Annotated in this window: 39 protein-coding genes; 15 read left to right on the forward strand and 24 right to left on the reverse strand. The window is 42.4% G+C overall.

Translation table 11 applies throughout. From position 1 onward, the window contains the following. Positions 1-186 precede the first annotated feature (186 nt). The 6 genes from AB6735_RS26000 to AB6735_RS26025 all read left to right on the forward strand — a co-directional run bounded on the left by AB6735_RS26000 (position 187) and on the right by AB6735_RS26025 (position 6,217). The gene (locus AB6735_RS26000) at positions 187-720 is read left to right on the forward strand and encodes an LptE family protein (protein WP_370999116.1); all 534 of its coding nucleotides are present in this window, start codon (positions 187-189) and stop codon (positions 718-720) included. A gap of 33 nt (positions 721-753) precedes the next feature. After that, entirely contained in the window at positions 754-2,160 is a 1,407-nt protein-coding gene (locus tag AB6735_RS26005; RefSeq protein WP_370999117.1) for a hypothetical protein, read from the forward strand. Between the two features lie 9 nt (positions 2,161-2,169). Continuing rightward, the gene (secG, locus tag AB6735_RS26010) at positions 2,170-2,538 is read left to right on the forward strand and encodes a preprotein translocase subunit SecG (RefSeq protein WP_370999118.1); all 369 of its coding nucleotides are present in this window, start codon (positions 2,170-2,172) and stop codon (positions 2,536-2,538) included. Positions 2,539-2,937: 399 nt separating this feature from the next. Next, positions 2,938-3,213 (forward strand): co-chaperone GroES, encoded by a 276-nt coding sequence (gene groES / locus AB6735_RS26015; protein ID WP_076375713.1) that lies wholly within the window; start codon positions 2,938-2,940, stop codon positions 3,211-3,213. A gap of 149 nt (positions 3,214-3,362) precedes the next feature. Beyond that, positions 3,363-4,997 (forward strand): chaperonin GroEL, encoded by a 1,635-nt coding sequence (groL, locus tag AB6735_RS26020; protein WP_370999119.1) that lies wholly within the window; start codon positions 3,363-3,365, stop codon positions 4,995-4,997. A gap of 431 nt (positions 4,998-5,428) precedes the next feature. Then, positions 5,429-6,217, forward strand: a complete 789-nt coding sequence (locus AB6735_RS26025) for a mechanosensitive ion channel family protein (protein ID WP_370999120.1) — start codon at positions 5,429-5,431, stop codon at positions 6,215-6,217. A gap of 289 nt (positions 6,218-6,506) precedes the next feature. Here AB6735_RS26025 and AB6735_RS26030 read toward each other — a convergent pair whose 3' ends face one another. The 6 genes from AB6735_RS26030 to AB6735_RS26055 form a co-directional block, all read right to left on the reverse strand. Further along, entirely contained in the window at positions 6,507-7,853 is a 1,347-nt protein-coding gene (locus AB6735_RS26030) for a DUF58 domain-containing protein (protein ID WP_370999121.1), read from the reverse strand. Between the two features lie 163 nt (positions 7,854-8,016). Further along, on the reverse strand, positions 8,017-8,994 hold the full coding sequence (locus tag AB6735_RS26035) for an AAA family ATPase (protein WP_370999122.1): 978 nt from the start codon (positions 8,992-8,994) through the stop codon (positions 8,017-8,019). Continuing rightward, entirely contained in the window at positions 8,984-10,168 is a 1,185-nt protein-coding gene (locus tag AB6735_RS26040) for a DUF4350 domain-containing protein (protein WP_370999123.1), read from the reverse strand. The genes AB6735_RS26035 and AB6735_RS26040 overlap by 11 nt, the downstream gene beginning before the upstream one ends. Continuing rightward, on the reverse strand, positions 10,165-10,917 hold the full coding sequence (locus AB6735_RS26045; protein ID WP_370999124.1) for a hypothetical protein: 753 nt from the start codon (positions 10,915-10,917) through the stop codon (positions 10,165-10,167). Before AB6735_RS26045 ends, AB6735_RS26040 begins: the two co-directional genes overlap by 4 nt. 2 nt (positions 10,918-10,919) lie before the next feature. Continuing rightward, positions 10,920-11,807, reverse strand: coding sequence for a hypothetical protein (locus AB6735_RS26050; protein WP_370999125.1), 888 nt, complete (start codon positions 11,805-11,807; stop codon positions 10,920-10,922). Then, entirely contained in the window at positions 11,791-12,759 is a 969-nt protein-coding gene (locus AB6735_RS26055; RefSeq protein WP_370999126.1) for a stage II sporulation protein M, read from the reverse strand. Before AB6735_RS26055 ends, AB6735_RS26050 begins: the two co-directional genes overlap by 17 nt. Positions 12,760-12,927: 168 nt before the next feature. Between AB6735_RS26055 and AB6735_RS26060 the strand changes: the two genes are divergently transcribed. Both AB6735_RS26060 and AB6735_RS26065 read left to right on the forward strand, forming a co-directional pair. Further along, a complete protein-coding gene (locus tag AB6735_RS26060) occupies positions 12,928-13,590 on the forward strand; it encodes a hypothetical protein (RefSeq protein ID WP_370999127.1) in 663 nt (220 codons plus the stop codon). Positions 13,591-14,012: 422 nt separating this feature from the next. Further along, on the forward strand, positions 14,013-14,759 hold the full coding sequence (locus AB6735_RS26065) for an RDD family protein (RefSeq protein ID WP_370999128.1): 747 nt from the start codon (positions 14,013-14,015) through the stop codon (positions 14,757-14,759). On the opposite strand, the gene AB6735_RS26070 is transcribed toward AB6735_RS26065, so the two are convergent. Continuing rightward, a complete protein-coding gene (locus AB6735_RS26070; protein WP_370999129.1) occupies positions 14,741-15,106 on the reverse strand; it encodes a DUF2752 domain-containing protein in 366 nt (121 codons plus the stop codon). The two genes, AB6735_RS26065 and AB6735_RS26070, sit on opposite strands and share 19 nt — an antisense overlap. Then, complete coding sequence (locus tag AB6735_RS26075) at positions 15,106-15,579, reverse strand: DUF5684 domain-containing protein (RefSeq protein WP_370999130.1); 474 nt, start codon at positions 15,577-15,579, stop codon at positions 15,106-15,108. The genes AB6735_RS26070 and AB6735_RS26075 overlap by 1 nt, the downstream gene beginning before the upstream one ends. A gap of 131 nt (positions 15,580-15,710) precedes the next feature. Here AB6735_RS26075 and AB6735_RS26080 point away from each other — a divergent pair, with 131 nt between their 5' ends. Further along, positions 15,711-17,138, forward strand: a complete 1,428-nt coding sequence (locus AB6735_RS26080) for an L-serine ammonia-lyase (RefSeq protein ID WP_370999131.1) — start codon at positions 15,711-15,713, stop codon at positions 17,136-17,138. Positions 17,139-17,401: 263 nt separating this feature from the next. On the opposite strand, the gene AB6735_RS26085 is transcribed toward AB6735_RS26080, so the two are convergent. Together AB6735_RS26085 and AB6735_RS26090 are read right to left on the reverse strand one after the other, a co-directional pair. Next, complete coding sequence (locus AB6735_RS26085) at positions 17,402-17,962, reverse strand: histidine phosphatase family protein (RefSeq protein ID WP_370999132.1); 561 nt, start codon at positions 17,960-17,962, stop codon at positions 17,402-17,404. 63 nt (positions 17,963-18,025) lie between these two features. Beyond that, positions 18,026-18,307, reverse strand: coding sequence for an ATP-dependent Clp protease adaptor ClpS (locus AB6735_RS26090; RefSeq protein WP_166091644.1), 282 nt, complete (start codon positions 18,305-18,307; stop codon positions 18,026-18,028). A gap of 114 nt (positions 18,308-18,421) precedes the next feature. On the opposite strand from AB6735_RS26090, the gene AB6735_RS26095 reads away from it, so the two are divergent. Next, positions 18,422-19,294 (forward strand): hypothetical protein, encoded by an 873-nt coding sequence (locus tag AB6735_RS26095; protein ID WP_370999133.1) that lies wholly within the window; start codon positions 18,422-18,424, stop codon positions 19,292-19,294. A gap of 129 nt (positions 19,295-19,423) precedes the next feature. Here AB6735_RS26095 and AB6735_RS26100 read toward each other — a convergent pair whose 3' ends face one another. Both AB6735_RS26100 and dcd read right to left on the reverse strand, forming a co-directional pair. Beyond that, positions 19,424-22,141, reverse strand: a complete 2,718-nt coding sequence (locus AB6735_RS26100) for a TonB-dependent receptor (protein ID WP_370999134.1) — start codon at positions 22,139-22,141, stop codon at positions 19,424-19,426. Between the two features lie 167 nt (positions 22,142-22,308). After that, the gene (dcd, locus tag AB6735_RS26105) at positions 22,309-22,845 is read right to left on the reverse strand and encodes a dCTP deaminase (protein WP_370999135.1); all 537 of its coding nucleotides are present in this window, start codon (positions 22,843-22,845) and stop codon (positions 22,309-22,311) included. A gap of 263 nt (positions 22,846-23,108) precedes the next feature. On the opposite strand from dcd, the gene AB6735_RS26110 reads away from it, so the two are divergent. From AB6735_RS26110 to AB6735_RS26120, 3 genes are read left to right on the forward strand one after another with little or no spacing between them, the layout of a single operon-like run. Continuing rightward, positions 23,109-23,756, forward strand: a complete 648-nt coding sequence (locus AB6735_RS26110) for a 4'-phosphopantetheinyl transferase superfamily protein (RefSeq protein WP_370999136.1) — start codon at positions 23,109-23,111, stop codon at positions 23,754-23,756. Beyond that, the gene (lipB, locus tag AB6735_RS26115; protein WP_370999137.1) at positions 23,756-24,511 is read left to right on the forward strand and encodes a lipoyl(octanoyl) transferase LipB; all 756 of its coding nucleotides are present in this window, start codon (positions 23,756-23,758) and stop codon (positions 24,509-24,511) included. The genes AB6735_RS26110 and lipB overlap by 1 nt, the downstream gene beginning before the upstream one ends. Next, the gene (locus AB6735_RS26120) at positions 24,508-25,221 is read left to right on the forward strand and encodes an SGNH/GDSL hydrolase family protein (RefSeq protein WP_370999138.1); all 714 of its coding nucleotides are present in this window, start codon (positions 24,508-24,510) and stop codon (positions 25,219-25,221) included. The genes lipB and AB6735_RS26120 overlap by 4 nt, the downstream gene beginning before the upstream one ends. A 67-nt stretch (positions 25,222-25,288) precedes the next feature. On the opposite strand, the gene AB6735_RS26125 is transcribed toward AB6735_RS26120, so the two are convergent. Continuing rightward, positions 25,289-26,356, reverse strand: a complete 1,068-nt coding sequence (locus AB6735_RS26125) for a branched-chain amino acid aminotransferase (protein WP_370999139.1) — start codon at positions 26,354-26,356, stop codon at positions 25,289-25,291. A gap of 262 nt (positions 26,357-26,618) precedes the next feature. Continuing rightward, a complete protein-coding gene (gene ettA / locus AB6735_RS26130; RefSeq protein ID WP_370999140.1) occupies positions 26,619-28,301 on the reverse strand; it encodes an energy-dependent translational throttle protein EttA in 1,683 nt (560 codons plus the stop codon). Positions 28,302-28,836: 535 nt separating this feature from the next. On the opposite strand from ettA, the gene AB6735_RS26135 reads away from it, so the two are divergent. Next, positions 28,837-31,371, forward strand: coding sequence for an ATP-dependent Clp protease ATP-binding subunit (locus AB6735_RS26135; RefSeq protein ID WP_370999141.1), 2,535 nt, complete (start codon positions 28,837-28,839; stop codon positions 31,369-31,371). Positions 31,372-31,430: 59 nt separating this feature from the next. Here AB6735_RS26135 and AB6735_RS26140 read toward each other — a convergent pair whose 3' ends face one another. Further along, positions 31,431-32,546, reverse strand: coding sequence for a carboxypeptidase-like regulatory domain-containing protein (locus AB6735_RS26140; protein WP_370999142.1), 1,116 nt, complete (start codon positions 32,544-32,546; stop codon positions 31,431-31,433). A 161-nt stretch (positions 32,547-32,707) separates the two neighbouring features. Here AB6735_RS26140 and AB6735_RS26145 point away from each other — a divergent pair, with 161 nt between their 5' ends. Next, positions 32,708-33,106 (forward strand): hypothetical protein, encoded by a 399-nt coding sequence (locus AB6735_RS26145; protein WP_370999143.1) that lies wholly within the window; start codon positions 32,708-32,710, stop codon positions 33,104-33,106. Between the two features lie 86 nt (positions 33,107-33,192). On the opposite strand, the gene AB6735_RS26150 is transcribed toward AB6735_RS26145, so the two are convergent. The 9 genes from AB6735_RS26150 to AB6735_RS26190 form a co-directional block, all read right to left on the reverse strand. After that, entirely contained in the window at positions 33,193-34,206 is a 1,014-nt protein-coding gene (locus tag AB6735_RS26150) for a hypothetical protein (RefSeq protein WP_370999144.1), read from the reverse strand. A gap of 249 nt (positions 34,207-34,455) precedes the next feature. Then, positions 34,456-35,268 (reverse strand): enoyl-ACP reductase, encoded by an 813-nt coding sequence (locus AB6735_RS26155; protein WP_370999145.1) that lies wholly within the window; start codon positions 35,266-35,268, stop codon positions 34,456-34,458. Positions 35,269-35,428: 160 nt separating this feature from the next. Further along, positions 35,429-37,153 (reverse strand): DNA repair protein RecN, encoded by a 1,725-nt coding sequence (gene recN, locus AB6735_RS26160; RefSeq protein WP_370999146.1) that lies wholly within the window; start codon positions 37,151-37,153, stop codon positions 35,429-35,431. Between the two features lie 69 nt (positions 37,154-37,222). Next, positions 37,223-39,211 carry a M56 family metallopeptidase gene (locus AB6735_RS26165; protein ID WP_370999147.1) on the reverse strand — a complete coding sequence of 663 codons (1,989 nt, stop codon included), beginning with the start codon at positions 39,209-39,211 and terminating at the stop codon, positions 37,223-37,225. Positions 39,212-39,217: 6 nt separating this feature from the next. After that, positions 39,218-39,595, reverse strand: a complete 378-nt coding sequence (locus AB6735_RS26170) for a BlaI/MecI/CopY family transcriptional regulator (RefSeq protein WP_370999148.1) — start codon at positions 39,593-39,595, stop codon at positions 39,218-39,220. A 485-nt stretch (positions 39,596-40,080) separates the two neighbouring features. Further along, a complete protein-coding gene (locus tag AB6735_RS26175) occupies positions 40,081-40,992 on the reverse strand; it encodes a DUF4835 family protein (protein ID WP_370999149.1) in 912 nt (303 codons plus the stop codon). Further along, complete coding sequence (gene coaBC, locus AB6735_RS26180) at positions 40,989-42,191, reverse strand: bifunctional phosphopantothenoylcysteine decarboxylase/phosphopantothenate--cysteine ligase CoaBC (protein WP_370999150.1); 1,203 nt, start codon at positions 42,189-42,191, stop codon at positions 40,989-40,991. The genes AB6735_RS26175 and coaBC overlap by 4 nt, the downstream gene beginning before the upstream one ends. Positions 42,192-42,313: 122 nt before the next feature. After that, the gene (locus tag AB6735_RS26185; protein ID WP_076379032.1) at positions 42,314-42,646 is read right to left on the reverse strand and encodes a DNA-directed RNA polymerase subunit omega; all 333 of its coding nucleotides are present in this window, start codon (positions 42,644-42,646) and stop codon (positions 42,314-42,316) included. Positions 42,647-42,657: 11 nt separating this feature from the next. Next, positions 42,658-43,590: an outer membrane protein assembly factor BamD gene (locus AB6735_RS26190; protein ID WP_370999151.1), complete on the reverse strand. Its 933-nt coding sequence runs from the start codon at positions 43,588-43,590 to the stop codon at positions 42,658-42,660. Positions 43,591-44,359: the final 769 nt, after the last annotated feature.

Raw genomic sequence — 44,359 nt, forward strand, 5'->3', positions numbered from 1 at the left:
GTGGTGAGTGGTGAGTGGTGAGTGGTGAGTGGTGAGTGGTGAGTGGTGAGTGGTGAGTGGTGAGTGGTGAGTGGTGATCAAAAATGCCAAGCAATTTAGAATTTATGTTTTAGAGTTTAGAACTTATGTTTTAGAGTTTAGAATTTAATTTTTAGAATTTAAAGATTAGGATTTAGAATTTACAGAATGAAAATTTTCAGGTTATTAGGGGTTATTGCTGTTTGTTCATTAAGCTTGCTGCTATCATCTTGCTATACGCTCCGAAATGCTTCTATCCCTCCGGGTATGAAAACCCTTGATGTGCAGTTTTTTGAAAATAATTCGCCCCTGGTGGTAGCCAATTTAAGTCAGAACTTTACAGAAGGATTAAAGACGAGGATACGTAACCAAAGCCGGCTAAGTATTTCCCGTAATGCGGATGCGGATGCTACCTTGTCGGGCAGTATCATAGGGTATACCATAGCGCCGGTTTCTATCCAGGCGGTAGCCAATAATGTGGCCCCTATTGCCGATGCGAACAGGCTGACGATTACTGTAAGAGTTAAATTTGTTTACAATACAGCAAAGACTCCTGCCGAGAAAAAGCTTTCTTTTGAAGAAACATTTACCAATTATCAGGATTATAAAGGGGACATAGGGGCACAGGAGCAAAGCCTGATAAGAACCATAACGGATAAAATAACAGAAGATATTTTTAACAAAGCCTTTTCTAATTGGTAGGCAATTCGTACTTTCAACCACGTGGAGCAAGACTTGAATAACAGGCAGAACGGAATACTATTGGAATTGTTGGCTAATCCGGCCAATACAGGGCAGCAGCATAGCTATAATTTGCAGCAGTTGGTTAATGAATTCCCGCAGAGTGGCTTACTGCGCGCTGTGCTTGCCCGTGCGGGTAATAGCACTGATCTGAAGCAGGCTGCCGCTTATTTTGATCCGCGGCTTTTATATAAACTTACGCATGAGGCCGACAATCTGGCCGTAGTATCACCGGCACAAATTGTGGGTCATTCTGCTGATACCGGCAGCCATCAAAGCAGTGAACGCTTCGTTCATACCGGTGAAAACTATTTTAATAGTGGGCAGGTATCCGAAAATATGGTAACAAATGAACCTGTTGCCGCGGAGCTTCATGCCGAAGATCAGTTTGTAAATAAAAACAGGACACCAGCCGAAGCCGAAGAAGAGCATCTGCAAAACCAGTCGGTAACAACTGAACCGGTAGCTCCGGTTTCACCTGCTCATCATGAAATTGAAGACGAGGTATACGACGAAATAAGAGGTATTGATGAACCGGCAAAAGCAGTTGCGCCCCCTCATGACGGTATTGATGATGAGGTGTATGACGAGATATTAGGCATTGAGCATATCCACATTCCCGCGCACGAGCATGAAAAGGCACAGGAGCCAGTGATTGCCGATGAAAAAACAAAAGTAAACGAACCCGATGCGATATCAGAAGATTGGGTGATTGGCAGCATAGCAGGCAGCGATTACTTTATGTTTGATAAATCGATCGCTGATCAGAGACACCATGAAGAGGTAAAAGAGGAAGATGCTCTGCCGCTGATTTCTGAGCCGGCAACGCATGCCAATGGCAGCACCGCGACAGATACCGAAAGTCAGCACGTATCCAAATACGACGACGAAAAAATGCCTTATACCTTTATGTGGTGGTTGGATAAGACCCGTAAAGAGTATGCCGAAACTTATCAGCCTTATACCAATCCTGCACCGGCTCCTGCACAGCCAGTCCGGATACAACAGAACAATAGCGTAAAAGAACCTGCCACCGATGCACTGCAGCAGCAGTATGTTGAAAATATTTTCCATGTACGGTCATTAGAGGAACTGGAAAAAACACCTCAACCGGATGGTCCCGAAGTAAAACGGAAAGAAGATATTATCATTGAACGCTTTATACAGGAAGAGCCCCAAATACGGCCGCCAGCTATAGATAAACTGGATAATGAGAATAAAGCCAAAAAGAGCTCGGAGGATCGTAACGATCTGGTAAGCGAAACATTGGCCCAGATTTACGCCGACCAAATGCTTTACCACAAAGCAATAGCTACTTATAAAAAATTGATGTTGAAATTCCCGGAAAAAAGCCGTTACTTTGCCACCCAAATTGAACAGTTAGAAAAGAAAACCAATTAATATAAAGAAATGTATTTAGTTTTAATTATCATTACCATTATCGTTTGCATCCTTTTAGGCCTTATTGTGCTGATCCAAAACCCTAAAGGTGGTGGTTTATCATCAAATTTCTCCAGCTCATCACAATTGATGGGTGTACAAAAAACAGGCGATTTTTTAGAAAAAGGTACCTGGGTGCTGGCCATTAGTGTAATGGTTTTATCACTGGCCATTAACGTGGCTGTAAAAGGTGGTTCATCAGCAAGCAGCGGTAACCCGGCATTGAAAGAGCAAATTGAAAAAGCTTCAAAACCAAGCGCGCCTGCAAGTGCACCATTGAGCTTACCTTCAACACCAACACCTGCACCGGCTAAGCCAGATGCAAAACCGGCTAAATAAGCATAAGGTTAAAAGAATAAAAAAGGCTTTGGATACGTCCAAAGCCTTTTTTTGTGAATAAAACTCAAATGAGTTTTGAAGGGAAAATGACATGCTTTATTGCTGATAGTATGAGATGTTATTAATTTAGAACCCGTAATAATTTTTGATAGTAATATTGCACTCGGGGTTATAGATATCCTGCGAGCAGCCTTAAACGTGTAAAATCCCGTTGATCTTCAAAAGCTGGTAACTGACACGATGGCACTGGGATATTAAAAGATTGTTAAGTGTCAAAAATAAAATAACCTTTAGCTGACATTACAACAGTTTAGCCTGTCAATATTGACCATTGTATTTGCTTGGCATAATTGATGAGGAATTGCACACGAAACTTAAATAAAATAAACAGATATAACTATGTCATTAAACATTAAACCAATCGGCGACAGAGTTGTGGTGGAAGCTGCAGCTGCCGAAGAGAAGACCGCTTCGGGAATTATCATCCCGGATACCGCTAAAGAAAAACCTCAGCGTGGAACTATCGTTGCAGTAGGCGATGGTAAAGTAGATGAGCCTTTAACCGTAAAAGTTGGTGACCAGGTTTTATATGGAAAATACGCAGGTACCGAAATTACTTATGAAGGTAAAGAGTATCTGATCATGCGCGAATCTGATATTTACGCGGTACTTTAATTAGTGAATGGGTGAATTAGTGATTTAGTGAATTTTTATTTACAGATCATCAAAAGAAACCCCAATTTAAATTAAAATCAAAAAACAATTATTAGGTAGTGAAGCTCAAATCACTAATTCACTAACTCAATAATTCAATAACTAAAAAAATGGCAAAACAAGTTAAATACAATGTTGAAGCACGCGACGCTCTAAAACGCGGTGTTGATATTTTAGCCAACGCGGTTAAAGTAACATTAGGTCCTAAAGGTCGTAACGTAATTATTGATAAAAAATTCGGTTCACCGGCTATCACTAAGGATGGTGTAACTGTGGCTAAAGAGATCGAACTAAAAGATGCTTTAGAAAACATGGGTGCCCAGATGGTGAAAGAAGTAGCTTCAAAAACTGCTGACATTGCTGGTGACGGTACTACTACCGCTACGGTTTTAGCTCAGGCTATTGTTACTGCAGGTATTAAAAATGTTGCAGCTGGCGCTAACCCAATGGATTTGAAACGCGGTATCGACAAAGCTGTAGTGGTTGTTGTGGAGAACTTAAAAGCTCAATCACAAACTGTTGGTGAGGACAATAACAAGATCAAACAAGTTGCTGCTATTTCTGCAAATAACGACGAGGTTATCGGTTCGTTAATTGCCGAAGCTATGGCTAAAGTTGGTAAAGACGGTGTAATTACCGTTGAAGAAGCAAAAGGTACCGAAACTGAAGTTAAAACTGTAGAAGGTATGCAGTTTGACCGTGGTTACCTTTCTCCATACTTTGTAACCAACGCCGATAAAATGGAAGTGGAACTGGAAAATCCTTACATCCTGATCTATGATAAAAAGATCTCTTCGATGAAAGAATTACTTCCTATCCTGGAGAAACAAGTACAAACCGGCAAACCGTTGCTGATCATTGCCGAAGATCTTGACGGCGAAGCTTTAGCTACTTTGGTAGTTAACAAAATCCGTGGTTCACTGAAAGTGGCTGCTGTTAAAGCTCCAGGCTTCGGCGATCGTCGTAAAGCTATGTTAGAGGATATCGCTATCCTGACTGGTGGTACTTTGATCTCTGAAGAAAGAGGTTACAAATTAGAAAATGCCGATCTTTCTTACTTAGGTACTGCTGAAAAGATCGTTATTGACAAAGATAATACTACGATCATCAATGGTGCTGGTTCTGCCGATGAGATCAAAGGCCGTGTAAGCCAGATCAAATCTCAGATCGAGTCAACTACATCTGATTATGACCGCGAAAAATTACAGGAACGTTTAGCCAAATTATCTGGCGGTGTTGCTGTATTGTACGTAGGTGCTGCTACAGAGGTAGAAATGAAAGAGAAAAAAGATCGTGTTGACGATGCTTTACATGCAACCCGCGCGGCTGTTGAAGAAGGTATTGTTGCAGGTGGTGGCGTTGCCTTCATCCGTGCGGTAGCTGCTTTGGCTAACCTTAAAGGTGATAATGAAGACGAGAACACTGGTATCCAGATCATCCGTCGTGCTATTGAAGAACCTTTACGTCAGATTTGCGAAAACGCTGGTATCGAAGGTTCTATCGTTGTGCAAAAAGTTAAAGAAGGCACTGCCGATTTTGGTTATAACGCACGTACCGACAAATATGAAAACCTGATCGGTGCAGGTGTTATCGATCCAACTAAAGTAGGTCGTGTAGCTTTAGAGAACGCAGCTTCAATCGCGGCTATGTTGTTAACAACAGAAGTTGTATTAGCTGATGATCCTGAAGATGCTCCAGCTGGTGGTCCACCAATGGGTGGCGGCGGCATGGGCGGCATGATGTAAGCTCCCCAGCCCCCTGAAGGGGGTGTTAGATAAATGTGCAGATGTGCAAATGATTAATATATAGTCATCAGTTTATCTGCACATTTAAAATCTGCATATCTGCACATCAAACAAAACGTCTGTATGCAAAAGCATACAGGCGTTTTGTTTTTTATACCCTTGTTGGTCATGAAAAAGTAAACGGATAGTCACGAGTTAATCATTTGATTAGTTTTTATTATTTACTTGATCTGGCTTCCGTATTTTTGCGTAACAAATCTGAAACTTGTATTCCGGGCACAGGATTTGTGTATGGTAAAGTAATCATGAAAAAAATAGTTCAAACATCAAAATTAGTGCGCAGTACCATAGTAGATTGGGTGCTGATCAAAGGCCCTGAGCTATTTGTTACTATTTACGGTAAATAAAATTTTTACCTTTGCTTTCATATTATGAAAGTAGAAGAATTTTATCAGGAGTTTCATCATTGGCTGGTTACCCGCGGGCCAAATTACGTAGGCGGGATCATCATATTTTTTATTGGTCTTTGGGTCATCAAGCTTATCCGCACCAGGATGCGCAACCGGATGATCAGAAGAGGTATCCACTCATCCTTACAGCCCTTTTTTCTGAGCCTTACCATTACCGCGCTTTATGTGCTGCTGGTGATATGGGTAATGAATATTATTGGCTGGGAAATGACCATTTTTACTACCATTATCGGCGCGTTCAGTGTGGCTGCCGGTTTGGCGCTGTCTGGTACATTTCAAAACTTTGCAGGTGGTGTACTGATACTGTTACTAAAACCATTTGAGCTTAATGACAGCATTTTGGCCCAGGGCCAGGACGGCACCGTAACCTCTATACAGATGTTCTACACGGTTTTACTTACCGCCGATAACAAAACGGTTATTATCCCCAACGGCAAACTGTTTAATGAGGTTATCATTAACGTAACCCGCGAAGGTAAGCGCCGCCTTGATTTTGAAGTGAAGGTAGGTTATGCCAACGATGTTGAAAAAGTAAGAGGGATTATCGAAAATGCGATCAATACCACCACGGGTCTGCTAAAAACACCGGCTTCAAAAGTAGGCGTCAACAGCCTGGAGATCGATTCCATCAGGTATGTTGTCAACGTATGGGTTCAGCCAGGCAATTTTTTAACCGCCAAATGGACCCTGCAGGAAAAGATCATCAAAGACCTGGGAAGCGCCGGTATTGCGTTCCCGAAAGCAGGATAGGTTGGGAAGAGAATCAAGAAGTAGAGTCAAGAATCAGGATAATTCGAGTATCGCCTTCTCCAACACGTCATACGAGCGCAGCGTGGCAATCCCCGACTTGCAGGGTGTCTTTGTAAGTCGGGGATTGCCACGTCGTTCCTCCTCGCAATGACGTGTTGGGGGAAATGGCCTGTCATCCTGAGCTTGTCGAAGGATCGCGCGCAGAGGCTTGGCCCACCATGCTTCGACAAGCAGCATGACAGCCTTATCTCTTGATTCTTGACTCTAATCTCTTGATTCTCTCTTGCCCTTAAATCTTCTGCTTAGCCTTAATTTCCAGGTACCGGTTAATGGTATTGATAGTGAGGTTTTGCGGGGCGCTCAGGATAGATTGTATACCATGTTTGGCCAGCTCCTTTACGATGAGTTTTTTATCGTAGGCAAATTTTTCGGCTATGGTTTTTATGTAGATGCCTTCCACATCGGCGGCAGGTTGCTCGCTTAACTTTTTGAGCTCGGTATTTTCAAAAAATACAACCAGCAGCAGGTGGTATCTGGCTATTCTTTTTAAAAATGGGAGTTGCCTGTGCAGGGCGTTCAGGCTTTCGTAATTGGTGAAAAATACCACCAGGCTGCGCTGCTTGATCACTTTACGTACAGTGGCAAACAGTAGCTCCATATTGGTTTCCAGGTAACGCGTTTTCTCTTTATATAAAGCTTCCAGTATCTTGTTCAGATGCGCTGGCCGTCTTTCGGCAGGTATTACGGTTCCAAGCTTTTCAGATATGGTGATCAGCCCGGCCTTATCCTCTTTTAATAACGCCACATTTGACAGTACCAGGCTGGCATTGATGGCATAATCCAGTAGGCTCAACCCCTCAAAAGGCATTTTCATGGCCCTTGATTTATCAATAACACAGTATACATGCTGTGATTTTTCGTCGGTGTATGAATTAACCATCAGGTTACCCTGCCTTGCGGTGGCTTTCCAGTTGATGGTGCGGTAATCATCGCCCTGAACGTAGCTTTTTACCTGCTCAAACTCCATACTATGCCCAATGCGGCGTATTTTTTTAATACCGATGTCTGTGAGCCGGTTGGATATGGCCATCAGCTCATACTTACGCATCTGCAGAAAGGATGGGTATACCGGCAGTATTTCTGCTTGTTCAAAATTATAGCGCCGCCTGATAAAGCCTATAGGCGATTTAACATACACCCGGATATCGCCAAATTCATATTCGCCCCGACGCGTTGGCCTCAATACATAATTGATGAGTTTTTTTTCGCGCGGTTTCAGATTGGTTTTAAACCAGATATCGCGCTTTTGAAACTGGAAGGGGATCTCGTCAATAATGCCAACGCTAACAGGGAAACCATACCAGTTTTCGATATAAACACCCAGGTCGTTGTTATCGCTGTTGCTCAGGCGTTCGGGCGCATGGCGTTTGGCAAATACCCCGTTTGCCGTGCGGTACAGCAGCAGCACATCTATCAAAAATAATATGATCAGCACCCAAAATGCCAGTGTTGGGATAAGCCCCAGCCACGGGAAAAAGAACGACAATAAAAACAACACCACACTGCAGGTTAAAGCGGCAAACAGGCGGTTTGTTAAAAAGAGGTTTCTATAAAAGAGGCTGATGAATTTTTTCACTATATGTTTAACTATCCTCTCCAATTCGTCATTGCGAGGAACGAAGCAATCCCCAATATACAGAGCCGCTCTGTAAATAGGGGATTGCCACGCTATCGCTCGCAATGACGTATTGGGGATTTGGGTTATCTTGATTCTTGACTCTCACTTCTTAATTCTCGTTTTATCTCGGTATTTCCAATTTCTGTATGATCTGTGCTACCACATCATCCGGACTTACGCCTTCCATCTCCTTATCCGGTGTAAGCATAATACGGTGCCTTAGCACCGGGGCAGCTACGTAAATAATGTCATCAGGTGTAATAAAATCGCGGCCTTTAATAGCGGCAACGGCTTTAGCAGCGTTGATCATGGCCAATGATGCACGCGGCGAACCACCCAGGAACAATGATTTATGGTTGCGGGTTTCGTAAATGATCTTAGCGGTAAACTCCAGCAGCTTGGCCTCTACATGAAAAGCCCGTACCTGTTGCCGAAGCGCGATAATATCTCCGCCTGATAAAACCGGCTGTATATGACTTAACTGGTCGGTTGTTTTTTGCTGATGCTGGCGGGTGATAATGGCAATCTCTTCTTCCAGCGTTGGATATTTGATCTCTACTTTAAACAAAAACCTGTCCAGCTGGGCCTCGGGTAAACGGTAGGTGCCTTCCTGCTCTACCGGGTTTTGTGTGGCCAGCACGGTGAATGGTTCCTGCATTTTATAGGTATGCCCGTCGATAGTCACCTGGCGTTCCTCCATCACCTCAAACAAAGCCGACTGGGTTTTGGCCGGGGCACGGTTAATTTCATCTATGAGGATAATGTTGCCAAAAATGGGTCCCTGCTTAAATTCAAACTCCGTGCTTTTGGGGTTAAATACCGAAGTGCCTAAGATATCCGAAGGCATCAGATCGGGCGTAAATTGTATACGAGAGTATTTGGCATCAATAGCTTTGGAGATGAGCTTGGCGGTTAATGTTTTGGCCACACCCGGTACACCTTCTATCAGGATGTGCCCATCGGCCAGGATGCCTGCGATCAGCAGGTCGATAGAATCCTGTTGCCCTACGATGATCTGGGCAAGTGTATATTTAATTTGATTAACCGCGTTACTGAGTTTGCTCAGATCGGTTCTGTTTTCAAAATTCTCATTTTCCATTATATCCGGTTTGGCTGTAAAATTCTTCTGTCAATTTATTCAATTCAATCAATTCCCTATCGGTTACTTGCTGCTGAACGCTGATGTAATTTACAGCATTGATCAGCGAGCTGGCAAAACCAGCATCGATACCAGTTTTTTGCGATAGGATACCGATAAATCCCTGGTCGAGTTTGCTGGTCTTTAAGCGGTAGCGCTCTCTGATATGATCAAGCAGGTAAATAACCTTTTTATGGGCGATGTTGGCATTGTTGCGTTTTTCATAATATACCTGGCCCACTACTGTAACAAAATCAAGCGTAGAATTTGGCAGCGGTTCAATTACTGGGATCACGCGCTGACGGCGTTTCATCTCGTAAAAAACAAATAGGAGTATGCTGGCCAGGCTCAGGTAATAAGCCCACTGTAAAGCAGGGTTTCTGAAAAATACGCGTAATGGCGATTCATCCTCTTGAATATCACCATTTTGAAATTGGTCCCAGTAAACATATTGGGCTTTAGGTAGGTACGACAGAGCCTTCGATACATAATCGGCTCCTTGCGGGGTTAGCAGGCTGTAATTGGTAAAAACATCAGGTGTGGCACACAGGTATAGCGTACCTTTCCCAAATTTATAACTTAAAAAAGTGCAATGATCTGCATAGTTTTTACCTATAACCGTAGCTTTTGCAGTGTCGAGCGCCGAAAAATACTGGTTGGCAATATCACGCTTAAATACATAGTTGTTGGCCGCCTTCAACTGTGGATTGGTAAAGTTGATGGATACATTCTTTTTGGCATACTCCGCCCGGCTCTCTATCTGTAAAGTATCGGTAATAAACCCGCGCCACTCAAAAGCCGACATGAATACCGAGTTTCCGGCTTTGATATATTTTACCATCGCCTCAAAATCAAACTTATTAAGCGTAATGCTTTTGGCTATAATGATGTAGTTTCCCTGTTGCAGGCTGTCGCCATGAAAAACATTATAAACTGATTTGTTGGTTCTGGTTAATTCGGCACCCGGATAAATATCTTTCAGCCTGTCGTACAATAAATAAGTACCAAAGGGGATCTTGTCCTGATAATACAAGGTTGACTGCCAGTTAACCGGTTGGGGTTTGTTATACTGAGCTACTACATAACCGATCAGTAACAGGCTGGCAATAGTGATATAGATCTTAAAGTCTCTCATACTATGCCTTTGTTAAAGTCCTGGAATACGGTATTGATGTTTTTGAAAGTTTGTCCGTCTATAACAAATTCGCCGTACCAAACATATTCAAACTGCAAGGTTAACGAGCTGAAAAGCTGGCGCTGATGAGCATTGGTCAGTTCATCAATATAGGTGCTGTTTGTTTTATCAATTTGCCATTTGATCAAATGCGCATCGCTTAGCTGTTTTAAGCTTTTTAAGTAAAGCATGCGTACAGCCAGGCGGTAATTATGCTGGGCAACGGCCCTTTCAATTTCATCGTCGAAGTTAATGTCGTGAATATTCTCCAATGATTCGGTGAAAGACAAATTGGCCGACATGGATTTACGCCTGAAAACGCCAAGCATATCAATACCCATGAGTTTAAGAACCAGGAACACCACGGCAGCCAAACCCGCGGCCAAAAACAAGTATTGCAGAAAATATAGCAGGATCCTCAAAAAGGGGCTCATAGCATGCTTGCTCAGTTTTAAAGGCTTAAACAAATTCCAGAACCAATGCCAGAAACGGTCCCACCAGGAGGGTGTGGTATCTGTATCATCCTTGTACTGAAATTCGGGCTGTTTGCTGTGCGCGGTAATAACAGCGTTATCAAAATGGCGCACACTTACCCTTGTCGTGTCGGGTTTAAGCACGAGCGGTTGTTTAACAGGTTTAACAGCCAGAGCGGCCCCATTGCTTGTATAAGCAAACAGCACAAAAATAATGGTACACAACAAGCGCAGCATGATCAATATTCTTCGGCAGGTAAATCAGTGTTGGTTGGGGTATTGCCCAGCTTGCTTATCTTATCCATTAAGCTGGTTCCATCCTTGCTTTCGGTTAAATTAAAATAGCAAAGCGACAAGGCGGTTACCGGTATTACCATAAATAGCTGACAAAGTTGCTGCAGTACAACCGTAAGTATTGCAAATGGTTTAGAAAGTGTCCAATGCATTGCTACACTTATACCATTCAGTATACTTGCAGGCATGGTAACTGCCATCATAGCCACATAAAAAATTATCCATATCACTATCAATGAACCAAATGTTACCCACCAATTTTCTTTGATCAGGAAAAAGCTGCGGTTAAAGGCGTAGCTAAAGCTGGTATTCTCCATCACCATGATCGGCAATATCAACGCGAAAATAGGGGCAAGATAAAATCCGGGTACCAGGCAAAATACCAATGCGATACCCAGCAATAAATTAAGCAGAAAAGAACTGCCCAACACCTTCAGATAGTAATATTTAATATATCCCCACATCTCCTCGGTTGTAGGTACCTGCTTATCTTTCTCTTTGTATAAGGCTATATAGCTTAAAAAGGTAACAATTGTGGTGTTATAGATGAGTATTATAAAAAGGATAAACAAAAAGTACTCGGGCCCAAAAAAGCTAAATGGCGATGGCCTGTATTCATTGGTATTAAATGCGCCGTCACGTATGCTGTTCATGGTGCCTGTCCATTTTAACTGGAACAGCGAGGCACTGATGATACCTCCGGCTATAAAAATACCACAGAAGATAAAAAAGTATTTGAGCAGTGGTTTAATATTCTGCCTTACAAATAAAAAGGTGTCGCTTATAATTTCGCCAAAATCGCGGATCCGGGCTAATTCAACTTTGGGTTGCATGATAGGTGGTTTGGGTTTTTTTATAAATTATGTTTGGGTATATGATCACATACCATATAATGAACAATAGTGACGATGCTAATATAGTAATACTAAGCCATACCGGCATTTCGGTATGCCGGGTTACAAAGCCCTCAAAAAACGCCGCTACAATTAATATGGGGATAATGCCAATGGCTACCTTCATGCCGTCTTTAGCCCCTCTTTTTAAAGATACTATACGTTTGTAAGTTTTAGGGAACAATAAGCTGTTGCCCAGGATGATGCCTGCAGCACCCGCTATAATAATGGCCGAAATTTCCAGCGTGCCATGTATCCAGATCACCAGGATGGATTTTGCCCCTAACCCTTTGCTAAAAAAGTAGTACTGGAACGAGCCAAGCATAATACCGTTACGGAAAAGATAATAAACCGTACCAACGGTAAAGATGATACCGCTTACAAAGGTTACAAGGGATACGTAAATGTTGTTAGCGGCTATGCCTAAAAACATCAATGTTTCGCTGCCATTTTTGTATACGCCAAAAGGGTCGCCTTTCATGATGTTGGCATTAGTCATATCCACGTATTGGTCGCCCATGATCAGGCGTACAAAATTCTCATCATATTTGGCTGATAATGCACCTATCAAACAAAAAACCATAAAAAACAGGAAGGCATAAAGCAACTGCTTTTGATAGGTTTTGAACAACAGGGGCAGCTCATACTTCCAAAAAGTGAGGAATCGGTTGCTCTTTTCGCTTTTGTTTTTATAAATGGATTGATGCAAACCGGCCGCAAGCCCGTTAAGGTAAGCGGTAGTTTTTGATTTGGGGTAAAATGTTTTGGCATAAGCCAGGTCATCGGTTATCTGGATAAACCTGTCGGCAAGTTCGTCAGGATCTTGGGTTGGTTCCTGCTCAAAGCTGGTCCATTTCTGAGTGTTTTGCTTTACAAAAAGAGGTTCCCGCATGAATTGCCGTGTAAATAATTATTTGGTTAAAATAATTACAAAAGAGCTATATAACAACTAAAAAAGACAGATTTACATTTTATATTTTAATATATTCTGGTTGGATCCACCCTTAAGTGCAAAAATAATTATACATTTATTATTATAAACCTTTAAACCATCAATCACATGTTCAAGAATTTTAAATTCCAGACCTATTTCTGGACTACCTTTTGGGTAATCTCAGGGGTTGTTTTAGGATTCATTTTTATCATCATTTTTAATGGATGTGATGAAAAAATTAATATTGGCTCAGCGCTGATTTGGGCCGGTGCTTATTTTGTGCTGGGCGCCTTAGGCGGGTTTATTTTTGGTGTTCCCAAGATTGTTTCCGCTTCACAGCCGCCAGTTGCCGGGTCCATGGTAAGCCGTGTACCTGCTGCAGCTCCGGTTCCCGCAGAAAATCTGCCGGCGCAACCCGGAAATTCACCGGATGTACAATTCCCGCCTGCCCCACTGATACCTGTTGTTCCTGCAGCTTCTGTTATGAAAAACATTTCACAAAAAATGATTCAGGAAAACACCAACCTGACGCAGATATCCGACTGGCTCACCAAAGTCATCATTGGCGCAGGCCTCGTTCAACTGAAAGAAATTCCGCCTTACATCATGAAAATTGCAACCCGCATGGGCCAGGGGATTAGCCTTCACCCAAAAACACTGCAGTCGGCAGATCCCGCCATCATCCTTTCCGGAGGAATTATTATCTACTTCTTAACCTGGGGTTTTGCCAGTGGATATCTGATTATGCGCTTAGTAATTGCCGAACTACTTGCCGATGTGGAGCAATAAAAGAAATTCCCATATTTTTTAATCCTGTTGTATACTTTATATTTTGGTTATAATTTTCCAAAGGATAAAAAGTACCTGAATAGCCGGGTAAAGGCATAACGGGCTCCATATAAAAAAATAGCCAATCGCAACGAGCGCCGCCACAATTATAATAATTACAAGTGGACCACAACACCGGTTTTTATCTGGGGATGAAATGTTTGGGCATAAGCCAAGTCGTCGGTTATCTTGATGAATCTATCGGCAAGCTCCTTAGGGATCATTAGAAGAGTCCTGCTTAAAGCCTGTTCATTTTTGGAGTTTTGCTTTACAAAATGGGGTCCCCGCATGAATAGCCGTGTAAAAAATTGTTAGTTAAAATAATTATAAAAGAGCTATATAACAACTAAAAAAGACAGATTTACATTTTATATTTGAATCATATGCAAACGATAAAGGTAACCACCACACAAAACATAGATATTGATTACGAGGTAGCCGGTTTAGGCGAACGCATTGTGGCCTATATTATTGATCTGGCTATGTTTGTGGTGATTATTATAGCTACACTTATAGCTATTGGTTCGGCGGGTGGAATGGAAAGAGGAAGCAGTGGTATTGGGCTTGGTATAATGTTAATTATTTATGCCGTATTATTTGTTTTTTATGATCTGATATGTGAATTAGCCATGAATGGGCAAAGTGTGGGTAAAAAGATCATGAAAATAAAGGTAATAAGCCTGGATGGCGCCAGACCACGCCTGGGGCAATACCTCATGCGCTGGTTATTCCGGATAGTTGATTTTACCTTAACCAGTAATTTGTGCGCGTTGATATGCATAGCCGTGTCAGACAAATCGCAGCGTGTTGGCGACATGGTGGCCGGTACTACACTCATCAGGACCGTGCCCCGCACCAAAATGCAAAACATCGCCTTTAAACCGGCAGATGATAATTATCAGCCTGCATTTCCGGATGCTGCCAGGTTAAGTGAACAGGATATAGAACTGATAAACGAAGTGATCAACAATTATGTTAAAAGCGGTAACAGCATGCTGGTATATAATATGGCGCAACGCATCAAAGATCTGCTGAATATCAATCCTCCCGCCGAAATGAATAACATGTTGTTTTTGCAAACTATTATTAAAGATTACACCCACATTATAGCTCAGGCCGACGTTTTGTAATGGCCATATACCTCCCACATTTTAATGCCGTAGCTAATCAGTACAATACTACCCATAATCATGAACAAGGTTTTCTTGATGGTTGATTTGGGGGTATCCAGTTTAAAACAGCCATCGGCGATACCGTAGGCGAAGAAGAACAGGAGTGGAATGGCCGGAGGATACAGCGCGAAACTTTTTTGAAGATTACCCTGCAATAAGGCAACTACCGCGCGTTGAAAACCGCAGCCGGGGCAGTCGATCCCGGTTAAGTATTTAAAAGGGCAGGGGAGCAAATGATTTTGCAGCCAGTGGATAAAACCGGCCTGGCTGCAAAATATTTGTAAAGGGCTATTATTGAACAACATTACACCTGTGACGGAGGCGGATTAGTGTTGAACGGATCCTGGTAATTGGTTGATGGATCAAATGGTTTAGCACCCACAAACCCGGCGCCGGCAGGACCTAAATATGGATAGTTACCAAAGCCTAGAAGTGGAAGAAAGATAAATGATAGAAACATAATCCCAAGCGTAAAGCCAATGCCTTGACCGAAGCTTTTGCTTAAGAGGTTAATTGTCCAGGGGATGAAAACAATGCCTGTACATGGAATTAGCAGTAGAAATATCCACCATATAGGTTTGCCAATAATTTCTAAAAGTACAATGGTACTATAGATAGGAATTATTGATGCCCAGCCGGGTTTGCCGGCCTTTTCAAATATTTTCCACATGCCAATGATGGAGATAACTCCAACAATTATTGCAGGAATAATACATGCCATGAATATTGCAAAAAATATTCCGGACGAGGCTGCTGATGAAGGATCGTAATCTTGCATTTGATTTTGGTTTAAGTGATTGTTTGAGTGTTTTTGATTAACCGCAAATTATAAAATATTTAAATAAAAATTAAACGCATCGCTTTTTTATTACAAAGCATGAATGACATTTTATTCATAATTTTGACCTGATGCAGAGAGAACAAATTTCGGTTTTTGATATGTTCAAGATAGGCATAGGGCCTTCCAGTTCACATACATTGGGTCCCTGGCGGGCGGCGCAGCAATTTGTGCAGTCACTTGAACAACAAGCTGTTTTGCCCCTGGTTGAACAGGTAAAAATACTGCTTTACGGTTCGTTGGCTAAAACAGGTCGTGGTCATGGTACCGATATTGCCATACTATTAGGACTGAGCGGCGATGATCCGGTAACTTTTGAGGTTGATCAGATAACATCAAAAATAGGGGATATTACAGCAACCCATAAATTACAGCTTGGGGGCGTTCAAGCCATTACTTTTTCAGTGGCTGATGATCTGCTTTTCCTGTTTAACGAGAGTCTTCCTTTTCACCCCAACGCGGTAACTTTTCAGGCTTTTCTGAATAATGGGAAGGCTGTTTCAGAAACCTATTACTCCATAGGCGGTGGCTTTGTGGTAAAAGACGGTGGATCTAATCAGATCAAACAAGAGGTTGATTTGCCTTTCCCTATTGATACCGCTGCCGATCTGCTGCATTGGTGCATCAAAACCGGGCTCAAAATATCGGAAGTAGTAATGGAGAACGAGCTGGCCTGGCGCAGTGAGCAGGAAACCCGTAGTGGTGTGCTTAATATTTTCAAAGCCTTGAAAGAGTGCATTTATCGTGGCTGCCATACCACCGGACAATTACCGGGCGGTTTAAACGTGGCCCGGCGTGCTTTTAAACTCAACAGCAAATTAATAGGAAATAACACTTATACAAATTATGATGAATGGGTTGTAGCCATCCGTAAAACAGGCGAAAGTTTTAAAAATATACTGGATTGGGTAAGTTGTTTTGCGCTGGCTGTAAATGAAGAGAATGCCTCGTTTGGCAGAGTGGTTACTGCGCCTACCAATGGCGCGGCCGGTGTTATACCTGCGGTACTACAATATTATATTGTTTTTTGCGAAGGTAATACCGATCAGCGTATCATCCAGTTTTTACTCACTGCTTCAGAAATTGGCAGTATCTTTAAAAAAGGAGCTACTATATCGGCAGCAATGGGTGGCTGCCAGGCCGAAATCGGGGTGTCATCAGCCATGGCCGCAGCAGCGCTTACCGAGTGTATGGGTGGTACGCAAAGACAGGTACTCATGGCTGCCGAAATAGCGATGGAGCATCACCTGGGCCTCACCTGTGATCCGATAGGCGGACTGGTGCAAATTCCATGTATCGAACGCAATACCATGGGCGCTATCAAAGCCATAACAGCTTCGCAGCTGGCTTTGCAGAGTAACCCCGAAAAAGCTAAGGTGAGCTTGGATGCAGTGGTAAAAACCATGTGGCAAACCGCCCTTGACATGAACTCCAAATATAAGGAAACATCAGACGGGGGATTGGCTATCAACATCCCAATTAGCTTGCCGGAGTGTTAAGCCCCCGGTCCACTGAAGGGAGAGTTTAAATGTGATTAAACTAAGAGATTTCGCAAACCCCATCAGGGTTCAAGCTTTGTAGAATAAATCAGTTTCAAGACCAGTGCCGTAGGTACTTTACTTAGGTTGCATACCTATGGCATGCTTAATTCTTATCGTTTGTTTTCTACAAAGCTTTTACTCCGACGGAGTAGCCTTATTTTAATGAGATTTAGGAAATCAAAACGGTAAGATGCACGGTCCCTGGCTTTGCATAGTAAATCTTAAAAACTACAAGTTGCAGCGGGTTTTATTCCTTCCTTATCAACTGTTAAAACGGGTTTGTCGTTTTTAAAGGTTACCACCCAAATGGTATCATAATCACTATCGGGCCATTGCAGGTCTTTAATCTTTAGGCCGAGCTTTTTTAATATAGATGGGATCTCGTTATGTTCCCATACCACCAAAATGGTACCTTTTCGACCGGTAAGTTCCTCGGCTATGTCCTTTGTGTCCTCTTCTTCAAATACACTATTGATGGTTAAGTTATACTTAATGGCAAAAGGCGAAATGGTTTGAAACATGCGCGCCCGGGGAGTTGATTTACCCAAATGCAAGGCAGGGACGTAAACCCGATCGGGCAAACCGAATTTGGCTTTCAAAACTGCCGGTAGTTTTAGTGCCCGGTTTAAGCCAGTACATGACAGATTATCACCATCGTCAGGTTTCTCGGCATGGCGGATAAAAATCAACTTTAAATTTTTGCTTTGCGCGTTTGACCTGCAATTGGTGAAGCAGATCACCAATAAGGTCAAAGCAGGCAAAAAGGCAATTCTTTTTATCATAACTAACAATATCGAAAAATCTAAATCCCAAATCGAACATCCGAATTCCGAAATCAAAAGGGTTTACTCCACACTTACAGTGAGGCCTTCCTGCTGCAGTATTTTACGGTAGATCTCCATTTCGGTAAATGAACCTTCCAATACCGCGCATTTGCCTTCGTTGTGTACCTTCCAGGCAATTTTTTCGGCTTGTGTTTCTGAGTAATCGAGATACTTCATCATGCAATGGATCACGTGATCAAAGGTGTTAAAATCATCGTTCCACAATATCAGACGGTGAACTTCTTTAAGTCCTGCCAGTATCTCTTCGAGTGTGAGTGTTTCTTCCTGTGTTTCGGTTGGCATACGTAACTACAAATTTACTCAAAAACAATAATAAAAGTGTTAAAATTGTGTTTTATGGGCTTAAAAATCATGTTACAATATAGGCCGATCAAAAACCCTAAACGCCCCAACCCAATGAAAAAAATCGCTCCTCATCTTATTTTAGTATGTACCTTACAGTTAATAACTACCGGTGTAATGCATGCCCAAACCGCGAAAAATGCCCAATCGACATTAAAAACCCCATCCGCACCGGTTACTATTGATGGTAACCTGAAAGACTGGGGCGACAGTTTGCGGTATTTCAACGACGAAAAAAAGATCAATTACACGCTGGCCAATGATCAAACTATGCTTTACGCTGCTATAAGGATCAGTGACCGTATGGATCAGATCCGGACTTTAAACGCGGGAATTACCTTGAGCATTGATACAAAGGGCAAAAAAAAGGAAAGTTTTTCCCTTACTTTTCCACTGGCCGATCCGGGAACGCCTCCAACATTTGGAAAACGGGATAACCCAGGCGGCGATATTACCAAAGAAGATCGCGATGAGCTGATACGTGAACGTGTAACCAAACTACGCAATATAAAAGTGGTAGGTTTTAAAGATATTGAAGGTGACATGATAACTACCTCAAACACCTATGGTATTAAAGCCGCGATTGATTATGATGCCGAAGGTAACCTGGTTTATGAGATGGCCATACCCTTACAATTTTTTCATGCAGATGACATCGCTAAAAATGAATGGGCATTTAACTTTAAAATAAACGGCTTACAAAGGGCCAAAGGTGATGGTGCCGAAAATCCCGATCATCAAAGCGGTGGCTTTGGGGCAGGTGGTGCCGGGGGCAGAGGCGGTCGTGGCGGCGGAATGGGCGGCGGTGGTCGCGGCGGCAGGGGTGGTCGTGGTGGCGGCGGAGCGGGTGCTGGCGGGGCGGAAAGCGGCCGCAGCGAATTGGCCAGATCTGTTGATTTCTGGGAGAAATTTTACCTGGCTAAGTAATAATTCAAAAGTCAAAAAAACTTTCGTACTGAGGCATCCGGATAAGTGAAATAGCTGAATAAATAAAAAGTCAAAATCCATACCGGGTTTTGACTTTTTATTTTTGAATTTTAACTTTTAACTTCCAATCTACTCCACCTTATATTTAAATACCTGCCGGCCCAGGTTACCGTCGGCGTCAATGCCTTCAATAATTACGCGGTAGGTACCTTTGGCATCGGCATTAAAGAAGGACATCGAAGCATTACCATCTTTATCAGTGATGATCTTAGGATTCCAGTATATGGTCGATCGCAGATCCTGCATTTGTGCATTTGTTTTCGGGTCATCATATTGAGGCGAATAAAACTCCCGCGCTTTATAATATCCCTTAGGCGAGTAAGTAACTACGCCGGGAGCATAGCGATTATAAACGGATCCTTCGTCGCCACGTTTAGTAGTGATCACCAAAACTCCACCACCACCTCTGAAACCATATATGGCAGTATTGCCCACTGAACGTAAAACTTCAATACTGGCAATATCCGATACTACTATATTGTCCAGGTAGTCTGGTTCCATATAAATACCGTCGACCACTATTTGCATAGGGCCACCGCCACGGGTTGAATAGGGTTTGCCCCCGCGAAACTGTACTCCCAGGAGCCGGCCTTGTAGTATATTGGAAAGATTGCCGCCCATATTCTCCAGGTCTTTATAGGTTAAAACCTGGTCGGCATTACCTGCTCCGTTTAAGTTTGATGAATGTTTTACCGCCGTGGTGCGGGTATCTTTTACAACCACCTCTTTTAGTACGATGGTATGGTTCCCTATACCATATTTTACCTGCTCATTGAATAGTTTTTTGCTGTTCTGTAGATAAACCGAACGGACATCGCTCACATTTACCTGGATGTCGGCGGCATTTTTATTTTTCCCTACTGCTTGCGGAGCTATGTTGTCCAGTTCTATCTCCAGGTTCTTACGATCCTTAGCCGTACGGGCTTGCACTACAAATCTGATGCTATCCCTAAACACCAGGTTATTGAAAGTGAATTTACCCTGGGCATCAGCTACAGTATCTAAAATGAATACGCCGCCGGCAGTAGTAAATAGTGTTACCTTACCGTTAGGTACCGGTTTGCCACCAAACGTTTTTAAATGCCCGGTTACCTGTAATGTTTTTTCGGGTTGATAAACCACAGGAGGGAAGGTATCGTTGATCACCTGTTTCCATTCAAACCTACGGTAGCCCTGGGTTAGCATCAATACGTCAAGATCGGCTTTAGTTTTAGCGCTTTGATCTGCAAAATAATAACCGGGTTTTTCTATATACCCTTTCAGGTCGGAGCTTAGTAATATGTTCGAAAAAATACTTTCTTCCGTAGTTTCATCAACCGGTACTTTTGACAGATCGATAACTGAGGCTGAAAAGCTGCCGATAATGGGCTTGTCATCTTTGTCTTTCGCATTCAGACTAATGGTTACTTTTTCGCGGGGCGCAAATTGCTGCTTAGGCGCCGAAACCGATAATTTAAGGTGATCTGGATTTTGAATAAATACAACACGCTCATTCAATGGTTCGCCATTGGCCGAAAACAAAGTGAACTGTACAATGCCCGATGGGAATTTGCTCTTCGGAATAACGGCCCTGAATGTTTTACTGTTATCGGAACTTTTAGCGGCATAATAAATTTCACCGCTGCTTTGCGCTACCAGCATCAGGCTTCCGGCAGCTGTGCCTTGTCCTGTAGCAGATCCGGGTAATATTTTTGCTACCACGTTATCATCAGCAGAATTGTCAATGTTTAAAACATAGGCATTATCAACCGCTTTAGGCAGGTTAAAATCAGCCGTGGATCCATCAGCAAATATGACATGGGCTTTATAAGTTTTGCCACTCATGGGGGTTAAGTTAAACACGCCCATGCCCAGGTGGGTACTGTTAAATGTAGCTACTGTTTGGTTTTGGTCATCCATAACCGTACCTTTTACATCAACACCAAGGCCATCGGCTCCAACGGCCTTAAAAGCTACTTTTGAACCGGCATCATTTACCAGGGTGCCGCTTTCCGGAAAAAATTGTACATCTACTTTAGCAGATACCGCTTTAATGGGCACTACCTTGGTGATCACCTTTTTATCGATGAGTTTGATATTGGCAATAATGTTACCGGTGGCTGCCGGGTTTGGAGTGGTATTAAGAAATGAGGCAGTTAAATCGCCTTTATCATTGGTTAAGCCCTTGCCTTTAGAAACTGTTTTGCCATTCAATTCAACGCGGTAGCTTACTTCATTACCGGCATATGGCGATCCGTTTGCATCGGTAAAATTGATCAGGGCATTTACCTTTTGTTTTCCATTTTGTTCGCCGTAAGTATACTCGGTTTTAGTGAAAACCGTATTACCGATGCCTTTGGATATAGTGATAGTTTTATCATAAAAATAGGCATCGCCAGCGTTGCGCATCCAATTGGTATAGGCTCTAATGCGGTAGTTGCCATCCTGCATCGTATCAGGCAGGGCAAAATCGCCATAAGCTATGCCACTGGTGAGTGGAAGTTTAATGCTGCGCTTTACTGAATCATCTTCGCCGATCAGATCGACATTTAAAATTTCGCTATAAGCGGATAGCTGGTGCTTGCTGCCAATGGTTACGTAAGCCTTAAACCAGATGTCGTCGCCAACGGCATAGTAAGGTTTGTCCAGATGGAGGTAAACTTTTTCCTGCGGATGCTCGGAACGCCACTTATAAAGCTGGTCGACCAGTTTACCGAGCAGATCATCGCCTGGGCCTGTGAAACCGAAAATTACCGTAGCAATCACAGTTATCAATAAGCCGACAGATACTTTTTTGAATGTTATCATGGTAAATAAAGTTTAATCTACACAAAATATCTAATCAGGCGATGAGTTGTGAGGTTTTAGGTTTATATGTAAGGTTAATGTACGATGTGTTTAAGCCATATCCAAAGCTTAATTTCACTTTGACCTACCCCAATAACAATGGTTTAATCGTTCAAAAAAAAAATCGTTTAAAATTTATTCTTCCACATCATGCTTTCAACCGGGCGTGTAGTAGGATTATTATATTTAGCGTTGCTTTTGGTGTTGTACATGGTTTCAATATCGCCTTCAACCACAAAATAAATCAGCTGGCCAATAGGCATACCTGCATAAATACGTACAGGCTGGGCGCATGAAATTTCAAGCGTCCAGGTATTGCAGAAACCTACGTCGCCTTTGCCCGCGGTAGCATGTATATCAATCCCTAACCTGCCGGTACTTGATTTTCCTTCCAGGAAGGGTACATGACTGTGGGTTTCAGTATACTCCATGGTAACGCCCAGGTAAAGCGTATTGGGCTGCAGGATAAAACCTTCTTTGGGGATCTCAAAACCATCAATCTCGTTATGCAGTTTGGCATCCAGTACCCTGTCGCGGTAAGTGGCCAGGTGCTTGCCTAAATGAACATCGTAAGAGTTGGTGCCCAGGCATTCGCGTTTAAAGGGTTCAATAATAATACTTCCTTTTTCAATTTCTTCGAGAATGCGCTTATCTGATAATATCATGGTAGGGCCTAAATTACTATTTTAGTCTTAAGTAGTTAGTATCAAGTATCAAGATTTTTAATAACCGAATCTAAAACTATCGTGTAAATTGTCCTGATACCTGATGCTAAATTTTAGTATCAAGTATCAAGATTTTTAATAACCGAATCTGAAACAGGCACATAAATTGTCTTGATACTTGATACTAACTACTCGATACTAACAATTATTTAATTAAATTTATTTGACATAAGTTTGCTACCTATTTTGCAATTTTACTTATTATGGCTATAGCATACAGGCAGCGTATCGACGATGATACCGAATTTGCGCTCTGGAAAATTGAAGAAGAGGCTGACGACCTGTATAAACAACTACAACTTGACGAGGACGAAAAAGCTTACGTTGAAAAACTAAGCAATGGCAAGCGCCACCTGCACTGGCTGGGTACCCGTGTACTGCTCCGCAAAATGTTGCATACCGATGAATATATTGATTGCAAGGTTGATGCCCATGGCAAACCCTACCTGGTGAACCTGCCCTATCATATTTCGCTGAGCCACTCTTTTGATTATGCGGCGGTGATGATCAGCAAAACGCACAAAGTGGGAATAGATATTGAACTGATAAAACAAAAGGTAGAGCGCATTGCAGGTAAATTCTTACGGCCTGATGAAATGAGCTTTATTATTAACGATGAGCACAAAATTGAACAGCTTTACGTTTGCTGGTGCGCCAAAGAGGCTATTTACAAATGCAATGGTGAAAAAGAGGTGTCCTTTGCGGATAACATTTTTTTAGATCCTTTCAGCTTTAATACGCGGGGCGAACTAAGCGCCCGCCTGCATAAAAACAATATCAACCTGGATTATATCGTAAGTTACATGCAGTATGAAGGTTACATGATAGGCTACGTAAAGGGACAAATGTAATGAAGAACAAAAAAGTATTTTTTCAGGACTGGGGTTTGATAGATTATCAGCAGGCCTGGGATAAGCAGGAGGAGTTATTTGCTGCTTCGGTAAAAACCAAATTGAATAACCGCAACAGCGAACTGGCTTATGAAGCTGCCGCCAAAACACCTGTGTCAGCCGGCACTTACGAGCCTTTTGAGCCCGGGGAAACTTTTAACTACCTGGTGTTTTGCGAACACCCGCATGTGTATACGCTGGGAAAAAGCGGTAAACCCGAGCATTTATTGCTTGATGATAATGGGCTGAAAGAAAAAAACGCGGTTTATTATAGCATTAATCGTGGCGGGGATATTACCTATCATGGTCCGGGCCAGATCGTATCGTACCCGATACTGGACCTTGATAATTTTTTTACCGACATACACCTGTACTTACGCACGCTGGAAGAAGCCGTTATTTTAACTTTGGCAAATTATGGCTTAAAGGCTGGTCGTTACCCGGGTTATACCGGTGTTTGGTTTGATGCCGATAATGAAAACGCCCGCAAGATATGTGCGATGGGTGTGCGCTGCAGCCGCTGGGTAACCATGCATGGACTAGCTTTTAACGTTAATACCGATCTGGATTATTTTAATAATATTGTACCCTGTGGTATCGATGATAAGGCCGTAACCTCCATGCAAAAAGAGTTAGGCCGTGAAGTTGATATAAATGAAGTAAAAGAAATCCTTAAACATCATATTTCCGTATTGTTTGATATGGAGATGTTATGATGAAAGCATTATTTATAGTTTTATTATCGATAGGTACCTTATCGGCCTGCACAAAAACAGCATCGATGTCATATACACCACAAGCTCAACCACCTGTTCCTGTAATTGATACGTTAAGCTACCTTGCTCTTGGCGATTCATATACTATTGGCCAATCGGTAGATGAGCATGATGCCTTCCCCTACAAACTTGCAGGGCAGTTGCCCGGACATAAAATAACCGACCCAACCATTATAGCCCGAACCGGCTGGACAACCCAGCAATTAATATCGGCTATTGATGGCAGCGACATCAAAGATAAAACCTACGACATAGTAACCTTGCTTATCGGCGTGAACGATCAATATGGCGGGGGCAGTCAGGCCGATTATCGTGTTAAGTTTGTACAGGTTTTAAATACCGCCATCAAATTGGCCAAAGGCAATACCAGGCATGTTTTTATATTATCCATACCTGATTACGGAGTAACACCCTTTGCCCATGGCGACGATGCGCGCATTGGTAAAGAGATCGATCAGTTCAATGACATTAACCGGCAGGAAAGCGCCAACGCGGGCGTTAATTATATCGATATTACACCCATATCTAAACTGGCTGCCAACAATTCCTCACTTATTGCTAATGACGGCTTGCATCCATCCGCGACGATGTACCAGATGTGGGTTGATAAACTGAAACCGGTTGTTTTAAGCGCCCTGGAAAAGAAATAAGAAATGATATTTCAATAAAAAGGTGCACCAAACGGCGCACCTTTTTTATTTTATGGAATAATAATGATTATCCTACCAGGTAATTCCAACCGTAAGTATCAGGCGCGTTACCATATTTAATGGCATCAAGCGTTGTTAAAACTTTTTGAGAGAACTCACGTGTTTTTGGATCGCTCAGGAAATACTCTTCGCCATCAACACTTATTGAACCTACCGAAGCTATAGTGGCGGCAGTACCGGCCCCAAAGGCATCAGTCAGTTTGCCGTTTTTGGCCCCTTCAATAATTTCGGCTACAGATACTTTGCGTGTTTCAACCGGGATGCCCCATTCTTTAGCTAAAGCAATAACGGTATCACGGGTTACGCCATCCAGTATAGTGTCTTTTGCTTCGGCGGTGATCAGTACACCATCCAGCAGGAACATGGCATTGGCCGCGCCCATTTCTTCAATATATTTATGTTCTTTGGCATCGGTCCAGATCAATTGATCAAAACCTTCTTCGGCTGCTTTACGTGCTGGTAGCATAGATGATCCGTAGTTACCTGCCGCTTTGGCAAAGCCCATGCCGCCTTCGGCGGCGCGGGTATAGTGTGTTTCGATCTTTACGCGCAGCGTTTTTGAAAAATATGGTCCAACGGGGCCTGCAATTACCATATATTTATAGGTAGCAGACGGATTTACGCCCAGGAACGGGTCGGTAGCGAACATGAACGGGCGGATGTACAAAGAATGATTTGCTTTGGCAGGCACCCATTCACGGTCGATATCAACCACGGCGGCCATGCTTTGTAAAAATATTTCTTCGGGTAGTGTCGGCATGCACAAACGCTCAGCCGATTTGTTTAAACGGATAGCGTTTTTGTCCGGACGGAAAATGGTTACTTTTCCATCGGCATGTTTGTAAGCTTTTAGTCCTTCAAAAAATGCTTGTCCGTAATGCAGTGCAGAAATAGCCGGACTAACCCCAATCTCGCCGTACGGAATGACCTGCAGGTTCTTCCATTCACCATCAGCATAATCGGCCACAAACATGTGGTCAGAAAATGTTTTTCCGAATGGTAAATTGTCAAAATCCGTTTCAGCTAAACGGGAATGTGCGGTTTTGGTGATCTTGATGTCCAGCGTCTCAGTCATGGCCTTATGTGTTTATAATTTAGAAAATGGCAAGTTAGGAATTTTTTTGTTGTATTGATATAAGGAATTGATAGTTAGACCAATTTTCGGGGATTGTTGCATATTATGACAGGAATTTAACGGAGGGGTTAAATACAAACGCGTCATTGCGAGGCACGAAGCAATCCCCGACATACAGAGTCGCTCTGTATAGTATAGATATAGAGATTGCTTCGTGCCTCGCAATGACGCTTTGGGTTAGTAGAAGATTTAGAGAGGCTTTTTACACCGTCAACTTCTTATACTTGATCCTTTTTGGCGCTATATCACCCAAACGTTTTTTGCGATTTTCCTCATAGTCGCTGTAATTTCCTTCAAAGAAGTAAACCTGCGAGTTGCCTTCGAAGGCCAGGATGTGCGTACAAATGCGATCCAGGAACCAGCGGTCGTGACTGATCACTACGGCACAACCGCCAAAGTTTTCCAGGGCTTCTTCCAGTGCACGCAGCGTGTTTACGTCGATATCATTGGTGGGCTCATCCAGCAGTAGTACATTTGACCCTTTTTTCAAAGTGATGGAAAGGTGTACCCGGTTACGCTCACCGCCTGATAGTACGCCTACTTTTTTCTGCTGATCGGCACCGTTAAAGTTGAACTTGGATACATAAGCCCTCGAGTTCAGTGGTTTGTTGCCTACCATAATGGTTTCCAGTCCGCCGGTTACGTTTTCCCAAACAGATTTGTTAGGATCAAGGTCGTCATGTAACTGGTCGACATAACCTAAAGCTACGGTTTCGCCTACACGGAAAGTACCCGCATCTGGCTGATCCTGTCCGGTAATGAGGCGGAACAGCGTAGTTTTACCCGCGCCGTTTGGTCCGATGATCCCAACGATACCTGCCGGAGGCAAGGAAAAACTCAGGTTATCAAACAATAATTTATCACCGTATGATTTACTTACACCATTAGCCTCTATCACCACATTACCCAAACGCGGGCCCGGTGGGATGAAGAGCTCCAGCTTTTCTTCGCGTTCTTTGGTTTCTTCAGAGGCCAGTTTTTCATAATTGCCTAAACGAGCCTTTGATTTAGCATGACGACCTTTCGGACCCATACGAACCCATTCCAGCTCGCGTTCCAATGTTTTTTGGCGTTTGCTTTCGGTTTTATCTTCCTGCGCCAGGCGTTTGGCCTTTTGGTCCAACCATGAAGAGTAGTTGCCTTTCCATGGGATACCCTCGCCACGATCCAACTCCAGGATCCATCCCGCCACATTATCCAGGAAGTAACGATCGTGCGTTACGGCAATCACGGTACCTTTATATTGTTGTAAATGCTGTTCCAACCAGTCAATCGATTCGGCATCCAGGTGGTTGGTAGGCTCATCCAGCAGTAAAACATCCGGTTCTTTCAGCAAAAGACGACACAATGCCACCCGGCGGCGTTCACCACCCGACAGTACCGAAATTTTGGTGTCAGGCTCGGGACAGCGCAGTGCATCCATGGCACGTTCCAGCTTGGTGTCCAGTTCCCAGGCGTTCACAGCATCTATCTGGTCCTGCAGTTCGCCCTGGCGGGCCATCAGCTTATCCATTTTATCAGCATCGCTGTAATATTCTTCCAGACCAAATTTCTCGTTGATCTCTTCGTACTCCTTTAATAAGGCTGTAGTTTCGGCAACGCCTTCTTCTACTACTTCGCGCACGGTTTTTTCCGGGTCGAGTTCAGGTTCCTGGCTCAGGTAGCCTACGGTATATCCCGGCGAAAAAACAACTTCGCCTATATTGGTTTTATCAATGCCTGCTATAATTTTTAATAACGACGATTTACCCGAACCGTTTAAACCGATAACGCCGATCTTGGCGCCATAAAAAAACGAGAGGTAAATGTTTTTTAAAACTGTTTTTTGCGGAGGGTAGACCTTACTAACCCCAGCCATTGAAAATATGATCTTTTCGTCTGCCATATAATTGATTAAAAAAGAAATTCAAATATGGTTAAAATTGGCGGATTCCCCGAAAAAAGGCGACGGATATCCTATTTTTGAGTTAAGTATTCAGCATCAGACTGCTTGCACATACTTGTTAAATAATTATTGCGTTTAAACATAAACAATACAGCAACTGTTGGGGTTGTTTTTACGTATATCATATAGGCAGTGTGGGAGTTGTTGCAATGCCTAAATGTCATGCTGAATGACGAAATTACCAGTTATAACCGACTTGCCATGAAAAAATGTTAATATGTTTAAACTATTTTGAATTTTTTGTATCAAACAGGTGTATTTGATTTGTATATTGTAAAATAATTCAGCTATTTGTTGAATTTTTTAATAAAAGTTGCATAATAAAGCTAAACTTTAATAGCTTGCGTATCATATCAATGTCTGTTTCTGCAAACCATTAAATGTTGGCAATATTGTTGATAAATGTTAAGTCAAGCGTCGTGGTTTGTAAAAACAAAATTAATAGATTAGGACGTTCATAAATAGAAAGGTATATATGGAAGCTAAATTTTCGCCGAGGGTTAAAGATGTTATTCAATATAGCAGGGAAGAGGCTTTACGCCTGGGGCACGACTATATCGGGACTGAACATCTTTTACTGGGGCTTATCCGGGACGGTGACGGTGTTGCAATTAAATTGCTGAAAGGTTTAAACGTTGATACAGCTAAACTGCGCCGTGCCGTTGAAGATGCCGTAAAAGGAACTATTGGAACAAACGTACATATTGGCAGTATCCCATTAACTAAACAAGCCGAGAAAGTACTAAAGATAACTTATCTTGAAGCCAAGATATTTAAAAGCGATGTAATTGGAACCGAGCACCTGCTGCTGTCCATACTTCGCGATGAAGATAATATTGCTTCGCAGATACTGATGCAGTTTAATGTAAACTACGAAGTATTTAAAGGAGAAGTTGAATCGCATAAAAACGATGTAACTGACGAAATGCCCGGATCACCAACCGGCGGCGACGACGACTTTAAAGAAGAAGAAGCCTTTAGCCAGCCTAAAAAGGTATCGGACATTAAATCAAAAACACCGGTGCTTGACAACTTTGGCCGCGATTTAACCCGTGCCGCCGAAGATGGAAAGCTTGACCCTATTGTTGGTCGCGAAAAAGAGATCGAAAGGGTATCGCAGATCTTATCACGCCGTAAAAAGAACAACCCTATATTAATAGGTGAACCGGGTGTTGGTAAATCGGCCATTGCCGAAGGCTTGGCATTGCGTATAGTTCAACGTAAAGTATCACGTGTGTTGTTTAACAAACGCGTAGTTACGTTAGATCTGGCTTCATTGGTTGCTGGTACCAAATACCGTGGCCAGTTTGAAGAGCGCATGAAAGCGGTAATGAACGAATTGGAAAAATCACCTGATGTTATTTTATTTATTGATGAGATACATACTATAGTAGGTGCTGGTGGTGCTTCAGGCTCGCTTGATGCCTCCAACATGTTTAAACCTGCTTTGGCCAGGGGCGAAATTCAATGCATTGGCGCAACTACTTTAGATGAGTACCGTCAGTACATCGAAAAAGATGGCGCTTTGGATCGTCGTTTCCAGAAAGTAATGGTTGAACCGGCTACTCCTGTTGAAACTATCGAGATCCTGAACCGCATTAAAGAAAAATACGAAGAACACCATGGTGTAACTTACACCCCGGAAGCTATCAATGCCTGCGTTAACTTAACTACCCGTTATATTACTGACAGGTTTTTGCCAGACAAAGCTATTGATGCTTTGGACGAATCGGGCTCACGTGTTCACTTAACCAATATCCACGTACCACAAAACATACTGGATATCGAGCAAAAGATTGAGCAGATCAAGATCGAGAAAAATAAGGTTGTTCGCAGCCAGAAATACGAAGAAGCCGCTCAGCTGCGTGATACTGAAAAGAATCTGTTAGTTGAATTGGATCAGGCCAAAGCATTATGGGAAGCCGAAACAAAATCAAAACGTTACACCGTAACCGAAGATAATGTTGCCGAGGTAGTATCCATGATGACTGGTATCCCTGTACAAAGGGTAGGCCAGGCTGATAGCCAAAAACTACTGCACATGGCTGATACCGTTGGCAGCAAGATCATTGGTCAGGAAGATGCGATCAAAAAGTTAACCCGCGCCATACAACGTACACGTGCCGGCTTAAAAGATCCTAAAAAACCTATTGGTTCATTTATTTTCTTAGGCCCAACAGGTGTTGGTAAAACAGAGCTTGCCAAAGAGCTTGCCCGTTTTATGTTTGATACCGAAGATGCGTTGATACAAATTGATATGAGCGAGTACATGGAAAAATTCGCGGTATCACGTTTAGTAGGAGCGCCTCCGGGCTACGTGGGTTATGAAGAAGGCGGACAGCTGACTGAAAAAGTACGCCGTAAACCTTACGCTGTTGTATTGCTGGATGAGATCGAAAAAGCTCACCCTGATGTGTTCAACATCCTGTTACAGGTATTGGACGAAGGGCAGCTGACCGACTCATTGGGCCGTAAGGTTGACTTCAGAAACACCATCATTATTATGACCTCGAACATCGGTGCCCGCCAGTTGAAAGACTTTGGCCAGGGTGTAGGTTTCAGCACTAATGCTAAAACCTTACAGGCCGATACGCACTCACGCGGTGTAATCGAAAATGCTTTGAAACGTGCGTTTGCACCGGAATTTTTGAACCGTATTGATGATGTGATCGTGTTTAACTCATTGGGTAAAGATGAGATCTTCAAAATTATCGATATCGAACTGGCCTTCTTATTTAGCCGTGTTAATGGTTTAGGTTTCAAAATTGAGTTGACCGAAGCTGCTAAAGAGTTTATTGCCGATAAAGGTTATGATTCGCAATTTGGTGCACGTCCGTTAAAACGTGCTATCCAGAAATACCTGGAAGATCCAATTGCCGAAGAAATACTGAAAGGTGAACTGAGCGAAGGCGATATCATGGCGGTTGACTATGATAAAGAAGCCGGCGAGATCAAGATCATCGATAAAAAAGGCGAAAGCAAAAAACCAGAACAGGAAGAGCAGAAATAATTGTTTCTTCTTACAGATAATCAAAACCCGGCCGCAAGCCGGGTTTTTTGTTTTATAAATTATTTGGTAGCCACAATAGGTTCATAATCTACAGGTAGCATTTCGGCAAAGCGGTATGATGTCCAGTCGCCTTCAAAAATGATGCTGCGCGGGTTGCGGATAATGCCGTTGTTGTCAAAAAAAGCATAAGCCTCATGCTCATCCAGTGTGGCTATGGATGTGGCAACATCAGCTGCATCGGGCGTACGTTGGGGGTTGCTACTGGCTTTTTTGTTATACATAACATACAGGCAATCATTAAAACTCAGCGCGAATAAGCCGGGCTGATCGGTACGTTTGGCAAAGGTGTTTACATCAAGCGGCTGCCTGATCAGGGTTTGCAGGTATTTGTTCTTACTATCAAATGGGCCGCCCTTATATTCAGGGTTGGGTTTGCGAATGAGTTTTAAAACCTCAAAACCCTCTTGCAGCAGTTGGTTGGTAATAATGCTGCGCAGAAAGTGCATCGGCGAGCCCAGGTAGGCAGTTTGTCTTTTCTTTTTCCACCTGCGTATTTTTGAATTGCTGCCCCCCATATCTTCAAATACCGATATGCCGTCATAATACAAAAAACCCCGATTAGTATTATAAGTAAATTGGTTGAGCTTATATTTTATTTTATAACCGAGGGCTTTATTCTCTATTTCCAGGAAATCATAAGATGAAGCCTCAAGCGTATGTGTTTTAGCATCGTAATCGAAGCTGAGCAAATCAGGGTTCAGTATCTTACATTGCGCCGCGTTGGCTGATGTACCCAGAAACTGGCGTTTAAACAGGTCATAATATTTTCCCCAATCGAGGTTGGGCTTAATTTTTACCTCGTTAAGCTCAATGGTTTTGGGGATCAAACCAATTTCAGGTAGCACAAGGTTATTATTCACCAGGCTGACAGCTTTACTATAAGTCTCGTAACCGACCACAGATATGATGAGGTCATATTGGCCCGGTCGCACATTAGTAAGTGTGAAAGAGCCATCGGCAGCAGTTTTGTTGCCTACGCTTGCATTGTTTAAAAATACACTGGCATCGGGTATCGGTTTTTTGTCGTTAAGATTGATCACTTTGCCGCTAATTTTTAACTGGGCAAAACAAAATGATGGAAATAAGAGTATTAATAACAACAGGAACTTCTGCATATCTAAAATTAAACTAAAAAAGTAGTTTTGTGAAGCGAAATTTATTTTACTTATAGAATTACAGAGTTATTATAGTATAAAAATAAAATAACCTAAAAAACGTTAAACCTTTTAATGACATTTGCGTCTTTACTAAATATCAATAATCAATACATTCATTTATGAAAAAAATCTTGACTCTCGTTTGCTGTACTATTTTACTGGCAGCAACATCTTGTACAAAAAAGTATGTAACGCCAGGTGCTAAGACAGTTTTTACAAACATCACTGCCGATATGTGGCACGTAGATAATAGTAGTGCCCAAGGTTCTGTGCATGGCTATACCGTAGATGTACCTGTGCCTGATATTACTGATTATTATAACGATAATGGAGCTGTATTGGCTTATATCGATTATGGTGATGGCTCATATGAGCAAATCCCTAATGTTTATGATAATGTTACTTTTAGAGTTACTTATTATACCGCGGGCCATTTATACATTGATGCGCAGAGTTCAACTGGAGCTGTTCCTGCAAATCCAGGTGCTCTTAAACTTAAATTAGTTTTGGTTCCTTAACCATTAGCCGAAAGAATTTCAATAAATAAAAAAAGCTTCCTGTATTTCAGGGAGCTTTTTTATTATTTATTGAAGCTGTTCTGTTTTTAATGAAAATAAAGGTCAACCTCCCGGTTGCTAACTACTGTAGTGTGCTGCCCAACATCGGTTACAACGTTATAAGGAATAAAATTCAGGTTGGCTACGACAGGCCTTCTGCCACCACCTGTTAATACCTGAATATTCGTCATCGCGCATACACCATTCGGATAGTTTGAAGATTGTTGCATATTATAAGCTTCCATGGTTTCAAATATATACTGCATCTCTGGTACATTGTTTACCGTTATGCTGTTATTATCCGGGTAATAATGAATGCGGTGCGGGCCTGGAGCTGTCGGGTTGTCAACTTCCCAAAATTTGGATGTGTAATTGTAATTTCCACCAGTTGCGGCAGTTCCGCTCATATTGCCTGTTAGGCCGGTACCAGGTGTAACGGTTATTGGTGTTCCATAAAATACGGGACAGGTTTGGCAGGATACATACCAGTTATTGATAGCCCAGTAATTACCTCCAAACCGACCATTGTTGCCATATTGTAAAACCGGCTGCAGAATATGCGAGGTAGCACTAAAGCCATCCTGTAATCCGTTAAAGAGGTATAATAATTGGCCATTGTTTGCCGGAGGGTTAGATGGCACTATCCAGTCGGTTGAAAATCCGGTTATGCCCGATACCGGCACATCGTTTTGCGCGTAGGTGATCCAGCCTGAGCCCAGGCCTGGTAGAGCTGAAGTACTTAAGCTTGTTGTTTTCTTTGATTGCTCTGCAGCTTTCTGTATCTGCAGCTGGTCGCCAAAGTCTTCGGCTACTTTACCCGTTTGGCTTTGAACTTTTACCAAATGGTTTCCCTGATAGGTTAGGGCATATCCACTTTCTATTTGATGCACCTGTGATGCAGGTCTTGCACCGAAAGGTGTAATCACCATGTCCTCTTGTGTGGCTACTTTTGAGGCATCGGGTGATTGATTAATTGGGGTGATAGCTGCCTTTTTACAGCTAAAGGAAAATAATACGGCAAGTGCTACAATGCCGGTACGGATTGATGAGATGTGTTTCATAAATAGGTTTTTTAGAGTTTAGAAATAACCTTTACCAACCAATTTGTTAGTATAGTATTGGCGGGCTTAGGTAAGATATTTAATATCTAAATTAAAAATAATAATTATATTTAATGTATTAATAAAAAGATAACTTATTATTAATAAAATGAATCGCTCAGACAAAGAGTGCTTAATTATAAATTATTATTACATAAAAAAAGCTCCCGGTATTTGTCGGGAGCTTTTATGCTTTAGTTTTTTCTTTTCTTATTTTTCCATCTGCTCAATAACCGCCGGGGTTACGCCGGTGAAGGAGAAACCCCCATCATGGAAAAGGTTTTGCATAGTAACCATACGGGTTAGGTCGCTGAAAAGGGTTACGCAATAGTCGGCACATTGATCCGCACTGGCATTACCCAGCGGACTCATCTTTTCGGCATAATTAATAAAGCCATCAAAACCCTTTACGCCCGATCCGGCTGTGGTGCGGGTTGGGGATTGGGATACTGTATTAATGCGGACATGTTTTTTCACACCGTACTGATAACCAAAGTTACGGGCAATGCTTTCCAGGTAAGCCTTATTATCGGCCATATCATTATAATCCGGGAACACGCGCTGGGCCGCAATATAGGTTAAGGCTACTACTGAGCCCCACTCGTTAATCACATCCATTTTCATGGCGGCCTGCAACAAGCGGTGTAAACTCAGGGCCGATATATCCAGGCCTTTATGCGTAAAATCGTAATTGTTTTCGGTGTAAGGAATGCTTTTGCGCACGTTAACGCTCATGCCAATGGAGTGCAAAATAAAATCGACACCACCATTAAAATGTTCCTGTGTTTTGGTGAGCAGGTTATTAATATCGTCACCATTAGTTACGTCAGCGGCAATAACCGGGGCGTTGCATTCTTCGGCCAGTTTATTGAGTTCGCCCATGCGCAGGGCGATAAGAGCGTTGGAGAGTACAATTTCGGCACCTTCCTCTACAGCACGTTGTGCTACCTTCCAGGCTATGGATTGATCGTTCAAGGCACCAAAAATGATTCCCTTTTTACCTTTTAATAAATTATAAGCCATATTTTTTGTTTTTATAACTGAAGTATTATTTAGTTTGTAATCAGTTTGCGGTTATCAGTAGGCAGTTTGCAGCTGTTATCGGTTATTAAAAAAATTACTGCCCACCGCAAGCTGGCAATCGGTAACCGCTCACTGCAAACTGGTCACTGCCAACTATCTACTACAAACTCCCAAGCAATTCTCTTGCATTTTGCAAAGCACTTTCGCCGGGTTTATCACCGCTGAGCATTTTGGCAATTTCCAGTACACGCTCTGGTTGATCCAGCTGTTTAATACGGGTATAGGTAATAGCTGCCGAGTCATCCTTATAAACAAAATAATGATTTTGGCCTTTGCTGGCTATTTGTGGCAGGTGGGTTATGGTGATTACCTGCAGGTTATCGGCCAAGTGTTCCATAATTTGTCCAACTTTATTGGCTACCTCCCCGGATACGCCTGTGTCTATCTCATCAAAAATAATGGTAGGCAAGGCAGTGTATTGTGCAATAAGCGACTTAATACTCAGCATCAACCTGGAAAGCTCACCGCCTGACGCCACTTTGCTCATTTCGGCAAGGGCATGTCCTTTGTTGGCCGAAAACAGGAATTTGATCTGATCGGCACCGGTTTTGGTAAGAGGGTCAGAAAGTCCGAAAGTCCGAAAGTCGGGGTTTTGATCGGACTTTCCGACTTTCGGACTTTCCGACTTTCTCACCTCATGTTCAATCTTCAATGCCGAATTGCTCATGCCCATTTCGGCCAGTGTTGCCAGTACCTGTTTTTCAATAGCCGGGATAGCTTTTAAGCGATTAGCGGTTAATTGTCCTGCCAGTTTTTCCAATTCGGCTCTATCGGCGGTCAATTGTTTTTGCAGTTGCTCTACCGCTTCGTCACTAAATAGTACTTTTTGGATCTTGTCAGACAGGTCATCCTGAATCGCCAACAATTCTGCATTGGTATTTACCCGGTGCTTTTTTTGCAGGTTATAGATCAGGCTGAGGCGGGTGTTGATCTCCTCAACCCGGGCTTCATTGGTTTGGGTACGTTGCTCAATAATTTCAATTTCGGCAGCGATATCTTTGAGTTCGATAATGGTGCTGCTTAATCGCTGATGTAACTCTTCAATTTGTGTATCAAATTTTTCGAGATTGCCTAATTGCAAGCCGGCTTCTTTAAGCTGCACTAATGCCGATGTCTCGCCTTCCTGCATCAGGTGGTAGGCGCCAAACAGGTTGCGTTTTATTTCTTCGGCATTGTTTAGGGCATATAGTTCTCTTTCCAGAGATTCCTGCTCATCGGGGTGCAAGGCGGCTTTTTCCAACTCATCAAACTGAAACTGGAAATAATCCAGGTCGGTTTTTGCTTTTTCACTACCGGCAATGAGCTCGTTAAGCCGGGTAACCGATTTCCGGTAGGCCCTGAATTTGCTTTGATAGTCATTCAGCAAGTCATCGTGTTTGGCAACGGAATCAACCACCAGCAATTGAAACTCGGGATCATTTATTTCGAGCGTTGCATGTTGGGAATGAATGTCGATCAGCTTTTCGCCCAGTTGTTTTAACGCGGTCAGATTAACCGGCGTGTCATTCACAAATGCTCTCGACTTGCCATCGGCAGATATTTCACGGCGCAGAACGGTTTCGGCTTCGTAATCCAGGTCGTTATCCTCAAAAAATGATTTCAAATGAAAGCCGTCAATTTTAAACAGGCCCTCAATAACGCATTTTTTTTGCTGGTTAAAAAAGTAACGACTCTCGGCCCGTTGCCCTAAAATGAGCGACAAAGCACCCAGGATGATAGATTTACCTGCACCGGTTTCGCCGGTAAGGATGTTTAGTCTCTGACCAAAACTTATCTCCAGGTTATCAATTAAAGCGTAGTTGTTGATGGTTAGCTTCTGAAGCATAAAAAAAGTGTCCTTATTTTATTAAGGACACTAAATTACGAAATTCGATGTATTGGGCTAATATTAAAACTATCTATTAGTGGTATCCGCCTTAGCGTCAGAATCGTATTTATTATCGTACTTGTAATCATATTTATAGTTGTACGCTTGTTTACGATACTCAGCCATCTTTTTCTTAAACGCAGGGCTTTGGGTGTATTCGTGCAATCTTTTTGAAGCCTGCTCAAGTAATTCCTTTTCTCTTTTCAACTCCGGATTGTTCTGGAACGACCGCATTTGCTCGCCCAGCTTTCTCATTTCAGCTTGTTGCTCCTTCATCTGCGGGTTATTATAAGCTCTTCTCATGCTATCGCCCATCATCCGAAGTTCGGCTTGCTTTTTACGAAACTCAGGCGAATCATATTTAGCGCGCATTTGTTCGCCCATTTTTTTCATTTCGTCGGTTTCTTGTTTTATCTCAGCTGGTATTTTGCTTTGCAGTTCATCCTGGTATTTGCGGTAATTTTCGTCTTTGTTGTTTTCAACATAGTCGTTATCAGGTATGCCATACTTTTTCTTAAGCTGATCGTTCATTTTTTTAAACTCCGGACTCTTAAAATAGGCACCCATTTTTTCGCCGGCCTGGTGCATTTTTTCGCTGAGTTCTTTGGTTTCGCTGCCGTCGCCCCATTCTTTTTGAACATCAGCGGCTATTTTTTGCTGGCGTTCGTGCAGTTCTTTCATTTCTGGACGGTTATAATAATCGGCCATTGCCTTACCTTTTTGAGCAAGTAATTCTGACTGCTTTTTAAACTCTTCACTGTTATAGTATTTGCCCATGGCTTCGGCATGTTTGGTTACCTCAGCGGTTAAGCGGCTCAGTTCGGCATCATTAAGGCCATAAGCTTCGGCCAGGTGTTTTTCGTGATTAGCCTGTCTTTCTTTGTCTTTTTTATAAGCAATTATCTTTTTTGATTTGATGGTCGATTTACGATGAGTAGTGTCAATTGGTTCGGCAATAATTTTAGGTAGCGCCAGCGCCACTTTTTTAATAGAAAGCTTACCGTTTTTGATGCTTGGATTTAACCATGCTATGCTGCTTATGCTGGCGGCCATTATGGCAACGGCCACAAGCAGGTGGCGGATGTTGCCTATTGGTTTTGTTGTTTTCATGATACGTTCAATTCTGGTTAATAAAGGATATTTTTTGCTGGTAGCAGCCAATGCCAGTCGCAGGTCCATATGCCGGGTTTGCTCTAATTTTAAAAGAGCCTGGGCATATATTAATGGTTGAGCGGTGGTTTGTACTACCAGATCGTCGCAGCGGTTTTCGCGCTCCTGGTTTATTATTTTGTTAATTAATTGGGCAAAGGGATTAAAGAAAAGTAATACGGTGATGAGTTGTTGTATCATATTCAGCAGGTAATCATTCCGCTTAATATGTGATAGTTCGTGCAATAGAATCGCCTCGATCTCGGTTGCTGATAAATAGGTAGTGAGTGTAATGGGCAAAAGAATAATAGGTTTAAAAAAACCGATCATACAGGGCACATCAACCATGCGGCTGAAATTAGCGCTTACGTATTTACCGATGCGCAGCTTTTTACAAAGACTATCTACATAGATCTGGACTTCATCTGCAGGAATCATAGTGTTTTTAATGAGACTTAACTTTTGCAGATTAAGCCCCATCCTGAGCAGGTTAAACACCAAACCGGCAAAGTACAATGCCGAAACATAGGGGAGGTATCCTTCAATAACATAATTTAAGCGGGCAGCCGGGATGGCATGGGTGGCTGCGTTTAAAGGAAAATCAAAGTGCGGTAACAGGCTGGCTGAGCTAATCGCGGCCAGATCGACCCATACATGCTGCTGTACCTGTACAATAAAGGTATAGATAAACCAGGCGCAGATGGTAAAAATACCGGCCATGCCCAGGTTATGCTTTTTTACCGACGACATAGACGGCGCACAGGTAAATAACAGGTGCAATACAAACCATACCAATAATCCCTGCCACAAGGAATGGATGATGGTGATGCCTAAAACCTGGCTTACGTTATAGAACAGATTTTCCATGATTGTTTATTTTTTATCCTGATCAAATTTGTTAAGGAAATTTTTAATAGCGTCAATTTCGTCGGCCGATGCCCGGTGCTGGCCCAGGGCTTGTATCACCAGATCGGATGTTGAACCTTTAAATACAGTAGACAATATTTTATCCAAAGCGTTGCTTTGCGCCTGCTCCTGGGAAAATAGCGCTTTATACAAATGCGTTTTTGAGGTAGTGTCGCGCTCAACCAAACCTTTGTCGTGCATAATCTGCATCAGCTTTAGCGTAGTGGTATAACCGGCGTCCTTGGTTTTGGCCAGTTGCTCGTGCACATCGCGTACGGTACATTGGCCTTTATTCCAGATCACCTGCAATATTTCCAGCTCACTTTCTGTTGGTTTTATATCCATGTTATTTTTAATACGAATTTCTTCGTACAAATATCTACGATAGATTTCGTATTTGCAAGAGTTTTGTGAAAATAATTTTCAGAGAGGAAGGGAATTGAGGTTATTTCCCGGAAAACAGGGGGAATGACAAAAGAAGTTTGTCAGAATATCGCTTTGATAATCGACTCAGCCCGACATCGCTGCGCTCGTCACCCCTCTCTCCGCTGCGCGCATAGAGGGGTTTTTCTTTTCTTTTTTATTTTTTCTCAACCCTCTTTCCGCCGAAGGCGAAGAGAGGTGGTCCAGCGAAGCGTAGACCGGGTGAGTCGATCGCCGGAATAACGGTTTTTGCCGAACTTATTATGACTTTGAGTTATGGTTTACATGTAAACCCACTTTTTGATAGTTTATTTATTGTAATGATCTTATTATCAAAAATATAAATCAATGTAAATCATGTAAACCCACTTTGTCAAGGTGGGTAGCCTGTTCAGGAGTTACCTTGCTTAGCGTGTAGTAGGGTTGCTACCCTGCAAGGTCTGGTACTTATTACCATTGGCCGGATCAACCTGTACCAGTATGTTCATGGCTTGTAAACGGTCCTGCGGTTCGGCTTTGCTAAATAGCGATACCAGTTCATCACTTTTTGCGGTATAAAATATAAGCGGGAGCATAGCGCCTACGCGCAGTCTGTCTACCTGTTGCAATGATGGTAGAAAAGAGGAGATTGCTTTAAGACCTTTTGATGTATTATCGGCCATAATATCCAAACCATTACGGTGGTAATCATACAAAAAGCTGCGTAATGGGGCATAGGCTTTATTGTTCAGATTTTCGCAAAGCCAATACCGGCTAATGTTGCCATCGAAAGCTTTCCAGCCTCGGTATGATCCGGTTTGTGCATTATTGATCACCGTTTGTGCAGCCGCAAAATAAGGCGATCCGCCGTAAGATGAAAACGTATCGTAATCCAACCCGATAATAACATAGGCATAAAACGCCATGATAGAGCTCAGGTTACTTTGAAAACTTTGATCGGTGTAATCAATGGTCTGGCCTTCGTTATAAATAAAATCAACATCCTTATCGGTAAGGTTAATAATGGTGGAATTGTAAGTTGAACCATAAACCGGTCTTGAGGATTGTACCTGGAGTTCGCCGCTAAAGTTGCTGCTGCCATCCCAATTGGTAATGTTGAGTACAAAATTGCAATCTACCCTTTCCTGGGGTTGTATAGGGTCGGCGCTCCATTTGCGGCCATTCAAAAAATCCTTCATGGCTGTTTCCAGCGTCTGGAAAATACGCTTGTTGCTCCCCTGTATTTTGGGCGAAAGAACCTGCACCCGGGCGTTAAGGTCCTGGGCGGCAACCCTGAAACCGGCGAGGGTTAAAATAATATAAAAGAATATTTTTTTCATCTGTTGATGAGTTGGGCAATTTTTAGGCAAATGTCGTGAGCCACAGCTTCCTTGCTTTTAAGCTCAAATACTGTTTTTTGAAGGCCGCGGTCAATAATGGTTACTTTATTCGTATCCTTTTTAAAACCGGCCCCGGCATCGTTAAGCGAATTTAGTACAATAAAATCAAGATTTTTTCTTTGCAGCTTGCTTATTGCATTTTGTTCTTCATCATTGGTTTCCAGTGCAAAACCAACTAATATCTGTTCCGGAGTTTTTTGTTCGCCCAGGTATTTTAAAATATCGGTCGTTTTTTTGAGCTCGATGTTGAGGTCGTCATCCTGTTTCTTGATCTTTTGTTCGGCTACATGAACAGGGGTATAGTCGGCCACAGCTGCGCTCATAATGCAGGCTTTCGCTGTTTTAAAGTTGCTCTCACAGGCGGCAAGCATTTCCGCTGCCGAGGTTACGTTTATCCGTTTGATGTTTTGCTGATGGCTTACCTCGGCCGAAGGGCCACTGATGAGGGTTACGTAGGCGCCCATAGAAGCCAGTTCATCAGCAATGGCAAAGCCCATTTTGCCCGACGAATGGTTACCGATGAAACGCACAGGATCAATAGCCTCATAAGTAGGACCTGCAGTAACCACGATACTATGATTGGCTAAAAGGAGTTTTTTTTTTAAGGTTGATGATAAGAAAGCAACTATCTCATCGGGCTCGGCCATCCGGCCTTCACCGTACAAGCCACTCGCCAGCTCGCCCGAACCGGGGGCTATTAATATATTACCAAAGGATTGCAGCCTGGTAACATTTTGCCGGGTAGCCGGATGCAGCCACATATCCAGATCCATAGCGGGTGCAAAATATACAGGGCATTTAGCCGATAGGTAAACGGCTAATAATAAGTTGTCGCAAATGCCATTGGCCATTTTAGCCAGGGTATTCGCGCTTGCAGGAGCTATGATCAGCATATCAGCCCATAAACCCAACTCAACATGATTGTTCCATTCGCCGGTGTCCGGTTTAAAATAGTTAACATGCACAGGGTTTTTGGAAAGGGTAGATAGGGTAAGCGGAGTAATAAAATGGGTAGCATCAGGTGTCATCACCACTTTTACATGCGCGCCAGCTTTAACTAATAATCTGACCAATAAGGCCGATTTATAAGCGGCTATACTACCGCAAACACCTAAAACTATATTTTTACCTTCAAGCATTGAGCCCCCTAACCCCCTAAAGGGGGAATGATTTTAAAATTTAAAAATAAACAAAAAAACTCCCGAAGTGGGAGTTTTCTTTAAACATTGCATTCCTCGCACCCTTCAGGGGGCAGGGGGGCTTACGCTTCTTTGGTAGGGTTACGGTAGTAAACCTTGTCGTCCAAAAATTCCTGAACTGCTACCAATGAAGGTTTTGGCAGTTTCTCGTAATATTTAGAGATCTCGATTTGTTCACGGTTTTCAAAAACCTCTTCCAGGTTGTCATTTGATGATGCAAACTCAGAAAGTTTTTGGTGTAACTCTTCTTTAATATTGTTTGATATCTGGTTCGCTCTTTTCGACATAATTACAAGCGACTCATATATGTTGTTCGTGTTTACATCCAGCTCGCGTAAATCGCGGGTTACAGTGCTGCTGGCTACTGCTGGTTTGTTTGGGTTATTTGCTGTCATATTGAATTTTTTTAATATGGAATTTTTTGTTGCTGGTTCTTTTCTGATGGCGGCTGTGTTTTTAAGGTGTCTTTTCCCTTTTCCGCTAATTTTTTGGCTAACTTGTCATTACTCAAAGCTTCGGCAAGTATATGTTTGGCATTCTGGATACCACGTTCACTGTTTTTAGCTAATGTTTTCACATCATTGCCATAGGTACTGCTCGGGTATTTTTCATTAAACTGATTGGCATAAACCTCAGCCAGTGTAAAACGCTCCTCCTGTTTGTACTCTAAACTATGATTAGCATATAAATATTGCGCCTTAACGGTAAGGTACTCCATTTCTTCGGCATACTTGGTATCGGGGTAATCGCGTAATGCATTATTAAAGGCGATAACGGCCGATTGATAGTCGCCGATGGTTAAATACAACTTAGCGTTGGCATAAGCTTTTGTTTCCAGTTTATCGCGCAGGTTTTGTATCAGCTTACTTGCTTCAGTAACACGGTCGCTTTTAGGATACAAGTTAATAAACAACTGCAAAGCTTCAATAGCTTTCATGGTATTATCCTGATCGAGCGAGTATATAGGCGAATCCAGGTAGTAGCAGTAAGCAGAAAAGAAACGGCATTCCTCGGCCCGCGTGCTTGATGGATACGTATCTGCAAAAGTTTTGAAGTGATATCTGGCAGATGTATAATCCTTCAGCTTGTAGTTGGTGAAGGCATAATAGTAAAACAGATCTTCCGCCTCAGCACGTCCGCGGTAGCGCTCAACCAACACCTCAAATAGCCCCAAAGCCTTGTTATAATCCTTTTGATTATAGTACTTAATGGCCTCCTGGTATTTTTTGGCGTAATCGTTACTTGCTTTTAACTTTTCGTATTTGCTTTTACAACCGCCAAGTGTGATAATTAACAGAGCTAAAACACTGGCTAATAACGTAAGTTGCTTTTTAAACATTTTGCAAAGATAGGTGAATAATATAAATCAGTCAATTATTTATTTATCAGCGAATATATAACGTGTTTCCTGCTACTTATGTATATAACAAACTATTTAACATCTTTTAACGATTGAGCCTGTGCGGACAGGTTTTCGGGGGTGTTCAGATTCTTCCCGGAGACTGTTAAATAGGAGAGCTATATATATAGTATATAAGCAAGCAAATAACGTTGTGTTTTCCCTGGATTCGGGCTATGTATCTGCTACCATATATATAGTATATGTAAGTAACGGATGAAAGCACTTTTTAGGGCCGGCGAACTGTTTATTCAGTTGCTGTATATATAGTATATAAGTAGTAAAGAATAAGGCTTTGGATTGGCATTGCTAAAATACCAGAGAAATGGCGGCTTTATTAACAAAGATGGGCCGTTATAGTTGATTTTATAGGTAAATGCCCGGTTTGAACATTTGATGAGTAATTTTTCAAGCTGATTATTAACACCTTATGTACATGTGTTAAGTATTTGTTAAAAACAGTTTGCGAAATTGATTTCTATGCATACCTTTGCAGCCCGCAAACGAGGAAGCGGGGTTGTTCTTAGAAAGGTTAGTGAAGAGGTTTTGAAGACAGATAAGTGAGATTGAAAGAGAAAAAATAAAGACCAAAAAAACTTCAAATAAATTTTCGGAAAGTCAAAAAGGTTTATACCTTTGCAGCCCGCTGAGGAGGAAGAGAAAAGAGAGGAAAGGCGGTCAAAACTTTAGGATAAAAAAAAGAAAAAAA

The organism is Mucilaginibacter sp. RCC_168, assembly GCF_041355315.1.
In the GTDB taxonomy this organism is placed as follows: domain Bacteria; phylum Bacteroidota; class Bacteroidia; order Sphingobacteriales; family Sphingobacteriaceae; genus Mucilaginibacter.

Coding starts and splice junctions, on each gene's coding strand:
- AB6735_RS26150 (WP_370999144.1), bottom strand. CDS start 34,206: ATGAAACACATCTCATCAATCCGTACCGGCATTGTAGCACTTGCCGTA.
- AB6735_RS26065 (WP_370999128.1), top strand. CDS start 14,013: ATGCAAACGATAAAGGTAACCACCACACAAAACATAGATATTGATTAC.
- AB6735_RS26040 (WP_370999123.1), bottom strand. CDS start 10,168: ATGAGAGACTTTAAGATCTATATCACTATTGCCAGCCTGTTACTGATC.
- recN (WP_370999146.1), bottom strand. CDS start 37,153: ATGCTTCAGAAGCTAACCATCAACAACTACGCTTTAATTGATAACCTG.
- AB6735_RS26025 (WP_370999120.1), top strand. CDS start 5,429: ATGAAAGTAGAAGAATTTTATCAGGAGTTTCATCATTGGCTGGTTACC.
- AB6735_RS26060 (WP_370999127.1), top strand. CDS start 12,928: ATGTTCAAGAATTTTAAATTCCAGACCTATTTCTGGACTACCTTTTGG.
- ettA (WP_370999140.1), bottom strand. CDS start 28,301: ATGGCAGACGAAAAGATCATATTTTCAATGGCTGGGGTTAGTAAGGTC.
- AB6735_RS26090 (WP_166091644.1), bottom strand. CDS start 18,307: ATGCCAACCGAAACACAGGAAGAAACACTCACACTCGAAGAGATACTG.
- AB6735_RS26135 (WP_370999141.1), top strand. CDS start 28,837: ATGGAAGCTAAATTTTCGCCGAGGGTTAAAGATGTTATTCAATATAGC.
- AB6735_RS26125 (WP_370999139.1), bottom strand. CDS start 26,356: ATGACTGAGACGCTGGACATCAAGATCACCAAAACCGCACATTCCCGT.
- AB6735_RS26080 (WP_370999131.1), top strand. CDS start 15,711: ATGCAGAGAGAACAAATTTCGGTTTTTGATATGTTCAAGATAGGCATA.
- lipB (WP_370999137.1), top strand. CDS start 23,756: ATGAAGAACAAAAAAGTATTTTTTCAGGACTGGGGTTTGATAGATTAT.
- AB6735_RS26170 (WP_370999148.1), bottom strand. CDS start 39,595: ATGGATATAAAACCAACAGAAAGTGAGCTGGAAATATTGCAGGTGATC.
- AB6735_RS26165 (WP_370999147.1), bottom strand. CDS start 39,211: ATGGAAAATCTGTTCTATAACGTAAGCCAGGTTTTAGGCATCACCATC.
- dcd (WP_370999135.1), bottom strand. CDS start 22,845: ATGATATTATCAGATAAGCGCATTCTCGAAGAAATTGAAAAAGGAAGT.
- AB6735_RS26045 (WP_370999124.1), bottom strand. CDS start 10,917: ATGCTGCGCTTGTTGTGTACCATTATTTTTGTGCTGTTTGCTTATACA.
- AB6735_RS26035 (WP_370999122.1), bottom strand. CDS start 8,994: ATGGAAAATGAGAATTTTGAAAACAGAACCGATCTGAGCAAACTCAGT.
- AB6735_RS26120 (WP_370999138.1), top strand. CDS start 24,508: ATGATGAAAGCATTATTTATAGTTTTATTATCGATAGGTACCTTATCG.
- AB6735_RS26145 (WP_370999143.1), top strand. CDS start 32,708: ATGAAAAAAATCTTGACTCTCGTTTGCTGTACTATTTTACTGGCAGCA.
- AB6735_RS26185 (WP_076379032.1), bottom strand. CDS start 42,646: ATGACAGCAAATAACCCAAACAAACCAGCAGTAGCCAGCAGCACTGTA.
- coaBC (WP_370999150.1), bottom strand. CDS start 42,191: ATGCTTGAAGGTAAAAATATAGTTTTAGGTGTTTGCGGTAGTATAGCC.
- AB6735_RS26055 (WP_370999126.1), bottom strand. CDS start 12,759: ATGCGGGAACCTCTTTTTGTAAAGCAAAACACTCAGAAATGGACCAGC.
- AB6735_RS26110 (WP_370999136.1), top strand. CDS start 23,109: ATGGCTATAGCATACAGGCAGCGTATCGACGATGATACCGAATTTGCG.
- groES (WP_076375713.1), top strand. CDS start 2,938: ATGTCATTAAACATTAAACCAATCGGCGACAGAGTTGTGGTGGAAGCT.
- AB6735_RS26070 (WP_370999129.1), bottom strand. CDS start 15,106: ATGTTGTTCAATAATAGCCCTTTACAAATATTTTGCAGCCAGGCCGGT.
- AB6735_RS26190 (WP_370999151.1), bottom strand. CDS start 43,590: ATGTTTAAAAAGCAACTTACGTTATTAGCCAGTGTTTTAGCTCTGTTA.
- AB6735_RS26155 (WP_370999145.1), bottom strand. CDS start 35,268: ATGGCTTATAATTTATTAAAAGGTAAAAAGGGAATCATTTTTGGTGCC.
- AB6735_RS26050 (WP_370999125.1), bottom strand. CDS start 11,807: ATGCAACCCAAAGTTGAATTAGCCCGGATCCGCGATTTTGGCGAAATT.
- AB6735_RS26100 (WP_370999134.1), bottom strand. CDS start 22,141: ATGATAACATTCAAAAAAGTATCTGTCGGCTTATTGATAACTGTGATT.
- AB6735_RS26140 (WP_370999142.1), bottom strand. CDS start 32,546: ATGCAGAAGTTCCTGTTGTTATTAATACTCTTATTTCCATCATTTTGT.
- AB6735_RS26095 (WP_370999133.1), top strand. CDS start 18,422: ATGAAAAAAATCGCTCCTCATCTTATTTTAGTATGTACCTTACAGTTA.
- groL (WP_370999119.1), top strand. CDS start 3,363: ATGGCAAAACAAGTTAAATACAATGTTGAAGCACGCGACGCTCTAAAA.
- AB6735_RS26000 (WP_370999116.1), top strand. CDS start 187: ATGAAAATTTTCAGGTTATTAGGGGTTATTGCTGTTTGTTCATTAAGC.
- secG (WP_370999118.1), top strand. CDS start 2,170: ATGTATTTAGTTTTAATTATCATTACCATTATCGTTTGCATCCTTTTA.
- AB6735_RS26075 (WP_370999130.1), bottom strand. CDS start 15,579: ATGCAAGATTACGATCCTTCATCAGCAGCCTCGTCCGGAATATTTTTT.
- AB6735_RS26085 (WP_370999132.1), bottom strand. CDS start 17,962: ATGATAAAAAGAATTGCCTTTTTGCCTGCTTTGACCTTATTGGTGATC.
- AB6735_RS26175 (WP_370999149.1), bottom strand. CDS start 40,992: ATGAAAAAAATATTCTTTTATATTATTTTAACCCTCGCCGGTTTCAGG.